Raw genomic sequence first — 57,671 nt, forward strand, 5'->3', positions numbered from 1 at the left:
CGAACGTCACCGGAACCGAGGACGCCCCGTCACCCACGCCGAGGACGGCGGAACGTCACCGCGGCCGGGGACGGAACATCACCCGGGCCGAGGACGGCCGAACGTCACCGGAACCGAGGACGCCCCGTCACCCACGCCGAGGACGGCGGAACGTCACCGCGGCCGGGGACGGAACATCACCCGGGCCGAGGACGCCCCGTCACCCACGCCGGGGACGGCCGAACGTCACCCGAGCCGAGGAAGGCGGAACGTCACCCGCCCCGAGGACGCCGAACGTCACCCACTCCGCAAGCCACCCGGCACCCGGCCGGCGGGTCAGAACAGCGTGCCCTCCTGCGGGGCTTCGAGCTCCTCCAGCAATTCGGGACCGTTGTTGCGGACGTTGCTGACGTCCGTGGAGACCGGGTAGGCGCGCATCATCCCCGGCGGAGGCGGCGCGAGCAGCGACCGCAGCTCGTCGGCGTCGGTCCGCGACGGGTCGAGCCAGGCGCCCCACCGGTCCCGGGGCAGCACCAGCGGCATCCGCGGATGGATGTCGGCCAGCGCCTTCGGCCCCTCGGCGCCGGACTCCTCGGCGCCGGACTCCTCCGCCCCGGCCAGCGGCGTCGTCTCCGCCTCGGTGGTGACCACGGTGCAGGTCACCCACCACGACCGGGGATGCGCCGCGGGCAGGGTCCCGTCACGCCAGAACTCGTAGAGGCCGGCCATCGCCATGACCGAACCGTCGGCCGGTGTCACGAAGTACGGCTGCTTGCGGGGCCTCTTGCGCTTGCCCTGCTCTTCCAGCGCGCGCTCGGACGTGGCGGTGACCCACTCGTAGTAGCCGTCGGCGGGCAGCAGGCAGCGCCGCGAGGAGAACGCCTTCTTGAACGAGGACTTCTCGTGGACCGACTCCGCCCTGGCGTTGATCATCTTCACCCCGACCTCGGGCGTCTTCGCCCAGGACGGCACCAGGCCCCAGCGCAGCATCCTGAGCTGGCGCACCGGGTCCGGGTTGTCCGACTCCTTGTCCCGGCGTTCCAGGACGGCGTAGACGTCCTTCGTCGGGGCGACGTTCCAGTCCGGGGCGAGGGCCTCCTTGGGCTCCCACTTCGCCACGTCGAACAGCCCGACGAGATCCTCGGGTCTCCGGCTCGCTGAGTATCGACCGCACATAAGTGCCACACTGCCACGACGCGCGTGCGACACGACACGCCCGATGCCGTATCCGCACACCCCGCATGCCGATGCCGCATGCCGACTCCGCACGCAGCACGCAGCACACAGCACACAGCACACAGCACACAGCACACCCGTACCGCCACGAGGGAGCCGCCCGTCCATGGACAGCACGAACATCGGCGATCTGTGGGACCGCGTCATAGGCACGCAGCCGGACCCCTCGGTCTGGCTGGTGGCCGTGACCGCGGCCGTCGCCCTCGCGGCCGTGGTGCCGCAGACCGCCTGGCGGCTGAGCCGTAACGCCGTGACGATCGCCCACGAGGGCGGGCACGGCCTCGTCGCCCTGCTCAGCGGACGCCGCCTGGACGGGATCCGGCTGCACTCCGACACCTCGGGCCTGACGGTCTCGCGCGGCAAGCCCACCGGCATCGGCATGGTCCTGACGGCCGCCGCCGGCTACATCGCGCCCTCGCTGCTGGGCCTGGGAGGCGCCTGGCTCCTGGTCGCCGGGCACATCACGCTGCTGCTGTGGGGCGCGATCGTGCTGCTGGTCGCGATGCTGGTGATGATCAGGAACGCATACGGCGTGCTGACACTCCTCGTCACCGGCGCCGCGTTCTTCCTCGTCTCCTGGCTCACCGAGGCCTCGGTCCAGGCCGCCTTCGCCTACGGCGTGGTGTGGTTCCTGCTCCTCGGTGGCGTACGGCCGGTCTTCGAACTGCAGACGAAGCGGCGCCGGGGCGGAGCCCCAGACTCCGACGCGGACCAGCTCGCCCGGCTCACGAACGTGCCGGCCGCCCTGTGGCTGTTCCTCTTCCACGCGGTCACGATCAGCTCGCTCATCGGCGGCGGCCGATGGCTGCTGGGCCTGTGACGTCCCTACCACCGTTGTATTTCGCGGGGGTTTCTCCGATTTTGATCAAGATCTGCGCTCCGTGCGAACCACTAAAGTGAAGGCCATGACCGGTAATCCCGTGCACACCGCCCACTGGCCCGCCCCGTTCGCGTCCGGCCCCGTCGACGCGACCGTCACCGTGCCCGGATCGAAGTCGGTCACCAATCGCGGCCTCGTCCTTGCCGCGCTCTCCTCGGAACCGGGCTGGCTGCGCCGCCCGTTGCGCTCCCGCGACACCCTGCTCATGGCGGAGGGCCTGCGCGCGCTGGGCGTCGGCATCGAGGAGACCGTCTCCAGCACCACATCGGGCCCGGGCAGCGCCCCCGGCAGCGGCGAGGCCTGGCGGGTCATCCCCTCCGGACTGCAGGGCCCGGCCACGGTCGACGTCGGCAACGCCGGTACGGTCATGCGGTTTCTGCCGCCGCTCGCAACCCTCGCCGACGGCCCCGTCCGCTTCGACGGCGACCCCCGCAGCTACGAACGGCCGCTGCACGGCGTGATCGACGCGCTGCGCGCACTGGGCGCCCGGATCGACGACGACAACCGCGGCGCCCTGCCGTTGACCGTGTTCGGCGGAGGCGCGCTGGACGGCGGGCCGGTCGAGATCGACGCTTCCTCGTCCTCGCAGTTCGTCAGCGCCCTGCTGCTGTCCGCGGCGCGCTTCAACCAGGGCGTGGAGGTGCGGCACATCGGCGACTCCCTGCCGTCCCTGCCCCACATCCGTATGACCGTGGACATGCTGCGGACCGTCGGGGCCCAGGTGGACACCCCGGAGGCCGGCGGCGAGCCGAACGTCTGGCGGGTCAAGCCCAGCGCGCTGCTCGGCCGGGACCTGGTGGTCGAGCCGGATCTGTCCAACGCCCAGCCGTTCCTGGCAGCGGCCCTGGTCACCGGCGGGCGGGTCACCATCCCGGACTGGCCCGAGCGCACCACTCAGCCCGGTGACGCACTGCGCCACATCTTCACCGAAATGGGCGGTTCCTGTGAACTCACCGACGCCGGGCTCACGTTCACCGGCAGCGGCCGCGTCCTCGGCATCGACGTGGACCTCGGCGAGGTCGGCGAGCTGACCCCCGGGATCGCGGCGGTCGCGGCCCTGGCCGAGTCCGAGTCGGTGCTGCGCGGCGTCGCGCACCTGCGGCTGCACGAGACCGACCGCCTCGCCGCGCTGACCAAGGAGATCAACGCGCTGGGCGGCAACGTCACCGAGACCTCCGACGGGCTGCGCATCCGCCCGCGCCCGCTGCACGGCGGGGTCTTCCACACCTACGACGACCACCGGCTGGCCACGGCCGCCGCGGTCATCGGCCTGGCGGTCGACGGCGTCGAGGTGGAGAACGTCGGCACCACCGCCAAGACCCTGCCCGGCTTCACCGACCTGTGGACCGCGATGCTCGGCGAACCGGCGGGGCGGGTCCCCGCACGGAGAGCCTGAGCGGTCCGGTCATGCGCCGCTACGGCAAGCACACCGACGAGGAAGACATCAGGGTCCGCCCGGGCCGCAAGGGCAGCAGGCCGCGTACGAGCATCCGGCCGAAGCACGAGGACGCGAGCGACGGCTTCGTCCTGACCGTGGACCGCGGTCGGCTGACGTGTCTCGTCGAGGACCGCATCATCACCGCGATGAAGGCCCGCGAACTGGGCCGCAAGGCCGTGGTGGTCGGCGACCACGTCGGCATCGTCGGCGACCTGTCCGGCGACAAGGACACCCTCGCCCGGATCGTCCGGGTCGAGAAGCGGGCCTCGGTGCTGCGGCGCACGGCGGACGACGACGACCCGTACGAGCGGGTGGTCGTCGCCAACGCCGACCAGCTCGCCATCGTCACCGCCCTGGCCGACCCGCCGCCGCGCCCCCGCCTCATCGACCGCTGCCTGGTCGCCGCCTACGACGCCGGCCTCGAACCGCTGCTCGTGCTCACCAAGTCCGACCTCGCCTCCGCCGAAACGCTGCTGGAGACGTACGAGCCGCTCGGCGTGCCGTTTGTGGTGACCAACCGCGAGGAGCTGAGGGACGGCGCCGCGGCGGACCGAGTGCGCGAGCGCCTGAACGGCCGGATCACCGCCTTCGTCGGCCACTCCGGGGTGGGCAAGACGACGCTGGTCAACGCCCTGGTGCCGGAGCGGCAGCGGGCGACCGGCGTGGTGAACGCGGTGACCGGACGCGGCCGGCACACCACCACCTCGGCCCTGGCGCTGCCCTTGCCCGGCAGCGAGGGCTCCGACGGGGGCTGGGTGATCGACACCCCGGGCGTACGGTCCTTCGGCCTGCACCATGTCGATCCCTCGCGGGTCATCAACGCCTTCCCCGACCTCGTGCCGGGCACCGCGGAGTGCCCGCGCGCGTGCAGCCACGACGAGAAGGACTGCGCCCTGGACGCTTGGGTGGCGGAGGGGCACGCGGATCCGGCCCGGCTGTTCTCGCTGCGTCGGCTGCTCGCGACGCGCGAGCGGCGCGAGGGAGACTGAGAGCCGGACGTTTGCTCTGCAATCAGGACGGCAAGGGCATAATCACGCCAGGACAGGCGAAGCGGTCACCAACGGGGAGGCTCGAACATGGCGTGGCTGCTGGTGATCGTCGCGGGCCTCCTGGAGGTCGGCTTCGCCGTCGGACTCAAGCTCTCCCACGGCTTCACCCGGCTCTGGCCGACGATCGCCTTCTGCGCCTTCGCTCTCGGCAGCTTCGGACTACTGACCCTCGCCCTGAAGCGGCTGGACGTCGGTCCGGCGTACGCGGTCTGGACCGGCATCGGCGCGGCCGGCACCGCCGTCTACGGCATGATCTTCCTCGGCGACGTCGTCTCCACCCTGAAGATCGTCTCGATCACGCTGGTGATCGTGGGCGTGGTGGGCCTGCAGTTGTCCGGCGGCGTCCGCTGACGCTCGGTCATCGGCCGGGCCCCGCCGCCGAGCTGACGCTTCATCGGGCGAAGCGGCGTCCCCGGGGACCGGCAGCAGACCGCGGGCGGCGGCGTCAGGCGGGCTGGCGCTCACCGCGGCCAGGCACCGGCGCGGATGGCCGGGCCGCCGCCCTCGGCGGCAGGAGACCCGGTACACAGCGGCGTACGAGCTGCGCAGGATCGTCCGCCCCGGCCGGCACCACCACGTACGACAGCGCCAGCCGCACGGCCACCTCGCAGGCGCAGGCCAGCCGTTGCGCCTCCTCCCCGGGCCGGTCGCGCTCCAGCACCGCCTGGGCACGATCACGGACCTGGCGCAGCAACTCACCGGCCGAGGGCGGGACGGCATCGGCCCGCCGCTGCGCCGGCACGTACGAGGACGTGGCCCCCGTCGCGCGGACCGGCGAGGGCAGTCGCTCGCTGTAGAAGCCGGTCAGAACGGCGCGCAGCAGGGGGCTTCTTCGCGCGCTGCGGACGGTCCACTCGGCGACGGCCGCCAGCCGCGCGACCGGGTCGGCGTCGCCTTCGGAATCCATCACCCTCGGCGCGGCCCGGCCCGTGCCGGTGCCGGTGCCGGTGCCGGTGCCGGTGCCGGCGACCAACATGCCCTCGATACCGGCGAGATAGACATCGGCCTCATGCCGTATCAGGGCCCGGGCCAGGCCGTCCTTGCTGCCGAACTCGTTGTAGAGCGTCTGTCTGGACACTCCTGCCGCCGCTGCGACGTCCACCATCCGCACAGCGGACCACGGCCGGCCCGCGAGTGCCGCGAACGCAGCGTTCAGCAGGGATTCACGCGCAGTAGGCACCGTTGCCTCCCCGGCCATGCGGCTCACATGGCCTGCCGTGCGCACGAGGATTGACGGGTCGCTAGGGAGTGTCAATAGCTCTGACGGAGCACGATCACACCCATACGGACACGCTCGTGTGGTAGGTCCCAACCTCCCTGGATACTGTTCGCCCATGCCCGACTATCACGATGATCTGCGCCTGGCCCACGTGCTCGCCGACGCCGCGGACGCCGCCACCATGGACCGGTTCAAGGCCCTCGACCTCAAGGTCGAGACCAAACCGGACCTGACGCCGGTCAGTGAGGCCGACAAGGCCGCCGAGGAGTTGATCCGCTCCTCACTCTCGCGCGCACGGCCGCGCGACGCCGTACTGGGCGAGGAGTACGGCAGCGAGGGCGCCGGCCCCCGCCGCTGGATCATCGACCCCATCGACGGCACCAAGAACTACGTCCGCGGGGTCCCCGTCTGGGCCACGCTGATCTCGCTGATGGTGCCCGGCGGCAGCGGCTTCCAGCCCGTCGTGGGCGTGGTGTCGGCGCCGGCGCTGGGGCGTCGCTGGTGGGCGGCGCAGGGCGGGGGCGCGTACACCGGGCGCAGCCTGACCTCCGCCACCCGACTGCGGGTCTCGAAGGTCAGCAAGATCGAGGACTCGTCGCTGGGGTACTCCTCGCTCAGCGGCTGGGAGGAGCAGGGCCGGCTCGACGGCTTCCTCGACCTGACGCGCGCCTGCTGGCGGACGCGCGGGTACGGCGACTTCTGGCCGTACATGATGGTGGCCGAGGGCTCGGTGGACATGTGCGCCGAGCCTGAGCTGTCGCTGTGGGACATGGCGGCGAACGCGATCATCATCCAGGAGGCGGGTGGCGAGTTCACCGATCTGGACGGCGTCCGCGGACCGGGGGGCGCGAATGCCGCGGCGTCCAACGGCCTGCTCCACAACGAGCTGCTCGGATACCTCAATCAGCGCTACTGATCCGTACGTGCTCCATCCGCCCCCTTGTTGCCTCAGCGTGAGCATGTGAACATGAGAGTCCCCAAGCTTGTGAACTTGTGAATCCTTTCACGTGGCAATGCGGGCACGGGGAAACTGTCGCGCCGGGAAGCGGCGTGCGGATTCACAGGTCCAGCGGACACGAAAGAGGTGGCTCCATCCATGCTCGTCCGTGACGCCATGAGCACGGTGGTCCTCACAATCGGGCCCACCCACACGCTCCGCCAGGCCGCCCGGCTGATGGCCGGCCGCCGGGTCGGGGCGGCCGTGGTCCTCGACACCGACACCAGCGGGCTCGGCATCATCACCGAGCGCGACATCCTCAATTCCGTAGGCGCAGGACAGGACCCCGACCAGGAGACGGCACACGCACACACCACGACGGACGTCGTCTTCGCAGCACCCGAGTGGACCCTGGAGGAGGCCGCGGCAGCCATGTGCCATGGCGGGTTCCGGCATCTGATCGTCCTCGACGACCATGAACCCGTCGGGGTCGTCTCCGTCCGCGACATCATCCGCTGCTGGGCCCCGGCCGGATCCCAGCCCTCCGTACTGGCGGGCTGAGCAGGCCCGGCACAAGCCCAGCGGGCCGGCCCGAGCAGAGCGCTCCGGCCGGTCCGAGGAACCAGCGACCGAGGCAGCCGCCCAACGAGATGAGGAGCCGGACTCCCCCACGGGGTCCGGCTCCTCGTACGACAGGCGACGGTCAGCCGCGCAGGGCCTGGATCGCGGCGTCCAGCCGCTTGCCGTAGTCCTCGTCCGCCTTGCGGAAGTTGGCGATCGCGCGGTCGGCGATGTCGTCGCGCGAGACCTGGGCGATGAAGCCGGCGAGGTTGTCCACCAGACGCTGCTTCTCGTCCTCGGACATCAGGCGGTAGAGATTGCCCGCCTGGACGAAGTCGTTGTCCTCGGCGTGCGACGGGGCGACATGGTCGCCGGTCCGTCCGTTGACCGCGGTGGACTGCCACAGCGGTCGGCCGGTCTCGGCCGGGCCCCCGAAGCTGTTCGGCTCGTAGTTCTTCGCACCGGCGTGACGGCCGTCGTACATCACACCGTCACGGCCGTGGGTGCGCGCCTCGGTCGCGTGCGGACGGTTGACGGGGAGGTGGTCGCCGTTGATGCCGACGCGGTAGCGGTGGGCGTCGCCGTAGGAGAAGAGACGACCCTGCAGCATCTTGTCCGGGGACGGTCCGATGCCGGGCACGAAGTGCGCCGGAGAGAAGATCGACTGCTCGACCTCGGCGAAGATGTTCTGCGGGTTGCGGTTCAGCTCCAGCTTGCCGATCTCGATCGGCGGGTAGTCCTCGTGCGGCCAGACCTTGGTCAGGTCGAACGGGTTGAAGCGGTAGTCGGCCGCCTCCGCCGCGGGCATGATCTGCACCTGCACGGTCCAGCTCGGGAACTCGCCGCGCTCGATGGACTCCCGCAGATCGCGCTGGTGGCTGTCCGGGTCGAGGCCGGAGGTCTCGGCCGCCTCCGATGTCGTCAGGTTCTTGATGCCCTGGTCGGTCTTGAAGTGGTACTTGACCCAGAAGACCTCGCCGGCCTCGTTGTTCCACTGGTAGGTGTGCGAGCCGTAGCCGTTCATATGGCGGTACGAGGCGGGGATGCCGCGGTCGCCGAACAGCCACGTCACCTGGTGGGTCGACTCGGGCGACAGACCCCAGAAGTCCCAGACGTTGTCCGCCTCCTGCGAGCCGGTGTACGGGTCGCGCTTCTGGGTGTGGATGAAGTCGGGGAACTTGATGGCGTCCTTGATGAAGAACACCGGGGTGTTGTTGCCGACGAGGTCGTAGTTGCCCTCCTCGGTGTAGAACTTCAGCGCGAAACCGCGGGGGTCGCGCACCGCGTCCGCCGAGCCGAGGTTGCCCGCGACCGTGGAGAAGCGGAGGAAGACCTCGGTCTGCTTGCCGATCTCGGAGAGGAACGTCGCGCGCGTGTACTTCGTCACATCCGCGGTCGGGGTGAAGGTGCCGTACGCCCCGGCGCCGCGTGCGTGGACGATGCGCTCCGGGATGCGCTCGCGGTTGAAGTGGGCGAGCTTCTCCAGCAGGTGCTGGTCCTGAACCAGGACCGGGCCGCCGATTCCCGCGGTCTCGCTGTTCTGGTTGTCCGCGACCGGAGCCCCGGACTCCGTGGTCAGCGGGCCATTCGCCTCAGCCTGCATCGTCACGTGCGCCTCCTGCGAAATCGTCCTGTCCCTTGGCGAAGTGCCGGAATCGATCCTACATTGGACTTAGTCCAAGTCAAGAAGATGCCGAAGACCGTACCCGTTCAGGGCATGGCTCCCGCACTGTTAGGCTGAATGTCATGAGTGACCTGCTGGAACGACTTCGTGCACGCGGCTGGCGGCTCACCGCTCAGCGGCGAGTCGTGGCCGAGGTTCTCGATGGGGACCACGTCCACCTGACCGCCGACGAGGTCCACGCACGCGCCGCCTCGCGCCTGCCCGAGATCTCGCGCGCGACGGTCTACAACACGCTGGGCGAGCTCGTCACGCTCGGCGAGGTGATCGAAGTCAGCACGGACCGCCGCGCCATGCGGTACGACCCCAACGCGCACCACCCGCACCAGCACCTGGTGTGCGCGAAGTGCGGCACGGTCCGCGACGTCCACCCCGGCGGCAATCCGCTCGCCGACCTGCCCGACAACGAGCGCTTCGGCTTCGCCGTCTCGGACGTCGAGGTCACCTACCGCGGCGTCTGCCCGAACTGCCGCGCCGCCTGAGCCCGGCGCCGTCGGCCAGGCCACCGCACCGCACTCCACCGCCTCCATCTGCGCGCCCGGCCCCGGTCACACCACCCGGATCGGCGCTCTGTACTCCGTGACCGCGCGCCTCACACAGGCCCCGCCTGAGGTCCTCTGTATGCCGAAGGCCCGGATCACATGCCGAAGGCCCGGATCCCCTGAGGGATCCGGGCCTTCGTTCTCGTAGCGGGGACAGGATTTGAACCTGCGACCTCTGGGTTATGAGCCCAGCGAGCTACCGAGCTGCTCCACCCCGCGGCGGTAGACATGACTCTAGCCGCACGCCATGGACCAGCGCAAATCCTCTCGGAGGCTGCCTCCGCCTGAGCCCCCGTCGCTCACACGTCCCGGCGCGGCACTCCGCCCACCCCCACGGTCGGCGGTGGGCGGAGGCGTTCCACGCGGGCCTCGGAAGCGGCGCTACGCGGTCAGTTCCTGCTGAAGGGCGTCCCGCAGGCGGGCCGCACGCTCGGCGACCTCCGGCGGACCCTTCTCGACCGCACGCGAGCACCAGTGCTGCGCCTCCGCCAGCTCACCACGGCGCGCGGCGAGCAACGCGAGCCGCAGCGCAGCCCGGCCGTGCCCGGCCGACGCCGCCCGGGTCCACCAGAGCGCCGCCTCCGGCTCGCTGCCCTCGCGCGCAAGGAGCAGGCCCAGGTTGAACGCGCCGTTGCGGCTGCCCGCCTCGGCGGCGATGCGGTACCACCGCGCGGCCTCGGCGTTGTCACCGCGGAACGCCGCGATCATCCCGCAGCGCACCTGCGCCCGCCGGTGTCCCTGCTCGGCCGCACGCTCGTACCACTCCTCGCACTCGGTCGTCCCGCCGTCCCCCTCCTCGGGGCGCTGCCGCCGCTCGAGCAGCGCGCCCAGCCGGAAGGCCGCCTCGGCACTGCCACCGCCGGCCGCACACCGCAGATGGCGCTCGGCGTCCTGCTCGTTGCCGTCCCTCAGCAGGGCGATGGCCACCTGGAGCGCGGCGTCGGTGTGACCTGCCGCCGCGGCACGCTCGTACCACTGCAGCGCGGTGCGGTCGTCGTCCCGACTGGCGTGCAGAATCCCGAGGTTGAACGCCGCGTCGACGCTGCCCGCCTCGGCGGCCTTGGAGAACCACGGCTCGGCGCCCGCCGCGTCGCTGCGCTGCAGCAGCAGAACGGCCAGCGCGTTGGCGGCCTCCCGATGTCCGGCGTAGGCGGCACGGCGGTACCACTGCTCGGCCTGCGGCGTGCGGGCCTGCTCGGCGCAGAGCAGCCCCAGGTTGTACGCACCGTTGACGTCGCCCGCGTCGAGCGCGGCGCGGTACCAGCGCTCCGCCGTCTGCGGCTCACCGCGGTCGGCGTGCAGCGCTCCCAGGGCGTTGGCCGCGTTGCCGTCGCCCTTCTGGGCGGCGCGGCGCCACCAGATGGCGGCACTGTCGGTGTCGCCCGCATCGCGCAGCAGGAAGCCGAGCGAGCAGGCCGCGCGCGCCTCGCCGTCCTTGGCGGCCGTGAGGTACCAGCGGCCCGCCTCCTTCGCCTCGCCGCGCTCCTCCAGCAGCGTCCCCAGGTAGAGCGCGGCGCGCCGATGTCCACGCGCCGCCGCCTGCCGGTACCACTGCTCCGCCTCGGCCGTGGCGTCCCGGTCCGCCTCACCATCGGGCAGCGCACCGCCCTCCGCTGCGGCGCCACGGCGGACGCCATCGGCGCGTACGCCGCCGGCGCCCGGGGCCTCCCGGTCGCCGAGCTCCGCGCCCATGAGGTCGCGGTCAGCGGCGTCGTGGGCCCGCCGGTCCAGGACGCGCGCGAGACGGTACGCGGCCTCGCGGTGGCCCTGGTCCGCCGCGGCGCGGAACCAGCGTTCGGATCCGACGTCGCTGCGGTGCTCCAGCAGATCGGCCAGCGCGTACGCACCGAGCGCATGACCGGATTCGGCCGACTGCCGCAGCCAGTACTCGGCTGACGGCTCGTCACCACACTCGCGGTAGTGGCGCCCGAGCGCATGGGCGGCGGCCGCGGAACCGGCGACAGCGGCGATCCGCCACCAGCCGGCCGCCTCGTCCGCGTAGCCCCGCTGGTGCAGCAGCACACCCAGGTTGTTGGCCCCGGCGCGGTCGCCCGCGCTGGTCGCGGCGCGCAGCAGCGGCTCGGCACCGTCGAGGTCCCCCCGGCGCAGCAGGAGCGCGCCCAGGACGCTCATCGACTCGGCACTGCCCGCCTCGGCCGCCCGACGGTGGCGTGCCTCGTCCTCGGATGCCTGGGCGGCCGGCATACCGGCGGTCGGGTCGATGGCGAGGTCGGCGTTGGTGTCCTCACAGGTCGCGGCGGAATCGGGCACGGCGGGGACCCGCTCGTCGACGGGCGGGTCCGCAAACCGACCTGATTCCAACAGAATTGCCTTGTCCCCCATAAGGGCCATCGTCGCACCACCTGCAACCTGCGTACACCTGGTATACCGCAGCCAGTGAAGTCACTTCGGCGTTTTGTCGACTTCCCGACACGGCCGCAAACCAAACTCCGTTACACAGGTTCCCCCACACAAGCGAAGGACCCGGAGTCTGTTGACTCCGGGTCCTTCTGTCGTAGCGGGGACAGGATTTGAACCTGCGACCTCTGGGTTATGAGCCCAGCGAGCTACCGAGCTGCTCCACCCCGCGCCGTTGTGTTTTTACTCTAGCACGGCGCGGGGTGGCGCCTTCTCCATCGTCCTACTGGGCGGGCTTCTTCTCCGCGGGCTTCCCGTCACTCTTCTGGTCGGCCTTGGCCTCCGCGTCGGCCGCCCGCTTCAGCGCATCCTGCAGGTCCTCCTGCGCCTTGCCGTACGCGGTCCAGTTCTGCTCCTGGAGCGCCTTCTGGCCGGCTTCGAACGCCTTCTGCGCGTCGTCGAGCGCCTCACGCACCGTCGGGTCCTGGGACGGTGGTTGCTCCGTCCCCGGTGGTTCCGTGGTGCCCGGCTCGCTCGGCCCCTGCTCCCCGAAGACTTCGTCGAGCGCTTCGCCGAGGGTGTTCCGGAAGGCCGTCTGGTCGTTGTAGGAGACCAGAACCTTTCTCAGGAGCGGGTAGTTGGTGCCGGCACCCCGGACGTAGACCGGCTCGACATAGAGCAGTCCTCCGTCCATCGGGACGGTCAGCAGGTTGCCGTACTCGACCTCCGAGTCGCCTCTCTTGAGGATGTTGATCTCGTTGGCGATGTCGGTGTCGGAGTTGAACTTGGACTGCACCTGCTGCGGTCCCGACACCGTGGTGTTGGACGGCAGTTTGAGGATTCTGATTCTGCCGTAGTCGCGACTGTTCGCGTCCGCGTCGACCGCCATGAAGGCGCCGAGGTTCTCGCGTCCCTTGGGCGTGAAGGTCGTGGACAGCGAGAACGTCTGCGCCCGCTGGTCCGGCATCTTCATGCTGAGGTAGTACGGCGGTACCGCGATCCCCGACTTGGTCGTCGGGTCGTTGGGGACCTGCCACACCTCACTGCCGCTGTAGAACTGCACGGAGTTGGTGACGTGGTAGCGCGTCAGCAGCTCGCGCTGCACCTTGAACAGGTCCTGCGGGTACCGCAGATGCTGCATCAGGTCGGGGTCGATCGAGCTCTTGGGCTGCACCGTGCCCGGGAACGCCTTCTTCCAGGTCTTGAGGACCGGGTCCTTGGTGTCCCACTCGTACAGCTTCACCTTGCCGTCGAAGGCGTCGACCGTCGCCTTCACCGAGTTGCGGATGTAGTTGACCTGGTTCTGCTGCGCGACGACGGCCCGCTGGCCGTCGGTCAGCGAGTCGGCCGTCGTGTCCCCCAGCGTCGTACGCGAGGAGTACGGGTAGCCGTTGGAGGTCGTGTAGGCGTCGACGATCCACTGGACGCGGCCGTCGACCACCGCCGGGTAGGCGTCGCCGTCGATGGTCAGCCATGGCGCGACCGACTCGACCCGCTCCTTGGGCGTGCGGTTGTAGAGGATCCGCGAACCCTCGCCGATCGCCCCGGAGTAGAGGATCTGCGGCTCGTTGAAGGCCACGGCGTACGCCGCGCGGTTCATCGGGTTCGAGAGGTTCACACCGCTCTTGCCGGTGTAGCTGTACAGCTTCTCGCCGCCCGCGTCGGAGTAGTCGAGCTCCTTCTGCGGGCCGCCGACGATCGAGTACTGCGAGGTCTTCTCGCCGTAGTAGATGCGCTGTTGGTACTTGCCCAGATCGCCCTTGGCGGGAAGGTCGGACTCGGTGAAGTCCGGGGCGCCGCCCGACTTGGTCTCCGTGCCCTTCGCCGTCACCGCGCCGAAGCCGTGGGTGTACTTGAAGTGGTCGTTGATCCAGTTGCGCTCGGGGATGCCGCTGATGTCCAGCTCGCGCATACCGATGACGGTGTCCTGCTCCTTGCCGTCCTTGGGATAGCGGTCCACGTCCAGCGTGCCGGGGAAGCCGTAGTAGCCACGCACCTGCTGGAGCTGCTGGAAGGTGGGCGAGACCACGTTCGGGTCCAGCAGCCGCATGCTCGCCGTGGTGTCGGCGTCGGTGCGCAGCTTCGCGGCGTCATTGGTGTTGCTGACCCCGGAGTAGTCCGAGACCTTCGCCCCGTTGATGCCGTACGCCTGGCGCGTGGCATCGATGTTCTTCTGGATGTACTCGGCTTCCTTGGCCTGCTCGTTGGGCTGGACCTGGAACTTCTGCACGATGGCCGGGTACAGGCCGCCGATCAGGATCGCGGACAGCACCATCAGGCCGAAGCCGATGACCGGAAGCTGCCAGGTACGCCGCCAGAGCGTGGCGAAGAAGAGCACCGCACAGATCACCGCGATGCAGAAGAGGATCGTCTTCGCCGGCAGATAGGCGTTGGCGTCGACGTACTTCAGACCCGTCCAGTTGTCGGTCGACTTCAGGTCGCTGGACTTCACGGCCAGGCCGTAGCGGTCGAGCCAGTAGGCCACGGCCTTGAGCGAGACGAAGACGCCGAGCAGCACCGAGAGATGGCCCGTGGCGGCGGCGGTGGCACGCGCGCCGGGGCTGGTGATCCGCAGGCCCCCGTACAGGTAGTGCACCAGGGCGGCGGCGATCAGGCCCAGCACCGTCGCCGCGAAGCCGAAGCCGAGCAGGAAGCGGTACCAGGGAAGGTCGAACGCGTAGAAGGACACGTCCTTGTGGAACTGCGGGTCCTTCGACCCGAACGAGACCCCGTTGACCCAGAGCAGCCAGGTGCGCCATTGGCCGGAGGCGGAGGCGCCCGCGATCAGCCCGACGAGGGCGGTGACCCCGAGCAGCACCCACTTCTTGTACGGCGCGATGCTCATCCGGTAACGGTCGAGGCTCTGCTGCTCCACGGACATCGCGCTCAGCGGCGGGCGCAGCTTGTGCGCCAGCCAGATGTTGAGCCCGACGGCCACGGCCATGAGCAGGCCGAACACAAAGAAGAGACCGATCTTGGTCCACAGGGTGGTGGAGAAGACCGAGGAGAATCCGACCGAGCGGTACCAGAGCCAGTCCGTCCAGAACCCGGCGAACATGACAAAGAGCATCGCCAGTACGGCGAGTACGCCCAAGGTCATGAGCAGGGTTCGTACGCGGCGGGACGGCCGGCCGACTCTGATCCGTGGACCCGTCGGGCCTCCCCCACGGTCCGGCATCTGGAAAGCCAAGGTGCGCACCTCGAAGTTTCGCTGTCGTATGAGCAGGCCCCGCGATAGTAGGGCCCACCCATGCAACTTACTCAAGCTTTACCCAGTTCCCGGTTCCGGTTACGAACAGGGCAAGATACCGACCATGTCCAATGCCTCCTCCGGAACACCGATGGCCGCAAGCCCGCTGACCCGCGCCGTCCTCGAGATCGACGAGTACGCCTCGGGGCTCGGCTGGGACCAGCCCGCCCGCCTCTTCGCCCTCGTCGACACCGATCAGCTGCGCGCCCAGGAGCCCGGCCTCGCCGACCAGCTCGGCATCGACAACGACGCGGAAGCCACGCTGACGCCGGTCGAACAGGACGAGTTGCCCTCCGGCACCCCGCTCGACGAGTTCCTCGCCACCATCGCCTGGCCCGATGCCGTGGTCGGCTGCGCCCTGACCGTGGAGCGGCTGCTCCTGCCGCCCTCGGCGGAGGAGTCCGTACCCGAGGACGTGGACGAACAGCGGCTGTCTGCCTGGGTGGCCGAGCACCCCGAGCGCCGGGAGGTCAGGATGACGGTGGCCGTGCTGCGGGACGGTGCGCGCGAAACGGCACTGCGTCTGCGGGAGAAGGACTCCTCGACCGAGGTGCTCACCGGCTCCGACCTGGTGCCGGGACTGGCCGCGGCACTGGCGGCGACCTTCGCCGAGTAGACACCGGCCCGGCTGTCCGGAGGCGGCGCCTCCGAGGCCCGCGCCTTGAGGCGCACGGGCGACGGGGGCCGTAGCCGGAGGCCAAGGTCGGGGCGTACCCGACGAGGTGGGTTGCGTGACTGCGGCCGAGGCCCGGGCCCCGGGGCCTGGCCGACCGGGTCAGCCCGTCGTGCAGCGCTCCAGGGCGCCCGTGTCACCGGCGCGGATCTGCTTGAGCGCCTTCACGGCATCGTCGATCGTCCCGACCTTGACGAGCGTCAGGCCCGAGGGCACGTCCCGCGCCGCCGCGGCGCAGTTGTCCTCGGGCGTCAGGAAGTACTCCGCCCCCTTGGCGCGGGCACCGACGGTCTTCATCTGGATCCCGCCGATCGGCCCGACCTTGCCGGCGTCGTCTATCGTGCCCGTCCCCGCCACGAAGTCGCCGCCCGTCAAGTCGCCGGGCGTCAACTTGTCGACGATGCCGAGCGCGAACATCAGGCCGGCGCTCGGCCCTCCGACATCGGCGAGCTTGATGTCGATCTGGAACGGGAACGTGTGGTCGGTCCCCGCCTGGATGCCGACGATGGCCCGGTCGTCGTCCGGCGCCTTCCGTGTGGTGATGGTGAGGGTCTCGCGGGTCGACGGCTCCGGCTTGCGGGCCTTCTCCGCCGCCGCGGCCGCCTTCGCCGGAATGATCGTGAAACGGACCTTCTGCCCCGGCTTGCGCTGCGTGACCAGCTTCGCCACATCGCCCGGCTTGGTCACCCGCTTCCCGTCCACAGCCTTGATCACATCGCCCGCGTGCAGTGTGCCCTCGGCCGGGCTGTCCTTCACCACCGTCGCCACGACGACGCGGGCAGCGACCGGAACGTCCAGCACATTCATGGCCGCGACCTTGGCGCTCTCCTGGGACTGGCTGAACTCCTCGGCGTTCTCCTGGGTGGCCTGCTCGGCGGTCTGGCCATCCGGGTAGAGCGTGCTGTGCGGGACGACCGCGTCGTCGTGCGAGAGCCAGCCGGCAACCGCCTCCACGAGGTTCATCCGGTAGTCCGCGCCGGTCACCCTGACCGTCGTCATGTTGAGGTGCCCGGTCGCCGGATATGTCTTGCGCCCCGAGATCTGCAGCACCGGCTCGCCACCGTGATCGCCCAGCGTGTTGACGGTCGGGCCGGGAGACATCTCCGAATACGGCACGGGGATGAGGACTCCCGCGCACAGCAGCGCGATGAGCATCAAGGTGGAGGCGAGCATCGTCGCGGTGCGGCGTGGCATGTGAACGACAGTACGGGACCGGTCCGACAGTGCACTCCGGGGGCCGGTACGTCCTGGGCGGCCCTGACCCACGGGGTGCGGGCGCCGACGCTCAGGCGGCAGCGTCGGAGTCGGACGCCGACGCGGAGGCCGCGGCGGCGGCGGGAGCGGGAACCTCGTCCAGACGGTCCGAACCGTCGGGACCGTCCGAATCGGAACCGGACCGGGAACGCTCCATCGCCTCACGGAACCGCTCATAACCGGCCAGTTCGGCGACATCGCCGACCTTGCGATTGCGCGATGCCCAGCGCGCCCACAGCGCGGCGACAACGGCCGCGACGACCGGAATCAGCAACCAAGCGAGCGCCGCCATACCGGCCTCCCGACCCCATGCACAAACGAGAACCGACAACCGCAACTGACTGATCAGCAGATTAACCATCCGCCCGATCAACGCTCACGGTGGGGGGTGAGTTACGCAACCGGAGACGAACCGTCAGTGCGCCATACGGGTCCGCTTGCCCTCGAACGACGTTGCCATGCCCGTGCGATGGGGCTGAGCTGCGACCCGCCGGGCACGGGGAGGCGGTACGGCGGCGTTACCAACCCGGGACGAGGACGCTACGCGCCGACCCATTCCTCCGTACCGTCGCTGAATTGCTGGTGCTTCCAGATCGGGACTTCGGACTTGAGGTCGTCGATCAGGCGCCGGCAGGCCGCGAACGCCTCCGCGCGGTGCGGGCACGCGACCGCGACGACGACCGCGAGGTCTCCGACGGAGAGGTCGCCCACTCTGTGCACTGCGGCCATGGCGCGGACGGGAAAGTCCGCCGCGACCTTCTCCGCCACGCGCCGCAGCTCCGCCTCCGCCGTGGGATGGGCGGAGTAGCCGAGCGCATCGACGCCTGAGCCTCCGTCGTGGTCGCGCACGGTGCCGACGAACAGGGCGATGCCGCCCGCGGAGTCCTCGCCCACGGTCGCGAACACCTCGTCGACGGACAGCGGGGTGTCCCGGATCCCGAGGAGACGGATCGGGTCGGAGGCGGGGGCCTCTCCGCGGTGGGCGTACGTGCGTGCCATGGCGTCCATCGTGCCGTACCCGTTGCGATTAAGGAATCCCGGTCATCCCGCATTGCGGAAGAGATATTCCGTCTGCCGGTTGGCTGTGGGCGCACGCGTCAGCGGCGACGGGCCTTGCGCGCACGCCTCACCAGGGCAGCCGTACCGACCAGGGCCACGGTGGCGCCGGCCGCACCGAGCGTCGTCGCGTCCTTGCGGCCCAGCCGACGGCCCGCGACCGTATGCCTGCCGGCGACCTCCTCCACCAGCTCCGCGAGAACCTCTTCGTTCGTCCACTGCGGCCGCCATCCGGCGTCGTGGAGCCGGCTGCCGCTGACGACCCAGGGGTGCATGGTGTACTCGAGGTCGCCCGCCGGGGACGGGGTGAGGCCGAGCCGGTGGAGCCGTGACGCGGCCCCGAGGGCGACGGCGGACGGCAGCTCCATGCGCCGGATCCCCGTCAGCTCCTCGACCTCCTCCTGTTCGAGCCAGCCGTCGCAGCCGACCGCCAGCTCGCCGTCGACCTTCTCCAGCGCCGCGTACTCCAGGGCGCTCGCCAGGTCCTCGACGTGGCAGAACTGCCAGGTGGGGCGGGACCCGGCGACGACCAGAAGGCGGGGCGACTCGAAGTAGCGGGTGAAGGCCGTGTCCGTGCCGCCCACGAGGACGGCGGGCCTGACCACCGTGACATTGAGGCCGGGGTGCGCCCGGGGCGCGCGGCGGCTCAGCCGTTCGATCTCCAGCAGGTCGCCGACGCCCGTGGCCTCGGCGGTCGCCCGCAGTTCGGCGTCCTCGGCGAGCGGCACGTCGTTCTCGGGCAGGGCGCCGTAGACCATGGCCGAGGTGCACAGGACGACGCGGTGGACGCCGGCGGCGGCGGCCGCGGTGAGCACGGTCTGCGTACCGCGCACGTTGTACGCCGTGCGGGCCGCCGGGTCGGTGCCCAGGTCGAGGTCGAGCGCGAGGTGCACGACCACGTCGCAGCCGCGCAGCTTGTCCGCGATCGCCGGATCCCGTACGTCGAGCAGGTGCCACTGCGCCTCGGTCACGTCGCCGCGGCGCTCGTCGATGGCGACGACCTGCTTGATGTCCTCGGACGCTGCCAGCCGCTGCGTGAGCACGGCACCGACGCCTGAGGCGGCACCTGTGACCGCGACGACGGGCCGGCGCGCGGATCCGGCGGCGCCGTTTCGCGCTGCGCGAACTTCTCGGTCTGGGGAACTCACCGGGCGACTCCAGCGGTTGTCTTCAGTACGTACGGGCAGTTACGCGTACGAACCAGGTGGGTCCATCCTGCCGCAGGCTTCCGGGTAGCCAAGCACCGAGCCCAGAGGTGGACAGGGTGTCTACGCTGGGTGTGTTGTCGGGCAGTCGCCGCCGGCCGGGCCGGCGGCCCTACGAGCCGAGGAAACCCGTGAGTGACACCCCATTCGGATTCGGCCTCCCGCCGGAGGAGCCGGAGGACGGCGACGACGGCAAGAAGAAGGGCGGCCAGGGCGGCGATCAGGGCCCCGCGAATCCGCTCGGGTTCGGGGGCGGCGGCGCGGAGAATCCATTCGCCGCGATGTTCGGTTCGCTGAATCCGAACGATCTCGGTGCGGCATTCCAGCGCCTCGGGCAGATGCTCTCCTACGAGGGCGGCCCGGTGAACTGGGACATGGCCAAGGACATCGCGCGGCAGACCGTCGCGCAGGGCACATCCGACGGCACCAAGGACGCGACGGTCTCGCCGGGCGAGCGAGCGGCCGTCGAAGAGGCGGTACGGCTGGCGGACCTGTGGCTGGACGGCGCGACCTCCCTGCCCTCGGGCTCCGGCGCGGCCGTGGCGTGGAGCCGCGCCGAGTGGGTCGAGGCGACCCTCCCGGTGTGGAAGGACCTCGTGGACCCGGTCGCCGAGCGCGTCGGCGCGGCCATGGGCGATGTGCTGCCCGAGGAGATGCAGGCCATGGCGGGCCCGCTGCTCGGGATGATGCGCTCCATGGGCGGCGCCATGTTCGGCACGCAGATCGGGCAGGCCGTGGGCGTACTGGCGGGCGAGGTGGTCGGCTCGACCGACATCGGCCTCCCCCTGGGCCCCGCGGGCAAGGCGGCGCTGCTGCCGGTGAACATCGAGGCGTTCGGCAAGGATCTCGGCATTCCGCCCGAGGAGGTCCGGCTCTACCTCGCTCTGCGCGAAGCGGCCCACCAGCGACTGTTCGCTCACGTTCCGTGGCTGCGTTCGCATCTCTTCGGAGCGGTCGAGGGCTACGCGCGTGGCATCAAGGTCGACACCGCCAAGCTGGAGGACGTGGTCGGCCAGCTCGACCCCAGCCACCCCGAGCAGCTTCAGGAAGCGCTGCAGCAGGGCATGTTCCAGCCGGAGGACACTCCGGAGCAGAAGACGGCGCTGGCTCGGCTGGAGACGGCTCTGGCGCTTGTGGAGGGCTGGGTCGACGCGGTGGTGCACGGCGCCGCGGCACCGCATCTGCCGTCGGCCGACCGGCTGCGCGAGACGCTGCGGAGACGGCGGGCGACCGGCGGTCCCGCGGAGCAGACCTTCGCCACGCTGATCGGGCTCGAGCTGCGTCCGCGCCGGCTGCGCGACGCATCGAGGCTGTGGGCCTCGCTGACCGACGCGCGCGGACTGGACGGCCGGGACGCTCTGTGGGAGCACCCGGACATGCTGCCGACCGCCGAGGACCTCGACGACCCCGACGGCTTCGTGCACCGCGAGCAGCTCGACTTCGCCGAGCTGGACAAGATGCTGGGCGAGGCCGCGAGCGGCAGGGACGAGAGCCGGCCGCGGCTGGAGAAGGACGACGACCGGGCCACCGGCGAGGATCAAGCCTCGGGCGGGGACAAGGGCTCCGGAGACGACAAGAACTCAGGGGACGACAAGGGCTCCGGCGATCAGGGCTCCGGAGAGGGCGACAGCAAGAAGTGAGCCTCCACGGGGACACGGCGCGGGTCCTGAAGGAATGGCCCGCGCCGGACGAGGACCAGGAACGGCTGCGGCTCGCCTACGGCGACCATCTGGCCGCACATCCGGACGGCACGTGGAAGTCCTGCGGCGACGGGCACATCACGGCGAGCGCTCTCGTCGTGGACCCGCCGGGCGGGCGGGTGCTGCTCACCCTGCACCGCAAGTTGCGGATGTGGCTGCAGATGGGCGGGCACTGCGAGCCCGAGGACACCACCCTGGCCGAAGCGGCATTGCGCGAGGCCACCGAGGAGTCCGGGATCGACGGTCTGACACTGCTGCCCGGCGGTCCGGTGCGTCTGGACCGCCATCACACGCCCTGCGCCTGGCACTTGGACGTGCAGTACGCGGCCCTCGCCCCCGGCGGCGCGGTGGCGGCGATCAGCGACGAGTCCCTGGACCTGCGCTGGTTCGCGTACGACGAGGTGGCCGCGGTGGCGGACGAGTCCGTCGTACGGCTGGTGGACCGCACCCGCGCGCTGCTCGATTCCCGAGGCTGAGGCGCTCGAGACCCGGGGCGCGCGGGGCGGCCGACCTGCCGGTCCGTCTTCCCGCGTTGTTCCGTCGATCTAGCGGTTGGACCAGATGTTGCCCTGGTTCTGGCCGTGGGCGCCGTGCTGGCCCATCCCGTACTGCGCGGCCATGCCCTGTCCGATCGCCGCGTTCTGCGGCGGAAGCAGTTCGCTGGGCTGGACGAGGGCGTAGCCCTGGCCGAGGAAGCTGAGCTCCCAGCCCTCGCCCGTGTTGCCGCGCCGCCGGAAGACGCTGGAGGACGATGTCTGCGCCTGCATCTGGACGCGCAGCGACGTCGACCAGGCGATGACGGCGTCGGCGTCGGCGTTGACGTACTTGTCGGGGGTGACCTGCAGCATCAACGGCTGGCCCGAGGTCATCAGCGCGACCTTGCCCTGGCCGGAGATCTGGAGGTTGTAGGCCCCGGACCCGGAGATGCCGAACTGGCTGTCCACCGCGATCGCCTCCCAGTGCAGACCGGAGTCGAGCGCGAGCACGTACGCACTGTCGACGGTCAGCCCGTCCCGGTCCACGTCCACGACATGGACGTGCTGGGCGAGGTTGGCGAGGAAGACCGTGCCCTGACCCGAGCAGCGCATCAGGTCGAGGCCCTCACCGGTGTGGGCGCGGGCGCGGCGCTGGCCCGGGGTCTGGTACTCGCCGTCGAACTCCATCATCCCCTGGTAGGCGACCATCGTGCCCTTGCGGGCGAGGATGTCGTCATGGCCGGCGAGGGTGACCCGCAGCATCTGCGGGTTCTGGAGTGTGTACCGGTCCTGGGACTGGTTCTCGGTGTAGCCGAAAAGCGGGCTCTGCATGGTGTGTTCGCTCCCCCTCAGCCCCGGGCCCGGAGCCGGTCAGTGCTGTCCTCGCTGGGCTGTACGACGACGAACCCCTGGCCGGAGAAGCCGATCTGGTACGCCTCGCCGCTGCCCCGCCCGATCATGGAGGAGGCCTTGAAGCTGCGCTTCCCCTTCATCTTCAGGCCGGTGGACCAGGCGACGAGCGCGTCCGGGTCCACATAGGTCTCGTCCTCGCCGCGCCCGCAGTCGACCACGATCGGGGTGCCCCGGGAGGTCAGAGCGACCCAACCCGTGCCGGAGATCCCGACGTTGAAGAGTCCCTGCCCGGCGAACTTGGCCATGCCCTTGACCCTCTGGACACCCCACTGGAGATGGGCGTCGAAGGCGAGCAGATTGGTGCCGTTGACCGAAAGGGAGTCACCGGCGAGGTTGATGCAGACGACGTCCGCGCCGTAGTCCGCGAGATAGAGCAGGCCGTCGCCGCTGCACTTCATCAGCGGGGCGCCCTCTCCCGTCATCCACTGGGACGCCATCTGGCGGACGGCGGGCGGATTCGGCTCGTACTGCACGAACCCCTCGTACGCGACCATGGAGCCGGTGCGTGCGAGGACGTCCTGGCCGCTCTGCATGGCGACCTTGAGCATGCTGCGCCCGTGGTTCTCCATCCGGGCGGCCGGCGGGGCGGGGGCGAAGCCCGCGATCAGTGTCTGGTCCATGACGGGCTCCTTCAGACCTCGTAGGGCTGGACGACGATGAAGTTGCCGGGTGCGCCGCGGAACTGGAGGTTCACGGTCTCGCCGCTGTGGCCCGGGTAGGCATTGCGGCGCAGCCGCACCTGACTGGCGATGATCACCTGCGAGGCGGCCGACCAGGCCACGATGGCGTTGCTGTCGGCGAACGTGGTCGGGGTGACCGGCAGGACGACCGGTACGCCATGGGTCTTCACGACGACGGTCCCGGTGCCCTGGAACTGCATCGTGAAGAGCGCTCCGCCGGGAATGCCGTGGCCCTCGATCCGCCGCACCTCGTGCTGCAGCGACTCGTCGAAGGCGAGCACGCTCTCCGCGGAGACGCAGATCGCGTCACCCTGGAGCTCGATGGGGTGGACGTGCGAGCCGTTCTCGGCGAGAAAGACCTGGCCGCGGCCGGTGCAGCGCATGAGCTGCATCTCCTGACCGGTGGCGTTGCCGACGATCCGCCCGGCGAACCCGGCGCCCTTGTAGCCGAACTCGACCTTGCCCTGGTAGAGCACCATGCTGCCCTGGCGGGCGAGCACGGGCTGGCCGTCGGCACCGAGGTCGATGCGGACGAGCTGCTGGTTCTGGAGCGTCCACCGCTGTCCTGTGGGTGCCTCGCGGAACTTCTCCAGCGCCGCACCGAGCCCCGGCGAGGCAGCCGCGGCTGCGGGCGCACCGTGAGGGGCGGCCTGCGCCGGGAACTGCCCGGACTGCGGCTGACCGTACGGGGGCGGCGCCGCCTGGCCGGACTGGCCGTAGGGCGGCTGCGGCGCGGGAGGCGGTCCGGGGGCGGGCGGGGCCTGGCCGGGCACCGGGGCTCCGTACGCGCCGGGGGCTCCCGGTGCTCCCGGCGCACCCGGTGCTCCTGGTGGCTGACCGTACGGCGCCTGCTGACCGGGGTACTGGCCGGGCACGCCCGGCTGCCCGGGCGGCGGCGGGACCTGACCTCCGTGCGGCGGGTTGTGCTGGCCGGGGAGACCGGGCGCCATGGGCGCGGCGATGGTGGGTGCGGCGTGCACCTGCGGGTCGGGGGCACCCGGAGCGGGCGCGGGCGGCGTAGCCCCCGGAGGCGGGGCGGCGGGCTGCGGCACGGGGGGAGCCGGTGGCGGCGTGGCGGGGGCGGTCGGCTGGCCCGCCGGAGGGGCGAACCCGGGTGCGGGTGCGGACGCCTGAGGCGCCGCGAACCCGGGTGCGGCCTGCGGCGCTTGCTGCTGCGGCGGCGCCTCCTCTTCGAGCACCTCACCGCCGAAGTTCTTCAGCAGGGCGTCGAGCCCACCGTCGAACCCCTGGCCCACGGCGGCGAACCGCCAGACGTCCTTGAGGTAGAAGTCGCCGAGCATCACCGCGCGTTCCGTCGTGAACTCCGCGCCGGTGAACGAGTAGCGGGCCACCTCCTCGCCACCCGCCACGATGCGGACGTAGCCGGGCGCGACCTGGGACATCTGACCGGCGCCGTCGATCGCCGCGGTGAAGGAGAGCCGGTGGATGTTCGCCGGGATGCTGTCGAGCGTGACGCGGAAGGACTCCGTGTCCCCCGCCTGCGCGCCCAGCAGTTGGATCGACTCCTCGGGCGACTTCGGCTGGTTGAAGAACACGAAGTAGCGCTCGTCCGACAGCCGTTCCTCGGCGTCGAGACCGAAACAACTGATGTCGAAGGACAGCCCGGGCCCTGAGATCTGCACGCCCACGTACAGATCCGTCCCCGCTGTCAGGTCACTGACCTTGGCCTTGTGGCCACGTTGAAATTCCCTGGACATGCGAAAGACCGTCCCCCCATCCCGAGCAATGTGTGCGTGGCGTCAGGCTAACCGCTGGGGGCGACAGCGAGCGACGCCGGATCTGGGTTGGTACACACGTGATACGGGCCGGAGGCGCATCGGCATTCCGGCCGGCGCGCGGACGGGCCCGTACAGGCGCGGCCCCGCGCGGACTACTCGGCCCGGGCAGCGGGCAGATGCGGCAGCCGGTCAGCCGCGACGACGCCTTCGAGATATCCGCGCGCGCGCTCCGTCCGCGGATACGTCTCCAGCAGTTCCCAGAAGCGGGGGCCGTGCCCGGGCACCAGCAGGTGGGCCAACTCGTGGAGGAGTACGTAGTCGATGACGTACTCGGGCATGCCCTGGAGGCGGTGCGAAAGCCGGATGCTGCCTTCGGCGGGGGTGCAGGAGCCCCAGCGGGTGTTCTGGTTGGTGACCCAGCGGACGGTCCCGGGCCGGGCCCGGCCGTGGAGGTACTGGTCGGAGAGCTGCTCGGCACGCTTGGCGAGTTCGGCGTCGCCCAGCATCCGCTTGCTCTCCTGCGCGGCGAGCTTGTCCAGCATGACCGTCACCCAGCGCTGCTCCTCGGCCTCGGACATCCGGGCGGGGATCAGGACGATGGTGCGGTCGCCCTCGCGGTACGCGGAGACCGTTCTGCGCCGCCGGGCACTTCTCCTCACCTCGACCGCGCTCGGCCCCGAGCCGCGGGAGGGCTGACTGGCTGTGCTGCGCTGCGTAGCACGCTGCAGTGGGTCGGCGGACACGCCCCGACGTTACCCGCTGGGGGTGGGGGAAGTCCCGCCCCTCGGGGGGTGTGCGCAATTTGAATGACTAATCCCCACCGCCTGTGGACAACTTTCGGCGGCCGATCGGCGGCGCAGGCATGCTGGTCGCCGACCGGATCGAGCGACGACGCGCTCGGATCCGGTCGACGGGAAAACGACAGGGAATCGGTGGGGACCGACGACGACCGAGTGGGGTTCGGCGGGCTCGACCGGGAACGACGAGTCATCACGGGGGACGAAAAGTGATGCATCCGATGCTCAAGCCCGCACTGCGGCGCAGCTGGCGTGACAGGCAGACCGTGCAGTTCGGGATCGCGGGGGCGCATGCCGTGGTCCTGGGTCCGGTGGACACCACCACCGGCCTCTTTCTCTCCCTCCTCGACGGCACACGCGGCATGCCGCTGCTGAGACGTGAGGGCGAGGCGATGGGCCTGGACCCCGCGCGGGTGGACGAGCTGATGGACCGGCTGGGCGCGGCCGGGCTGCTGGACGACGCGACGGCGTCGGGCAGCTCTCCGGGGGCCGCAGGGCCGGACCTGGCCGAGGTGACCGACCGGCTGCGAGCGGATCTGGCATCGCTGACCGTGGTGCACCCCGAGGCGGGCGCCGCTGTGCGGTGCGTGTCCGCTCGGTCGGCCGTGCGGGTTCAGGTGCGCGGCGCGGGACGGGTCGGTGCGGCGGTGGCCGCGACCTTGTCGGCCTCGGGCGTCGGCCAGGTGGACGTACAGGACGGCGGTTGTGTCGAGCCCTGGGATGTCACGCCGTCCGGGCTGCCACCTGAATCGGTGGGCGAGCGGCGGAGCGTGGCTGCGCGAAGAGTGGTGCGGGCCGCCGCGCCGGGTCGGCGTCCCTGGCGTTCGGTAGCGGACGGTTCGGGTGGAGCTGCCAGGTCCGGCCTGTCCACATCGGGGACGTACCGACCATCCGGGGCAGTGACGGAGCTGGTGGTGCTGGCACCCCGCGACGGCCTCGCGGCGTACGCGCCCGACCCGGTCGTGACCGAGGAGCTGATCGCATCGGGCACTCCTCATCTGTACGCCGGGGTGATCGAGGGCACGGGTGTCGTGGGGCCTCTGGTACTGCCGGGCAGTTCAGCGTGTGCCGGGTGTCTGGCACGGGAGCGGACCGACCGCGAGTCCGCCTGGCCCCGGATGCTGGCGCAGTGGCGCTCGGGGCGCAGTGCCTACGGGGCGGTCGCGTGCGACACCGCGCTGGCGACAGTGGTGGCAGGACTCGCCGCCTCACATGCGCTGAACTTTCTCGACGGTCGGCTTCCCCTCAGCACAGGGGCGCGACTGGAGTTGGCACTGCCCGACCTGGCATGGGAGTCGCGCACGGTCACGGCGCACCCGGGCTGCGCGTGCGGCGCCTCGCGGGCCGGTGACGTCACCGACGGGGAATCCTCCTCCATCGAGGAGGAGCCGCACGGGACAATGGCCGGGCAACCGCCGTCTGCGGCGTGGCTCGGGGGGTAGCCCTCCCCGGAGATGCAGTGGAGTTGGAGGGGCGAATGTCGGATCTTCCCCGCAAAGCGGTGACGCGTACAGCCAAGCTGGCCGCGCTGCCGCTGGGAATCGCCGGCCGGGCCACCTGGGGGCTCGGCAAGCGGATCGGCGGCCGGTCCGCCGAGATCGTGGGCCGGGAGCTTCAACAGCGCACCGCCGAGCAGCTGTTCAAGGTGCTCGGCGAGCTGAAGGGCGGTGCGATGAAGTTCGGCCAGGCGCTCTCGGTCTTCGAGTCCGCTCTGCCGGAGGAGGTGGCCGGTCCCTACCGTGCGGCGCTGACCAAGCTGCAGGAGGCGGCGCCCCCGATGCCGGTGCGAACGGTGCACGCGGTCCTGGAGGAGCAGCTCGGCGAGGACTGGCGGAAGTTGTTCGAGGAGTTCGAGGACAAGCCGTCGGCGGCCGCCTCGATCGGACAGGTGCACCGCGCCGTGTGGCACGACGGGCGGGAGGTCGCGGTCAAGGTCCAGTACCCGGGCGCGGGCGAGGCGCTGTTGTCCGACCTCACGCAGCTCGGCCGGTTCGCCCGGATGCTCGGGCCGCTGATTCCGGGGATGGACATCAAGCCGCTCATCGCCGAGCTGCGCGACCGCATCTCCGAGGAGCTGGACTACGGCCTCGAGGCACAGGCACAGCGGGCGCACGCGGAGGAATTCGCGGACGACCCGGATGTCGTCGTACCGGATGTGGTGCACGAGGGCGACCAGGTGCTGATCACGGAGTGGATCGACGGCGTACCGCTGTCGGAGGTCATCGCCGACGGCAGCCGCGAGGAGCGGGACCGGGCGGGGCAGTTGCTGGCCCGTTTCCTCTTCTCGGGCACGGCTCGTACGGGTCTCCTGCATGCGGATCCCCACCCGGGGAACTTCCGGCTGCTCGTCGGCCACGCGGAAGACGGACCGCCGGAGAAGTGGCGCCTGGGGGTACTGGACTTCGGGACGGTCGACCGGCTTCCCGACGGGCTGCCCCCGACGATCGGCACGGCCCTGCGCATGACGCTCAACGGGGACGCCGAGGAGGTGTACCGGATGCTGTGCGAAGAGGGCTTCGTCAAGCCGACGATCGAACTCGATCCGGATGCCGTCCTCGACTATCTGCTGCCGATCATCGAGCCTGCCGGGGCGGAGGAGTTCACCTTCACACGGAGCTGGATGCGCACGCAGGCGGCCCGGATCGCCGATCCCCGCTCCCCCGCCCACCAATTGGGCCGGCAGCTGAATCTGCCGCCGTCCTACCTTCTGATCCACCGGGTGACGCTGAGCACCATCGGCGTGCTGTGCCAGTTGGGAGCCACGGTCCGGCTGCGCGACGAACTGGCTGCCTGGCTCCCGGGGTTCGTGTCCGAGGACACGGAGGACGAGGCGCTGGAGGAGGACGGCACGGCGACGGGCGCCTGACCTGCCGCCGGGTGGCCCGCGTTCACCACCAGGAGGAGTCGAGCCGTCCCTCGATGGCGCGGATGTTGTCGCGGGCGCAGTCTTCGCAGAAGTAGACCCGGCTGCCGTTCTCCACGGAGCAGGTCCAGGTAACGGGCGGGGGCGTTTCTGGCGCGACGTCACCACAGCGGGCGCACACCACAGCCCCGTCCCCGGCACCCTGTTGCGCGGGGTGATGAGTCTGTTGTTCCACCTGACGACGATACCCCCGCGACCCTGTTCGACCGGGCACAACGCACCGCGGGACCGGTTCGGCGAACCGGTCCCGCGGTGTTCAGAAGACCTGCTGAGCGCGTTGTGCTCGGACGGTCACTGCATGACGGCCATGGCGATGGCGCGCCGGGCGCGGAGCGAGGCACGCTCGGCGCGACGCTGCATGCGCCGGGCGGTGGCCAGGCGCCAGGCCCTGCGTTCGGACTCGGCCTCGTGGAGTCGGTCCTCCATATGGGCACGGGCCAGGGCTTCTGGGATGAGTTGCATTTCTCGGGTCCTGTTCTGGCGGGAGGAGTTCGCACCGGAGTTGGGGCGATCCGGGGTTCCGGCGGTGGACGGCTCGTAGGCGGACGGCTTCATCGTGGGGACCTGCTTCATGGGGTCGTGCGTGCGAGGGCGGTTGATCGTTCCCGGGGTGGTCATGCCGCAACCGGGTTCTTGCGCGGGCGGCCACGCGGCCGCTTGCGCGGCACTACGACACCCTGGACGAACAGCTCGCCGCCCCAGACGCCCCACGGCTCGCGCCGGTCTTTGGCGCCCGCGAGGCAGGCCTCGCGCAGAGGGCAGGTCTGGCAGAGCGACTTGGCGTACTCGACGTCGGCCGGCGACTCGGCGAAGAAGACCTCCGGGTCGTACGAGCGACAGGGGACGAGCTCGCCCAGGCGCTCGATCTCGTCATCGAGCACGGTGAGCGGGGTGAGGGGGGTGGACTGAGTCAAGGTGACCTCCGTGGAGCCGGGCGGGGGGATCGCAGGGTCGTGCGGGACGGACGGGGCGTGCGCTGGACTGTGCACCTTCGGTTTTCCTCGTCTGTTCGGGCCCGGCCTGGTGGGCCGGGGTGTTCGGTCGGTACCGGGTGGCTTTCCGAATCCGCCGGCGGAAGGACGCTTACGTCTCCCGGCAACGAAAAGGGCCGCGGATCCCGGTTCGGGTTCCGCGGCCCTGGAAGGTGCCGACCTGATCTTGCGATCAGGCTGGATCTCTCCAGGGTTCGAGCCCGCGGAAGGCCCGCATCGTGAGGTGCTCGGCCGCAGAGTCGGCGCCGGCGGCGAAGCCACCGGTCCACGTCTGCTGAAGGTCGGCACCATTGGCCGCAGGGGCATAGGCCGAGACCTGTGCCGCCGCTACTGCCGCCGGTGCCTGGATCGGTCGCACGTCGACCGCGACGATGCCGCGCTCGACGAGACGTGCTTCGGCAGCGCCGGACAGACCGGTGCCACGCAGCACGGAGACGCCGGACAGGCAGAAGGCGGCCTTGTGACCGGCCAGTTTGGTGATGCTGATCATGTGGGCTCGCCTCCTCTCGGCGTCTCGGGGGACTGGTGTAAACCAGTCCGGTGGGCTTCCAGTACAACACGGATCAGCGGCTCGGAGAAGTCCGTTGACCCGTGCTCGGAAGGCTATGGGGATTCTTGCGGCATGCGCAAACTATTTTCTCGACGAGTTTGTATCAGTCGTCAGCGGGCAGATCCGGAGCCTGCTCCGCCGCTTCCTCGGGGCCGTCCTCGGCGGTCTCCCGGGCGAGTTCCTCGCCCGCGCACAGCGCCAGCACATCGGCTCCGAACCGGTCGAGCTTGCGCCGGCCGACGCCGGCGATGGACGCCAGTGCCGACTCGCTGTCCGGCACCGCCTCGGCGATGGCCATCAACGTCTTGTCGGTGAAGACGCAGTAGGCCGGCTGGCCGAGTGTCCGGGCCTCCTCCATGCGCCACTCGCGCAGCCGCTCGTAGAGCACCTCGTCGAGATCCGAGGGACAGCTCTCGCAGCGCATCAGCTTCATCTCGCCCGCGTCGGTCAGCGTGCGCCCGCACACCCGGCACCGGACGGGGCCGCGGCGCTTCCTCGCAGCGCTGCCGCGCTCGATGCCGCCGGCCCCGCCGGGCGTGCGGCCGGCCGCCGCCGGGGAGCCGGGCCGGAGCCCGCTCAGGAACCGGCTGGGCTTGCGCGACGCACGGCCGCCGGGCGCGCGGGAGAGCGCCCACGAGAGGGCGAGACGGACCCGCGCACGGGTCACGCCGACATAGAGCAGTCGGCGCTCCTCCTCGATCTGCTCGTCGGTCCTGGCATAGGTGATCGGCAGCGTGCCCTCGGTCAGGCCGACCAGGAACACCGCGTCCCACTCCAGGCCCTTCGCCGAGTGCAGCGAGGCGAGCGTGACGCCCTCGACGGTGGGCGCGTGCTGCGCGTTGGCCCGCTCGTCGAGCTCCGCGACGAGGTCGGCGAGGGTCGGGGCAGGTGCGCCCGCCTCGGTGCGTGCCGTGGCGAACTGCTCGGCGAGCCGGACGAGGGCGGCCAGGGACTCCCACCGGTCCCGAACGGCACCGGAGCCCGTGGGCGGCTCGGAGGTCCAGCCCCGCGCGGTGAGCACGGCCCGCACCTGGGATGCCAGACCGACGGCGTCGTCCAGCAGGGCGTCGTTCCCGCCGGCGCGGGCGGCGCCACGCAGAGCGACACCCGCCTCGCGCACTTCGGGGCGCTCGAAGAACCGCTCCGCGCCCCGCATCTGGTAGGGCACGCCGTGGTCGGCGAGAGCCTGTTCGTAGACCTCCGACTGGGCGTTGACGCGGTAGAGGACGGCGATCTCGCTGGCCGGGATCCCGGCGTCGAGCAGGCCGCGGATGCTGCGCGCCGTGCCCTCGGCCTCGGCCGGTTCGTCGGTGTACTCGGAGTACTCGGGCTCGGGTCCGGCGTCGCGCTGCGAGACCAGCTCCAGGCGGTGTTCGGCGGCGCGGCCGCGCGCCTGCCCCAGCAGGCCGTTGGCCAGATGCACGACCTGCGGGGTGGAGCGATAGTCGCGAATGAGCTTCACGACCGTCGCATGCGGGTGCCGGGTGCGGAAGTTCAGCAGATGGTCGGGGGTCGCTCCGGTGAAGGAGTAGATCGTCTGGCTGGCGTCGCCCACCACGCAGAGGCTGTCCCGGCCGCCCAGCCACAGCTCCAGCAGCCGCTGTTGCAGCGGGCTCACGTCCTGGTACTCGTCGACGACGAAGTGCTGGTACTGCCCGCGCACCTGGTCCGCGATGTCGGGCCGGTCCTGCAGCACCCCGACGGTCAGCAGCAGGACGTCCTCGAAGTCGATGGAGCCCCGCTCGCGCTTGAGCTGCTCGTACGCGCCGTAGATCCCGGCGATCTCGGCCGGGTCGCGGGGCACCTCGCGGCCGGCCTTCGCGGCCGCCGCCGGATAGTCCTCCGGAACGGTCTGGGTGACCTTCGCCCACTCGATCTCGCCCGTGACGTCCCGCAGCTCGTTCCGGTCCAGGCGGATACGGGTGCGGACAGCGGCCTCCGAGACCAACTGGATCTTGCGCTCGGCGAGCCGTGGCAGCTCGCCGCCGACCACGCGCGGCCAGAAGTACTGGAGCTGGCGCAGGGCGGCGGAGTGGAAGGTGCGCGCCTGGACGCCGGCCGCGCCGAGCTGGCGGAGCCGCCCGCGCATCTCCCCCGCTGCGCGGTTGGTGAATGTGACGGCCAGCACACTGGCGGGCTGGAGCATCCCGGCGCGCACGCCGTAGGCGATCCGGTGCGTGATCGCCCGGGTCTTGCCCGTGCCCGCACCGGCCAGTACGCACACCGGACCGTGCAGCGCCGTGGCGACTGCGCGCTGCTCCGGGTCGAGCCCGTCGAGCACTGCGTCCGCCGAATCCGGAACTGCCGGGAAGAGTGTGGTGTCCGTTACTGGTGTCACCCCGCCATGCTGCCAGGTCTCCCGTGACGCACGGGATGCTTGTCCACACCTGTGGGGTCGCGGTCGTACTTATGGAGAACGCTCGGGGGAATGCGCGCCGAAGGGTGCGCGTTCCCTCATCGGCACCGGACCACCACACCCCGGAATCATGCCGCCACACCCCGGATCGAAGGAGTACGAGGACGATGCAGGAGCCGTTGCAGGGCACGGTGACGATGTTCAGCACCACATGGTGCGGCTACTGCCGCCGGCTGAAGGGCCAGATGGACCGCGAGGGCATCGCGTACACCGAGATCAACATCGAGCAGGACCCGGACTCGGCCGCCTTCGTCGAGAAGGTCAACAACGGCAACCAGCTCGTGCCGACCGTCCTGTTCTCCGACGGCTCCGCGCTGCCCAACCCCTCCCTGGCGCAGGTCAAGGAGCGGATCGGCGTCTGACGCCGCGGCCGGCCCGACACCCCCCGCCGGCCGGCGAGCGCACCGCACCCCTGCCCGCGAGAGCGGCCCGCCTCAGCGCGGGACGCCCGCGGGCAGCGGCTTTCCGTACCAGAGCTCGATGAGCCGGGCGGCGATCGAGATGCCCGACGGCGGGAGGACCTCGCCCGACTCGAACGCGGCCCGCAACTCGTCCCGCGAGAACCAGCGGGCCTCGTGGATCTCCTCGCCGTCGACGTGGATCTCCGAGGCGGTGGCCCGCGCCATGAAGCCGAGCATCAGGCTGGAGGGGAAGGGCCAGGGCTGGCTGCCGACGTACTCGACCTCGCCGACCGGAACCCCCGCCTCCTCGTACACCTCGCGGACGACCGCCTGCTCGATCGACTCACCGGGCTCGACGAAGCCCGCGAGGGTCGAGAAGCGGCCTTCGGGCCAGTGCACCTGGCGGCCGAGCAGAGCCCGGTCCTCCCCGTCCGTCACCAGCATGATCACAGCGGGGTCGGTGCGCGGGTAATGCTCGGCGCCGCATGCGGGGCACCGGCGGATGTGGCCCGCGGCCGCGACGACTGTGCGCTCGCCGCAGCGCGAGCAGAACCGGTGGAGCCGCTGCCAGTTCTCCAGGGCCACGGCGTGCACCATCAGGGCGGCGTCGCGCTCGGACAGCAGAGAGCCCGCCTCGCGCAGCCCGGCCGGCCTGGCCGACTGGTCCATCCGCCCCGGCAGGGCGTCCTTCTGCAGCGCGAAGTAGCACACACCGTCCTCGTCCGTGCCGAGGAAATAGCGGTGGGTCTCGGTCGGCGGCGCCTCGAAGGCGGGCGTCATGACCAGCTCGGTGCGGCCGTCGGTGGTGTCGTCGATCAGCGCCTGGCCACCGGAGACCACGAAGACCCGGGTCGTGGGGTGGCTCCACGCGGCCGCGAGCCAGGCCTCGTCGAGGCGGTGGTGGGCGGCGCGGTCGATGCCGCTCGGCGCGGTCAGGGCGATCCGCGGGACGGCCCTGTGGTCGGTCCAGGTGGTCACGGCTGCTTCCAACTCCCACTGAGGGACGGGTGTTCCGGCGCGGCCTGCGTCGCGGTGCGCGCCGTCGGGGCGGCGAGGCTGCTGGGCTTCAGGTGATCGGGCCATGCTCCGCCAGATCGCCCCACAGGTAGGCGGCGGTTTCGACACCCTTCAGCAGGAGGTCGATCTCGACCTTCTCGTTCGGCGCGTGCCAGCCGTCGGACGGCACAGAGATGCCGAGGAAGAGAACCGGTGCGTCGAGGACGTCCGCCAGGTCCGCCGCGGGTCCGGAACCGCCCTCCCTGGTGAACCGGATCTTCTGGCCGAACGCCCGGCCCATGGCCCGTACGACGGACTGGAGCGCCGGGTGGTCGAGCGGGGTCAGGCACGGGCGGGTCGCGCCCCAGAACGTGATCTCGTGGCGGATGCCGGCCGGGAGCCGCTCCGCGACCCAGTCGCGCACGGCCTGCTGCACCTTCTCCGTCTCCATGCCCGCGACCAGCCGGAACGACAGCTTGAGCTGGGCGGTGGAGGGCACGATCGTCTTGCCGCCGGGGCCTTGGTAGCCACCGCCGATGCCGTTGACCTCGGCCGTCGGGCGGGCCCAGATCCGCTCCAGGGTGGTGTAGCCCTCCTCGCCGAGCGTCGCGTGCGCATGGGCGGTGCGCAGCCAGGTCTCCTCGTCGAAAGGCAGCTCGGCGAAGAGCTCCCGCTCGCGGTCGGTGAGGTCGACGACGCCGTCGTAGAAGCCGGGGATCGCGACGCGGCGGTCCTCGTCGTGCAGGGCGGCGGCGAGGCGGGCGGCCTCGGTCGCCGGGTTGGGCACGGCGCCGCCGAAGGAGCCGGAGTGGATGTCCTGATCGGGTCCGTAGAGGTCGATCTGGCAGTCGGCCAGACCGCGCATACCGGTGCAGACGGTCGGGGTGTCCTCGGACCACATGCCCGTGTCGGAGACGATCACGGCGTCACAGGTGAGGCGCTCGGCTCGCTCGGTGATGAGGGCGGCGAAGTGCGGTGAGCCGGACTCCTCCTCGCCTTCGATGAGCAGCTTGATGTTGACGGCGGGGGCTGTACGGCCGGTGGCGGCGAGGTGAGCCCGCACGCCGAGCGTGTGGAAGAAGACCTGTCCCTTGTCGTCGGCCGCACCGCGCGCGTGGAGCCGGCCGTCCCGGACGACGGCCTCGAACGGTTCCGTGGCCCAGCCGTCCTCGCGCTCCGCCGGCTGCACGTCGTGGTGCCCGTAGACGAGCACGGTGGGGGCGTCCGGGTCTCCGGACGGCCACTCGGCGAAAACGGCGGGCGCGGGGGGTGCGGCGGCCGGTGCGGCGGGGGCAGCTGCGGTGCCGCCGCCGGTCTCCCAGATCTCGGTGACCGGGAAGCCGGTCTCGGCGAGCTTGGCCGCCAGCCACTCGGCACTGCGCCGGACATCGCCCGAGTGGGCCGGGTCGGCCGACACGGAGGGGATGCGCAGCCATTCCGCGAGGTCGTCGAGGAAGGCGGCACGATGGTCGTCGATGTAGGCGCGGACGGCGCTGTCCGGGGTGGTGCTCATGCGGAGGAGCCTACCGGCCGGGCACGAGGCGGCTCCCGGCCTGTGGACAACGGCCGGGACCGTTGTCCACAGGCCCGCTCGCGCCAGGCGCGTACACATGCGGCAAGCGTGCGGCAGGCGTGCGGCCGCGGGCCGGGCGCCCGCCCACGCGTCGGCACCGACGCGTGGATGTGGTGGCCGCCGGGCGCCCGGCAACCCCTCGACGGGTTCACGAAGGGCCCCGGCCGTGCGGCAGCGAGCACGGCAGCCGGGTACCGCGCGACGGGGCTGCGATGACCGCGCCGCGGGGCGGGGCGGTGGCCGGCTGCCGGGATGCCGATCGGTCCGCTCAGGAGCAGCTCGGTCGGCCGGGAAGCCCATCGGTCCGCTCAAGGAGGGCGAAGCCCATCGGTCCGCTCAAGGAGGGCTCGGTCGGGCGGAATGCCGCTCGGTCCGGCCGGGAAGCAGATCCGCCCTGCGGGGAAGCGACTCCGTCCGGGCGGGATCCATGCAGGTACGTGGCGAACACCGGCGCGCGCTCGCCGGTTGCGGCCGGAGGAGTTCACCGGAGGATTCCGGTCCTCCCCGCCCCTTGGGGCCGGTGTGCAAGGAGCCGCCGCCGGCCCACACCACGGTCACGCCGCGCCGATGACGCACCGGCAGATCATGGAGGCACCCAGGCGGATGCTGCTCACCGCTCACCGCTGCGAGAAGGGGGCGGCGTCGCCCCGTCACGTCTGCCGGACGCCTCCCGCGGCTGCTCTGGCCGTACCCCGCATGCCTGACGGCCGGGTGGGGTCAGGCGCCGCCCAGGAGGATGCGTTCGAGGGCGTCGCGGTCCGGGAGGTCGGGCGGGTGCACGATCTCGCCGGTACGGACGTGGAGGAACGCCGCCGTCACGGCCGAGAGCGGCAGATCGTGCTGTTCGGCCCAGGCGAGGCGGTAGATCGCGAGCTGGAGCGGGTCGGCCGAACGGCCGCGTCCCGTCTTCCAGTCGAGGATCTCGTACGCCTCGCCGCCGTCCGGAACGCTCGGCGGCCGGTCCCGCACATCCTGCCCATTCCGCCCTTCCACGCGGTACACAGCATCGATGCGGCCGCGGATCACCCTTCCCGCGAGCGCGAGTTGGAAAGGCGCCTCCACGCGGTACGGGATCCGCTCGGCGTACGGAGTGCGCTCGAAGGCCTCCTTGAGGGCGGCCAGGTCGCGCTCGTCCGCGATGTCCGCCGCTCCCGCGAACTCCGTTCCTCCGTCCCCGAAGAGGTCGTCCGCGCCCCCTGGCAGCTCATCCGGGCCGAGCAAGGGCAGGGGCAGTTCCTCGAAGCGCGACTCGACCCACGCGTGGAAGCGCGTGCCACGGCGCGCGGCGGGCTGCGGGGGACGCGGCATGGGCCGGGCCAGCTCCTGCGCGAAACCGTCCGGGTCGACCGCGAGGCGGAGCATCTGCGACGCGGTCAGCGACTGCGGTAGGGGCACGTCCCGTACGGTCGCCCGGGTCCGGCGCAGTTCACCGGCGAGCGCTTCGAGATCCCGGTCCCATGAGGCCACGGCCCGAACCTCCTCCGGCGTCAACACGGAGGCGCCGCCTTCGGGTTCGGGCGGGGCTCCCGCCGGCCCCGGCACAAGGACCGTCGCGGACGGAGCAACCGCAGCAGTCGGAGCGGACGGAGCGATCGGAGCGGACGGAGCGGACGGACGCGTCCGGGACCAGGTGTCCCAGCCATCGGGACCGTCTCCGCTCTGGTCGGTCCCGTCGGTCCCCTCGCTCTCGCCCCCGCTCTCCTCCCCATGCCGTTCACCGGCCCGGGGGCCGTCCTCCGGATCCACGTCCCTCAGGTCCGGATCCACGTCCCTCAGGTCCGGATCCACGTCCCTCAGGTCCGGATCCGGGCCCCACAGGACCCGGTCCTCCGGTTCGTCCTCCGGATCCCCCTCGGCGTCCATCTCCGGCGGAGGGGGCCAGTCCGGGTCGTACGCCGGTGGGGTCCGCGCCGGTGGGGCGCTCCCCTCGCCGTCACCCCGCGTCCCCGCACCCCGGCCTCCCCCGCCCGAGGCAGCACCCGCAGCAGCGCCCCCCGATGCAGCACCCTCCTCAGCAGCAGCTCCCGGAACAGCCCCGTCCGCCGCCCCCAACAGCTCGTCCAGGTGCGCCAGAACCCTCTCCGCGGCGCGGCGGCGCAGGGCGAGGGCCGTGGGGTCCAGGGGCAGGGGCCAGGCCTGGTCGGCGGCGATCGACGCCTTCAGGGACGGGTTCTCCTCCCCCTCCCCCGGTTCGTCCGCCCAGACCTCGATCTCCCCGTGTCCCTGCTCGCAGTGTTCGCGCAGCGCATCGAGGAACGCCGACGGGCCGCGCGGCTTCTTCTGGGCGGGCCCCCACCAGTGTCCCGAGCCCAGAAGGAGCGAGCGCGGGCGGGTGAACGTCACATAGCCCAGGCGGAGTTCCTCGGTCGCCTGGTGTTCCTTCATGGCCGCCTTGTAGGCCGCCATGCCTTTGCCGTCCCACTCCCCCACGTCCGGGAGGGTGGCCGCGTCGCCGCGCAGCGCGTGCGGCAGCACCTTCGCGTTGGAGGTCCAGGACTCGCGCGCCTGCTCGCTCGGAAAGTGGCGGCCGACGAGCCCGGGGACGGCGACCACGTCCCACTCCAGCCCCTTCGACTTGTGCGCGGTCAGCACCTTCACCGTGTTCTCGCCCCCGGGCAGGGCGTTGTCCAGGCCCTTCTCGTACTGAACGGCCGTACGCAGGAAGCCGAGGAACGCGAGCACGGTCGCCTCGCCGTCCAGTGCGGCGAAACCCGCCGCCACGTCCAGGAAGTTGCCCAGTGTCTCGCGGCGGCGGGCGGCCAGGGCCTGCGGGGACGCGGACAGCTCGACCTCGAGACCGGTGGTGGCAAGGACACGGTGCAGTACGTCCATGAGCGGGTCCGCGAGCGAGCGCCGCAGATCGCGCAGCTCGGCCGCGAGGCGCGCGAACCGGACTCTGGCCTCCGCGGAGAACGGCAGCCCGTCGTCCGGCCCTTCGGCCACCAGGAAGGTGTCGAGCGCGTCCGTGAGCGAGACGACCTCGGCCGGGTCGGTGCCCTCGACGGCTTCCGCGAGCCGCCGGTCGGGGTCCCCCTCGTCGGCGCCGGACGCGGTGTGCCGTACGAGCGTGCGGGCGCGGCGGCCCAGGAGTGCCAGGTCCCGCGGGCCGATGCGCCAGCGCGGACCGATGAGCAGCCGGACCAGCGCCGCGTTGGCGGTCGGGTCCTGGAGCACCTCGCACACGGCGACCAGGTCCGCGACCTCCGGCAGGTGCAGCAGCCCGGAGAGGCCGACCACCTCGACCGGTACGTCCCGCTCCACCAACGCGCCCTGGATCTCGGCGAAGTCCCCCGCCGTACGGCACAGCACGGCGATCTCCCCGGGCGGCGTGCCCGTACGGACCAGATGGGCGATCGAGTCGCCGAGCCACGTCAGCTCCTCGGCGTGGGTGGGCAGGAGAGCGCAGCGGACCATGCCGTCGCGCTCGGCGCCCTCGGCGGGGCGGAGGGCCTCCACACCTTCGTGGAACGAACGCAGCGGTGCGGCCAGCCGGTTGGCCAGGCCGAGGAGGCGCCCGCCGCTCCTGCGGTTCTCGCTGAGAGCGAAGCGGCGCGCCGGAGCGCCGTCGGCGTGGGGGAAGTGGGCGGGGAAGTCGTCGAGGTTGGCGACGGAGGCGCCGCGCCAGCCGTAGATGGCCTGGCAGGGGTCGCCCACCGCAGTGACGGGGTGGCCGGCGCCGTCGCCGAAGAGGGCGGCGAGCAGCAGCCGCTGGGCGACGGAGGTGTCCTGGTACTCGTCGAGGAGGACGACCGCGAATTCCTCGCGCAGGATGCGGCCGACCTCGGGGTGGGTACGCGCGAGCGTCGCGGCCAGCGCGATCTGGTCACCGAAGTCGAGCAGGTCGCGGCGCTTCTTGTCGTCGCGGTAGGCGCCGACCAGCTCCAGCAGTTCGAGCCGGGCCCGAGCGGCCTCCGGGGCCTTGCGCAGCTCGGCGTTGGACAGCCGCACGTCCTCCAGGCGCTCCAGCAGCCCGGTGTCGTAGGCCCTCAAGCGGTCGGCGGGGACGAGGTGTTCGGCCAGTTCGCCATCGAGCGCCAGCAGGTCCTCGACGAGCGCCGGCAGGGACTTGGTGAGCGCCGGGTACGGGCCGGGGGCGCTCGCAAGGACACGCGCGGCGAGCTGGAAGCGGGTGGCGTCGGCGAGCAGCCGGGCGCTGGGTTCGAGCCCTATGCGCAGGCCGTGCTCCTTCAGCAGCTGTCCCGCGAAGGCGTGGTAGGTGGAGATCCGCGGCTCGCCGAGCGGGTCCTCGGGGCCGCCGTACGCGTCCGACGCCGCGTACCGGTCGGGCACCACGCGCGAGTCCGGTGCCGTAGTCGAGTCCGCTGCACCGTGAGAGTCCGGTGCACCGTGAGAGTCCGCTGCGCCGGGGCCCATGACCGAGGCAGGGAAGGCGCCTTCACCGTCCGCCGGGGTCACCCCGGCCTCGATCAGGGCCTTGCGGACACGCTCGGACAACTCGCCCGCGGCCTTGTTGGTGAAGGTGAGTCCGAGCACCCGGTTCGGCGCGACCTGCCCGGTGCCGACGAGCCATACGACCCGCGCCGCCATCACCGTCGTCTTCCCCGAGCCCGCTCCCGCGACGATCACCTGCGGTGCGGGCGGTGCGGTGATGCACGCCATCTGCTCGCGGGTGAAGGGGATGCCGAGGAGTTCCTTGAGCTGCTCGGGTTCGGTGATTCGGGATGCCACGCACGCGAGGCTAGTCGTCGCCACTGACAACGGTGGCGCCCGGCCCACGCACCACCCGCACCGGCTGGCCCTGATCGCCCTGAACGCCCACTCCAGAAGGGTCCGTCACGGCGTACCGGTACCGGACCCGCCGTCACTCCACGATGTGACGCCCTTCCGCCTTCGCCGTACAGGAGTTGCGGAACGCGCAGTGACGGCAGTGCTGGCCGGGGCTCGGCGCGAACCGCTCGTCCAGGACGCGTCCCGCCGCGGTGGCCAGCAGCTCCCCGACCCATTCGCCGTCCTCAGGCGGTGCGGTCGTCCCGGCCACGGGCTCCTGGGACTGGACCACGGGCACTTGGTCCCCGCCGTCCTTCCGCGACGCCCCCAGGCGCAGATGGACCAGCTCCGCGCCCCCCGGCTCGACGGTGTGCCCGCCGAATGCGCCGTCCACCGCCCCCGCCCGTACGGCGAGTTGGTACACCGCGAGCTGCGGGTGGCGTGCGACCTCCGGTCCGGTCGGCCTGGTCCTGCCGGTCTTGAAGTCGACGACATAGGCACGGCCCTGGCCGTCCTCCTCGACCCGGTCCATGCTGCCGCGAATGCGTACCTCGTACGCGCCGGCTTCCAGGGTGACGTCGAACTCGTGCTCCGTGGCGACCGGCGACCGGCCCGCGCGGTCCATGACGTGCCAGCGGATGAAGCGTTCGAGGGCGGCCCGCGCATTGCCCTTCTCCTGCTGCGACTTCCAGGGAGCGTCGAACGCGAGGCCGTCCCAGACGGAGTCCAGCCGCTCCATGAGGACGGCGAGGTCCGCGGGCGTACGTCCGGAGGCGACCTCGTCGGCCAGCACGTGCACGACGTTGCCGAATCCCTGAGCGGCGGTCGCCGGCACGTCCGCCTTCACCTCGCGCCCGAGGAACCACTGGAGCGAGCAGGTGTTGGCCAGTTGGTCCAAGGCGCTGCCGGAGAGCGTGACGGGACGGGCCGGGTCGCGCAGCGGGACGTCACTGTGCGTCGGCTCGTACAGGCCCCACCAACGGTGCGGGTGCGCGGCCGGTACGAGCGGCTGGTCGCTCTCGTCGCGCAGCGCCGCCAGCCGGGCCAGCCGGCGAGCCGCCGCGTCACGGAGAACGGGAGAGGCTGCGGAGTCGACGGTGGTGGCGCGCAGTTCGGCGACGAGCGCGGCGACGGAGAGCGGGCGGCGGGGGCGGTGCGCCACCCCGGCGGGTTCCGCACCGAGTTCGGTGAGGAAGCGGGAGGGCTGGTCGCCGTCCTCCGCGGCCGCCTTGACGGCGGTGACGACGAGCCGGTCCCGCGCGCGCGTGGCGGCGACGTAGAACAGCCGCCGCTCCTCGGCGAGCAGCGCACCGGGCGTAAGGGGCTCGGCGATGCCGTCCCGGCCGATGCGGTCCGCTTCGAGCAGCGATCCGCGGCGCCGCAGATCGGGCCACAGGCCTTCCTGGACGCCCGCGACGACGACGAGCCGCCACTCCAGGCCCTTGCAGCGGTGCGCGGTCATCAGGCGTACGGCGTCGGGGCGTACGGCCCGGCGCGTGAGGGTGTCGGCGGCGATGTCGTGGGCCTCCAGCTCCTCCAGGAAGTTGAGGGCTCCGCGGCCGCCGGTGCGCTCCTCGGCGCGGGCCGCGGTCTCGAAGAGGGCGCAGACGGCGTCGAGATCGCGGTCGGCGTTGCGGCCCGCGGCGCCGCCGCGCCGGGCGGCGCGTTCGAGCCGCTGCGGCCAGGACGTGCCGTCCCAGAGGCCCCACAGCGCCTCCTCGGCGGTGGCGCCCCGGGCGAGCGCTTCCCGCGTCTCGCGCAGCAGGCGCCCGAGGCGCTGCGCTGCGCGCGCGTACGCCGGGTCGTGCGCCGTCAGCCGCTCGGGTTCGGCGAGCGCCTCGGCGATGAGCACGTCGGACGGCCGGGGCACGACCCGTCCGGCGGCCCGCTCCTCGTCCCTCAACGCCCGCCCCAGGCGCCGTAGATCGGTGCTGTCCATCGCGCCGAGAGGCGAGGTGAGCAGCTCGACGGCGGTCTCGGTGCCGAGAGCCGACCCGGACGCGCCGTCCGTGGCGACGGCGCCGTTCGCGTCTCTCGTGCTGTCCGCGCCGTTCGCGTCACGCGTCGCGTCATCGCCGTCCGCACCGTTCCCGCCGTTCGCGTCGGCACCGGACTCCGCACCCTCCGTCCTGTCGGTCCTGTCCGCCCCGTCCGTCCTGTCCGCCCGGTCCGACCCGTCCGGCGCCTCGCCGTCGTCGGCAAGCTCAGGGCTTCGGACACCGTCCGGGTCCCCCGCACCGTCCGCGGCATGCCCCACCGGGCCCAGGCCCGTCGGGCCCGCTGCCGCCGTGGCCGCCACCCGCAGGGCCGTCAACAGCGGTACGGCCGCCGGTTCGTGGCGCAGCGGCAGGTCGTCCCCGTCGATGTCCAGGGGGACGCCGGCGGCGGTCAGGGAGCGCCGCACGCCCGGGATCGTACGGCCCCCCGCGCGGACGAGGACGGCCATCTCCCCCCAGGGCACACCGTCCTCCAGGTGCGCGCGGCGCAGGATGTCGGCGATGTTGTCCAGTTCGGCGCCCGCCGTCGGATACGTGTAGACCTCGACGCGTCCCCCGTCCCGTACGGCCGTCAAGTCCCGGTGGGCGCGCACGGCTTCGGCCGGGAGGCGGGTGAGCGGCATCCGGCGCGTGACGAGGCGGGTGGCTTCGACGAGCGCGGCGCCGGAGCGGCGGGAGGTGCGGAGCACTTCGACGTCCGCGGGGGTGCCGTCGGCCTTCGGGAAGGCGTGGGGGAAGTCGAGGATGCCGTTCACGTCGGCGCCGCGGAACGCGTAGATGGACTGGTCCGGGTCTCCGAAGGCGACGAGCGTACGGCCGCGGCCGGCCAGCGCGTGCAGCAGGCGGACCTGTGCGACGTCGGTGTCCTGGTACTCGTCGACGAACACCGCGTCGTAACGGGCGGTCAGTTCGGCGGCGACCTCCGTGCGGCCGGCCAGCAGCACCGCACGGTGCACCAACTCCGCGTAGTCCAGGACCCCTCGGCCGTCCAGCACGTCCAGGTACTCGGCGAGGAAGGAGGCCGCCGCTTCCCAGTCCGGCCGCCCGGTCCTGCGCGCGAACGCGCCGAGCGCGCCCGGTCCGAGCCCCAGTTCGCGGCTGCGCGCCAGCACGGCGCGGACCTCGTCGGCGAAGCCGCGCGTGGTCAGGCAGGCGCGCAGCTCGTCCGGCCAACGGACCGCGCCGCGCCCGCGACCGGCCAGTTCGGCCTGCCCGGCGAGCAGTTCACGGACCACCAGGTCCTGCTCCGGGCCCGAGAGGAGCCGGAACGGGTCGACGAACAGCTCGACGTCCTGGTGGGCGCGGACCAGCGCGTAGCAGTACGAGTGGAAGGTGGTGGCCTGCGGGCTGTGGGTGCCGCCCAGCCGGGCCGCCATGCGATCGCGCAGTTCGACCGCGGCCTTGCGGCTGAAGGTGAGGACGAGGATCCGCTCCGGGTCGGTGCCCTTGGCCACACGTTCCGCCACGGCCTCGACGAGTGTGGTCGTCTTGCCCGTACCGGGACCGGCGAGGACGAGCAGCGGGCCGCCGGGATGGTCAACCACGGCGCGCTGTCGTGCGTCCAGAGCAGGAGGGCCGGCTGTCTCCGGGGGCGTGCGCACCAGTCGGTACGCGCCGGTGGCCGGTTCTCGGGCCTGCCGGTGCGTCGAAGAGGGCGGTGTGGAGGAGCTCACGTGGTTCGCCGGTCCTGGTGGGTGTGCTGTGCTGCGTGCTGTGCGTGTTTCTGGTGGTGGTTCGGTGGTTTCCGGGGCGTCCGTTGACGATGTGCTGTACGTGGATTACGTGGTTCTCGTGATCTTTGAGAGGTGCGAGGCTTCCGTGGTGCGGGTTGATGACGCTACGCCCTCGGGGCCGCGGGCCGCAGGGCGTCCCCGTGGTCGTCGCCGCCACCGCCCCGGCCCCGTCCCGCACCCCTCCGGGAGTCACCGGCGGGTCCGTACCGGCAACGGCCACCGCCGCGCCGGCGCCAGGACGAATACCGGAAAGGAGCTGTGGATCACGTCTTCTGCCGTCGCATGGCGGAAGCTGTCAGATATGAGCTCCTTCGTCCGGGTCCCCCGAGGCACCGTCGCGCGGGGCGCCATCGCCCGAGGCGCCGTCCCAGCGCGCCCGGGCCATGTCGATCTTCGGCATATGGCCCGCGGCGGCGCGCGAGGCCGTGCGCAGCGGCGTGCCCTCGGCGCGGTAGTGGGCGAGGGCCTCCTGTTCGTGGCCGGGCAGGAGCGCGCCGCCGGATCGGACGACACGCCACCACGGCACCGCACCGCCGTACAGGGACATCACCCGGCCCACCTGACGGGGGCCGCCGTCGCCCAGCCATTCGGCGACGTCCCCGTACGTCATCACCCGGCCTGGCGGGATGCGCTCGGCGACGTCCAGCACCCGCTCCGCGTACTCGGGCAGGGGCTCGGCAGGCGTACTCTCGGGGCTCATCCCGCCCATGGTGCCGTACGGGACCGACAGGGCGGTTTCCGGCCGCAGCGGGCCACCGAAGGGCGCACAGGACACCAAATGGGAGTGCCGCTTCCGCTTCGCCCGCTCTCGAAATGCACCCTGATGCCCCCCTCGGGGGCTCGGCCATGCCACCATCTTCCGGGCGGTGACTGGTGATACGCGATCAACGAGAGTCGGCAGACCAGCAGAGTGCGGGAAGCCCCGAAGGGGCCGGCACCTCTGGCGAGCCGTCACGCCCGGACACCGGCGAGGGGCCTGATTCGGCCACGACAGGGCCGCGGGCGGACGGAACCGCGGGCGCCCCGAGCGGCGACCGGAGCGACGACCGCGCCGACAGCGGCACAGGCGGTCCGACCGGAGACGAGCCGGGTGACCAGCCGTGTGACAAGCCGCGCGCCAAGCCGGCCACCGGCAGGACCGGGGGCCTGTCGGGCGTCAAGGCGTCCTGGCGCTCCGCCGCCGGAGACGCGGACGACGAGGGCGAGATCCACGTCGACCAGGTCTCCGGGGACGAGCCGTTGCTGCCCGCCCGCGTCCACCGCCCCGCCGACCTCGTACGGGTGCTCCTCGGCATTCTCGGGATCGTCGTCGTCCTCGCCATCGCGGCCTTCGCGCACGGCACGACCGAGGGCCTCAAACAGGACATCGGCAAGGGCACGGGCCAAGCGCCCGACCTGCTGACGAGCTTCGCCGGCTTCGCCTCCAGCGTGGCCGTCCTCATCGTCCCCGTCGCCTTCGCCATCGAGCGGCTGATCAAGCGCGACGGTCTGCGCATCGCGGACGGCGTCCTGGCCGCCGTCCTGGCGCACGGCGTCTCGCTCGCCACCGACCTGTGGGTGGCCCGGTCGGCCCCGGAGTCGATCCAGGACGCACTGACCAAACAGGCCCCGAGCGGCGACATCACCGACCCCGTGCACGGCTATCTGGCGCCCGTCATCGCCTATATGACGGCGGTCGGGATGGCACGGCGACCACGATGGCGCGTGGTGCTGTGGGTCGTGCTGGCGCTCCAGGTGTTCGCCGTCCTCGTCGGCGGATTCGCGACGCCGTTCTCGATCCTCGTCACCGTCCTCATCGGCTGGACCGTCGCCTACGGCACGCTCTACACCGTCGGCTCCCCCAACGTCCGGCCCACCGGCCAGAACCTCCTCGCCGGGCTGCGCCGCGTCGGATTCCGCCCCGTCAGCGCCCTGCGCGCCGAGGAGACACCGGACGCCGACAACCAGGAGCGCGGGCGCCGCTACCTCGTCACCCTGGAGGAGGGAGCCCCGCTCGACGTCACGGTCGTCGACCGCGAGCAGCAGGCGCAGGGCTTCTTCTACCGCGTGTGGCGCCGCTTCGCGATCCGCGGCATCACGCAGCGCCGCAGCCTCCAGTCGCTGCGCCAGGCCCTGGAGCAGGAGGCCCTGCTCGCCTACGCCGCCATCGCCGCCGGAGCGAACGCCCCCAAACTGATCGCCACGTCCGAACTGGGCCCCGACGCCGTCATGCTCGTCTACGAGCACACCGGCGGCCGCAGCCTCGACTCGCTCCCGGACGAGGAGATCACCGACGAACTGCTGCGCAGCACCTGGCTGCAGGTCCAGGCACTGCAGTCGCGTCGTATCGCCCACCGCAGACTGGTCGGGGACGCCATCCTGGTCGACCGCAACGGCTCGGTCGCCCTCACCGATCTGCGCGGCGGCGAGATCGCGGCCGGCGATCTGGTGCTGCGGATGGACATCGCCCAGCTGCTCACCACCCTGGGCCTACGGGTCGGCGCCGAGCGTTCGGTGGCCGCGGCCGTCGCGGTCCTCGGCCCCGACGCGATCGCCGACAGCCTGCCGCTGCTCCAGCCCATCGCACTGAGCCGCTCCACGCGCGCCACGCTGCGGCAGCTCGCCAAGGAGCGGGCGCAGCGCGAACGCGAGGCGGTCCTCGAGGCGTCCCGCGTCTCGCGCGAGGCGCGCGGAGAGGCGGCGGAGGAGAGCGGCACGGGCGGCCCCAAGGCGGGGCGCAAGGCCACACGGGCGGAACGCAAGTCCGTACGGGCGGAGCGGCTCGCCGAGAAACGGGCCATCGACGAGGCACTGGAGGAGGCACGCGAGGAGGACCTGCTGGCCCAGATCCGGGGCCAGATCCTGCTCATCCGGCCGCAGGCGCCGGTGGAGCCCGCCCGCCTCGAAAGGATCCGGCCGCGGACGCTCGTCAGCTTCATCGCCGGAGCCTTCGCCGCGTACTTCCTGCTCTCGACGCTCACGCACGTCAGCTTCAAGGACGTGATCGCCGAGGCGAACTGGTACTGGGTCGCGGCCGCGTTCGCCTTCTCCTCCGTGACGTACTTCGCCGCCGCCCTGAACCTTCTCGGCTTCGTCCCCGAGAAGGTGTCCTTCGTCCGTACGGTCCTGGCACAGGTCGCCGGGTCGTTCGTGAAGCTCGTCGCCCCGGCGGCGGTCGGCGGTGTCGCGCTCAACACCCGCTTCCTCCAGCGTGCGGGCGTACGGCCGGGACTCGCGGTCGCGAGCGTCGGCGCGTCCCAGCTCGTGGGCCTCGGCATCCACATCGTCCTGCTGCTGACCTTCGGCTACATCACGGGGACGGAGCGCACGCCCTCGCTCACCCCGTCCCGTACGGTCATCGCGGGACTGCTGACGGCCGCCGTGGCGGTACTGATCGTGACGGCGGTGCCGGCGCTGCGGAAGTTCCTGGCGACGCGCGTACGGTCACTGTTCGCGGGCGTGGTGCCGCGGATGCTGGACATCATGCAGCGTCCGCAGAAGGTGTTCACGGGCGTCGGCGGAACGCTGCTGCTGACGGGCGCGTTCGTGATGTGCCTGGACGCCTCGATCCGCGCGTTCGGCGGCGAGCTGAGCTACGCGAGCATCGCGGTCGTCTTCCTCGCGGGCAATGCGCTCGGGTCCGCCGCTCCGACGCCCGGCGGTGTGGGCGCGGTGGAAGCGACTCTGACGTTCGGCCTCATCGCGGCGGGCCTGCCGAAGGAGATCGCGACACCGGCGGTGCTGCTGTTCCGGCTGATGACGTTCTGGCTGCCGGTCCTGCCGGGGTGGCTGTCGTTCACGCACCTGACACGCAAGGAAGCGATCTAGCCTGCGGCTCGCGTGCGGGTCGGGTGGCCGGTCCCGCCCCCATCGGGCAGCCCGCCCGTCGCGGAGCGCGTGGTACGGGTGCGTCTGCACGTGCGGAAGCCCTGTGTGCCCGGCTGGGGGCTGCCGTGCCCAGGGCAGTGGTTCATGGGCCGTAGGCGCCCCGATGCCCGGGGCCAGGGGGGCGCGGTCCTGCGGACACCGCCCGCCCACGCCGTCGAGCGACTTCACCGCGGCGACGGTACGTACTTCACGCCGCGGTTCGGGCGAAGGCAGCGCTGTCCGAGCACCGCCGGGCCGAGCCGCCGTCGGCCGTCCGACTCGTGGCCCCGCCGGGCCGGGCCGGCTCGTGGCCCCGCCGGACTGCCGAGGGCTCCGGCGGGGCGGTTCCCGAAACCGCTACCGCCCTCGCCGCTCCTGCATGAGGATCTGCGGCGTACCCACGATGCGAGGAGAACCCCGTATGTCCCACGCCGATCACCTGGAGCACCTCCTCGCGCCCGCCGGTGTCGCGCCGGGTCGTGGATACAGCCATGTCGTCCAGGGCACCGGACACTTCGTCGCCGTCTCCGGGCAAGTGGCGCTCGACGAGCACGGAGCGGTCGTCGGGCCGGGCGATCCGGACGCGCAGGCGCGTCAGGTCTTCGAGAATCTCCGCCGATGCCTGGCCGCCGCGGGAGCCGGCTTCTCCGACGTGGTCAAACTGACCTTCTTCATCACTGATGTCGGGTTCCTCCCGGCCATCCGTGCCGCCCGTGACGAGGTGATCGACACCGCTCGCCCGCCTGCCAGTTCGGCCGTTCAGGTGGCAGCCCTCATCAGGCCGGAGTTTCTGCTGGAAATCGAGGCCTTCGCCGTACTCCCCGAGGAGCATCGGCCGAGCTGAGGAACCGACTCGCTGTTCTACTGTTTCTGAAGGAGCCATCCACCGGACGGGGAGCAGGGTGCCCAGACGCAAGCGATCCATAGCGCGGGCCGGAGCCGTGGCCGCCGTGGGCCTGCTCGTCGCGACGGCGGCCACCGCCTGCGGCGACGGGGACGGCGACACGTCCGGCGGCCCGCTGACGGAGCAGAAGCTGAGCTGGAAGAGCTGCCCCGCACCCTCCACCCTCCAGGGCGCCGGTACGGGCAAGCCCGCGCCGATGCCCGACGGCACCGCGTGGGAGTGCAGCACCATGCAGGTGCCGCTCGACTGGAGCAAGCCGGACGGCGAGCGTATGGATCTCGCCCTCATCCGCGCCAAGGCCAAGGACCAGGACAAGCGCCTCGGCTCGCTCGTCTACAACTTCGGCGGCCCCGGCGGCTCCGGCGTCTCGACCCTGCCCCTCGCCGCGCAGGAGGACTACGAGAAGCTGCACAGCCGCTACGACCTGGTCAGCTTCGACCCCCGCGGCGTCGGCGAGAGCGAGGGCGTGCGCTGCCTCGACGACAGGGCCATGGACGCCGCCTACGCCGTCGACGGCACCCCCGACGACGCCGCGGAGGAGAAGCAGTCCCTGGAGGTCACCAGCAAGTCCGCGGAGGGCTGCGAGAAGACCGCCGGCAAGGTGATCCCGCACGTGGACACCGAGAGCGCCGCCCGCGACATGGACCTGATGCGCCAGGTCCTCGGCGACCGCAAGCTCAACTACTTCGGCATCTCGTACGGCACCGAGCTCGGCGCCGTCTACGCCCACCTCTTCCCGCGCAACGTGGGCCGTGCCGTCTTCGACGCCGTCGTCGATCCGACCCACGACCCCGAGCAGAGCTCCCTCGGCCAGGCCAAGGGCTTCCAGCTCGCTCTGGACAACTTCCTCAAGGACTGCGCCGCGGACGGCGCCTCCTGCCCGGCCGGCCCCGACCCGAAGCAGGGCAGCCAGAAGATCGGCGACCTGCTGAAGCAGCTCGACACCAAGCCGCTGCCGACCAAGGACGGTCGCGACCTCACCCAGACCCACGCCCTCAACGGCATTGCGCAGGCGCTCTACTCCCAGGACTTCTGGGGCTACCTGAAGCAGGGCCTCTCCGAGGCGCAGCAACTCGGCACCGGGAACCTGCTGATGGCTCTGTCCGATTCGATGACGGGCCGGGACCAGCAGGGCCAGTACAGCAACATCCAGTCCGCCAACACCGCGATCGCCTGCGCCGATTCCCAGCAGCGCTACACGACCGCCGACATCAAGGCGAAGCTGCCCGAGTTCCGCAAGGCTTCGCCCGTCTTCGGCGACTTCCTGGCGTGGGGCCTGCAACAGTGCACCGACTGGCCGGTGGACGGCGGTACGGAGAGCCTGGACGTCTCCGCGAAGGGCTCGGCCCCGATCGTGGTGGTCGGCAACACGGGCGACCCGGCCACGCCGTACGAGGGGGCACGGCGGATGGCCCAGGGGCTCGGCAAGGGCGTCGGCATCGAGGTCACCAACAAGGGCGAGGGCCACGGCGCGTACGGCAACGGCACCTGCGTGACCGATGCCGTAGACCGCTATCTGCTCGACGGCACGGTGCCGAAGTCCGGCACGGTCTGCACGCGGTAGCGCCCGCGCGCCGCCGGCCGACGGTCCGTCCGTCTCCGGCCAACAGGGGCCGCGGCGGGGAGTGTTAGGGTCCTGAGCCCAGAGACGACCCGGTCTGCCGTTGGAGCGGAAGAGAGGTGAGGTTGATGACCGTCGTGGAGACCACTGCCGTGCGCAGTGCCCGGACCATCCTCACGTCCCGGGCCCCGGTCTGACCCCGAGCCGCCTGCCGTACGAGCGCCCTTGCGCGCTCACCGAACCACCACCATGACCGCGCTCGCCGAGCCATGACGCTCGCGGAGCCACCATGACTCACCGAGCCATGGACCATGACGGTTCGCCGACGGCCGCTCCCCCGTCCTGTCCCGGGCCCCTTCTCCAAGGGTTACCACGATGTCCGAACCTTCGAACGATCCGCTGACCGACGCCTTCTTCGCCCTGCACCGCGGGCTGCCGAGGCAGGGACCGGGATCCGATGCCACCACCCGCCGGCTGCTGGAGCTGGCCGCTCCTCTGCCTGCGCGCCCGCGGGCGCTGGACGCGGGCTGCGGCCCCGGCCGCGCCGCCCTGATCCTGGCCGCCGATGCCCGGGCCCGGGTCACCGCGGTCGATCTGCACCAGCCGTTCCTCGACGAACTGGACGCGACCGCCGCCCGGAAGGGGCTGGCCGCGCACATCACCACCCTCAACCGTTCCATGGACGATCTGCCGCACCCCGACCACAGCTTCGATGTGATCTGGGCGGAGGGCTCGGTCTACACCATCGGGTTCGACACCGCGCTGCGGACGTGGCGCCGCCTGCTCGCCCCCGGTGGCGTCCTCGTCCTGACCGAAGTCGAGTGGGCCACGGCCACACCGTCGCCCCGGGCCCGGGCGTTCTGGGATCCGGCCTATCCGCTGCGGCTCCCGGAGGAGAACACCGCGGCGGCGGAGGCGGCCGGCTACCGGGTGGGTGCCATGTCGCCGCTTCCCGACCGTGACTGGTGGGAGGAGTACTACGGGCCGCTCGGCGAGCGGGCCGACGCGGCCGATCCGACGGCACCCGGCGTGGAACGGGCCGTTGCGGCCGTCCGCGAGGAGATCGCGCTGCGGCGCGAGCACGGGGGCGAGTACCGCTACACCGGGTACGTCCTCCACCCCGTGAACGGCTGATCCACCGAGAACGGCTGAACGACCGAGGGGCCTGCCCAGCGGGCAGGCCCCTCGCACATCCCGTTGCACGTCCCCTCGCGTGGGGCGTGAGGACGCGGACGTCAGCACGCAGTACGCGGATGTGTCGGTCGGACGTCGGTACGCGGTTGTCAGTACGCGGGCGTCAGTACACCGGCTTCGACGGCTCGATCTGGTGCACCCAGCCGATCACGCCACCGCCCACATGGACGGCGTCGGCGAAGCCCGCGTTCTTCAGCACCGCGAGGACTTCCGCGGAGCGGACACCCGTCTTGCAATGCAGGACGATCTTCCGGTCCTGGGGCAGGCCCTGCAGTGCGGTGCCCATGAGGAACTCGTTCTTCGGGATCAGCCGAGCGCCCGGGATGGAGACGATCTCGTACTCGTTGGGCTCGCGGACATCGATGATGTCGATGCTCTCGCCGGCGTCGATCCACTCCTTGAGCTGGGTCGGCGTGATGGTCGAGCCCGCGGCCGCCTCCTGCGCCTCGTCCGACACGACGCCGCAGAAGGCCTCGTAGTCGATCAGCTCGGTGACGGTCGGGTTCTTGCCGCAGACGGCGCACTCGGGGTCCTTGCGGACCTTGACCTGCCGGTACGTCATCTCCAGGGCGTCGTAGATCATCAGGCGGCCGAGCAGCGGGTCACCGATGCCGGCGAGCAGCTTGATCGCCTCGTTGACCTGGATCGAGCCGATCGACGCGCACAGCACGCCGAGCACGCCGCCCTCGGCGCAGGACGGGACCATGCCGGGCGGCGGGGGCTCGGGGTAGAGGCAGCGGTAGCAGGGTCCGTGCTCGGACCAGAAGACGGAGGCCTGGCCGTCGAAGCGGTAGATGGACCCCCACACGTACGGCTTGTTCAGCAGCACGCACGCGTCGTTGACCAGGTAGCGGGTGGCGAAGTTGTCGGTGCCGTCGACGATCAGGTCGTAGTCGGCGAAGATCTCCATCACGTTGGAGGAGTCGAGCCGCTCCTGGTGGAGGATCACGTCGACGTACGGGTTGATGCCCTTGACGGTGTCACGCGCGGACTCGGCCTTGGAGCGGCCGATGTCCGCCTGGCTGTGGATGATCTGACGCTGCAGGTTCGACTCGTCGACCTCGTCGAACTCCACGACTCCCAACGTGCCGACGCCGGCCGCGGCCAGGTACATCAGGGCGGGCGAGCCGAGGCCGCCGGCTCCGACGCACAGCACCTTGGCGTTCTTGAGCCGCTTCTGCCCCTCCATCCCGACATCGGGGATGATCAGGTGGCGTGAGTACCTGCGGACCTCGTCGACGGTGAGCTCGGCAGCCGGCTCGACCAGGGGTGGCAGCGACACGGGGACTCCGTTGGTCGGTTATGAGTACGGTTCGTCTCCTCGTAACAGTGCCATGGGCCTTCTCATTCCGAGACACCCGGTCCGATCCGCGAGACGATTTCGTCCCAGTAGCCGGGAAGCGCCTCCCAGGGGTCCGCGCCGCGTCCCCGGTCCGTACGGTCCGTGAAGTAGATGGTCCCCGCGCCCTGCCAGCGGGCGATGCGCATCGCCTCCTCCAGGTGCGTGCGCGGTACGCCGTGGACCAGATGGCAGAAGCGCTGCGGCGCGTAGTCGGCCGTCCACTCCGCCACCTGTGACCAGCGATAATCCGTCCACGGCCCGGAGAACGTCACCAGCTGGTCGCCCCACTCCGCATAACCCGGGTACGGGTGCGTGCTGTGCCCGTAGACGACGAACGCCTCCTCGAGCAGCGCACGGAGCGTGGTCGTCGTCCGCCGGACGTCCGCCAGCTCGGAACGCTCGGACGGGCAGCGGCCGAGGAAGAAGCCGTCGACCTTGTACCAGTCGAGGAAGCGGTGGGCGTCGGAGACCAGTTCGCCGAAGGGGCGCGTGCCCAGGCGCATGTCGAGATGGCCGAGCACCCGCGCGCCCGCGTTGGTCAGGCGCCCCGCGGCCTCCAGGCAGTGCGGGTCCGGGCGGACACCGGGGCCCCGCGCCACATTGAGCACGGCCCAGTGCAGCGGTGTCTCGGGGCGGGTCAGCTCCGCCCACTCGGCGGGAGCGATCAGCGGGTGGGCGTAGCCGGGCACTCCGAAGCCGAGACGGCTCACATCCGCGGGCGCTTTGCGCCGCGGCCCGGCCGAGATCAGATGCGACATGCTGCCTCCATCCAGATGTCGGCGAGGGACTCCTCGAGTTGGATGCGGGGGCGCCAGCCGAGCCGGTCACGTGCGGTGCGCACGTCCGCCTGCTGCCAGACGCCGCACCCGTCCGGGTAGGGGTAGGCGGCCGGGGCGCCGAGGTGCTCGGCCGCTCCCCCGAGGCCGCCCCGGGCGGCGCTCGCGTCCAGCTCGTGGATGGTGCCGCCGAAGCCCGCGGCCTTCGCCAGGACGACCGCGACGTCCCGCATCCGTACGGCGCGGCCGGTGCCGATGTTGACCACGCCCTGTGCGGCGGACAGGGAGGCCGCGTGCACCGCGCGCGCCACGTCCCGTACGTCCACGAAGTCCCGCTGCACGCCGAGCCCGCTCAGCTTCAGCTCGCTGTCGCCGGACTGCATCGTCCGCCGCAGCGCCTCGGCGAGACGGCCCAGCGGGGAGCCCGCCGGAGTGCCCGGGCCGGCCGGGGAGAAGACGCGCAGCACGACGGCGTCGAGGTCGGAGCCGAGGACCATCTCGGTGGCGGCGAGCTTGCTCACGCCGTACGGGCCGCCGGGGCGCGGCACCGCGTCCTCCGTCGTCGAGGAACCGGGCTGGGACGGCCCGTACTCGGAGGCGCAGCCGAGCTGGACCAGGCGCGCGCCGCAACTGCTGCGCCGCAGCGACTCGCAGACGGTCGCCATGGCCACGGTGTTGTGCCGGGTGAGGTCGCGGGCACCGCCGCGGGTCGCGCCCGCGCAGTTGATGACGACGCCGGGATGCACGGCGTCCAGGAAGCGGGTCAGCGCGCCGGGGCTCCCGGCGGCGAGATCGAACCGCACGTCGGCGTCGTCACCGCGGCCGAGCGCGGTGAGCTGGACGGCGGGGTCGGCGAGCAGCCGCTCGGCCACGTGCCGTCCGAGAAACCCGTTGGCCCCCAGCAGCAGGACCCTCATCGCGCGCCCTCCCGACTCTCGTACGGGCCCAGGGGCGCGTGGTTCTCGAACGGGTACGGGGCGGCGCCGGCGCGGGCGTGGAGCGGGCCCGCGGTGCGGGGGCGGGCGGGAGGCCGGGCCGGCGATGCCGGATTCAGTGGTGTCATCTCGGGTTCTCCTAGAAGGACGTGCCGGATCCGCGGTGGAACCGGGGTGAGGGTCCATCGGGGTCGGGCGGGGTCGTTCGGGCGGTCAGGCGGTCATCGCGGGTCCGCGGGGAGCCGGGTGTGTGCCTCGGCGCGGGAGAGGGTGACGGTGGCGTGCACCAGGAGGAGGAGCGCGGCGGCGGCGCAGGCCGCGAGCGGTACGGTCCCGGGTCCGTACCGGGCGACCACCGCCTCGACCGGGCGGCCGAGCACACCGCACCCGGGCAGCCGCGCCGCCGCGGCCGCGCCGAGTGCCAGAGCCTCGACCGCACAGGCCGCGGCTAGTCCGCGGGCCGCGGCCGACGGCCGGCCGTGAACGGCGAGCAGACGGGCCACGAAGATCAGGGCGCCGAGGGCCGCGGGCGCGGCGGCGGCCGACAAGGCCTCCCGGATCAGGACGGCGTACGAGGCGTCGTGGTGCACCGCGCCGTACCAGCCGCCCGCGGCCAGGGCCGCCGCGCGGGCCGCCATCAGCAGCGTCACGAGCGCGGCCAGGAAGAGGCCGGTGGCCACCGGGAGTGACGGGCGGATGCCCGCCGAGAAGTCCTCCAGACCGCGACTGGCCGCGAGCCTGCTGCGGGCGCGTACGGCGAACCACCGGGCGCACCAAGCCGCGGGGGCGACCGCGAAAGCGAGGGCGACGACGGCCGGGGCCGCGAAGGCGGCGGCGTCGGGTGCGGCGGCGAGCGGCCACAACGGGCCGTGCGCACCGGCCCATTGGGCGAGCAGCGCGTCGCCGACCAGGAGGTGACCGAGCAGCCAGCACGTCCACAGCGGTGCGGTACCGGCGGCCGCGCCGCGCAGGCTCAGCGGCCCGCGCCGTACACACAGCCGCAGCGCCACCGCGACAGCGACGGCACCCGCGGCGGCGATCCCCAGCCGTACGGGCTGACCGGCCGTCACAAAGGCTTCGGCGCCGAGCGTGGCCGCGGCGCACGCGGCTCCCGCTCCCGGCAGCAGATACAGCAGGCGCCGCGACCGGGGCGCGGGCGGGGCCTCGGGGGCGGTGGCCCGCGGCCGGTGCGCGGGGTACTCCGCCCGGGGAACACGCGCGTAGAGCTCCTCCGCGAGGGAGAACACATCGCGGTGCCGGAAGCGGGCGGCGGTCCGGTCCGTGACGCCGTGCGCCTCCAGTCCTGCGGCGATCTCGAGCGGGTCGATGGCCCGCTCGCACAGCGCGCGATGCCGGTGCATCAGCGCCTTCACCGGGTCGGCCGGGCCGCGCCGGGACGCCGGCCGTGCGGACCTCCGCGTCTGTGCGGACACCTGCGGAACCGCGGGTCCGGACTCAACGGGACGCCGGTGGGCGGGGGTCGGGGTGTGCTCGGGCTCAACCGGGCACCGGGGTACGGCGAAGGGGTCGCTCGCGCCGTGCCGGGCAGACGCGGCGGGCGTGACGGGCATGACGGGCATAACGGGCGAAGCCGGACGCGCCGCGCCGGGCAGAGCCGCTGCGCCGGTGATCCGGTCCGCGTCGCGCTCGGCGCCGAGCCCCGGGTCCTGCGGGGGAATCACGCCCAGGCGGTGGGGAGTGACGACCGGGTCGAACCAGGTGCGGTCCGCCTCGGAGGCCGGTCCGGGCACGCCGCCCTCGGAGCGCCGCTCGGCGATCCGCTGCCGCGCGGCGGCGAGGGAGCTCGCGCCCGATGCCCCGGCGTCCTCGTGTTCCATGTCCGGGCCTGCGGGGCGGGCGCCGTCCGTTGCGTCGTCGTACGCGCTTCCGTCCCCGTAGGCGGCGCCGTCCCCGTACGCGCTTCCGTCCTGGTACGCGGCCCCGTCTCCGTACGCGCTGGTGCCGGTGCCTCCTTCGGCCGCCGGGGGCGTCGGATCCTCCTCCTGCGCGGACGGAAGAGCGCCGCTCCGGTCCGGCCACCACGAGCCGTCCGTCGTATGGGGACTGGTCATGCCCGGGCCTCCCTGAGCGGGGCGTGACGGGTGAACGGCATGCCGACACCCACGGGTTCGGCACCGGCCCCGGCAACGGCACCCACCGGATCGGAACCGGTTACGGCCGGCCCGGCGCCCGCTCGGCCCGTCTCGGCGCCCTGCGCCGGACCCGCACCGGCGGGTGCACCGCCGGCATCCGCGCTCGCCGGTTCGGCGCCGTGTCGGGCCGCCGTCCTGCCGTCGTCGCGCAACGGCCCGTCCGCCGCCCACGCCGGGGTGTGGGACAGGACCATCTGGCCCGGACCGGCGTCCCGCCCAGGACCCGGCCGGGCGCCGCCGGAGCGGGCCCAGCGGCCGGGGACATGGGCCTCGGCGGGGCGGGCGAAGGGCTGCGGTTCGCCTCCCGTGTCGGCCGGCTCCCGCTGGACCGGGCAGCGCGACATCAGCTCCAGGTAGATGCCACGAAATGCCGCGATGTTCTGCTCGACGGTGAAGATCTCGAGCGCCCGGGCCCGCGCGGCAGCCCCCAGCCGGGCCCGGCGGTCCGGGTCGCGGAGCAGCGTCACGCAGGCGTCCGCCAGCGCCCGGGGGTTGCGCGGGGGCACCACCAGGCCCGTACCGCCGATGACCTCGCAGACGGCGCCGGCGTCGGTCGAGACCGTGGCCCGGCCGCAGAGCATGGCCTCGACCAGACCGACCGGGAAGCCCTCCACCACGCTGGACTGCACGACCACCGTGGCGGCGGCGTACGCGTCGGCGAGTTCGGGGACTTCCGGGTCGCCGATTCCCTCGAACGAGACCGGGTTGTCGCCGACGCTCACCGCGCTCTCGGCCTCGTCGGGGAACAACTGGGCGGCCAGGACGCGGCAGTGGGCGTCGTACCCGGCCGCCTCGGGCCCGTGCCCGGGCGCCCCGACGATCCGCAGCCGGGCCGCCGGCTCCGACTCCCGTACCAGCCGGAAGGCATGGAGCAGGGCCACCAGGTCCTTCGCCGGTTCGATCCGGCCGACCCAGACCAGCGTGCGGTCGTCCGCCATCCGGTCCGGCGCGGCACCCGCTTCGCCGGTCCGGTCGGCATCGCCCACGGCGGCGAAGGGCCGTGCGTCCATTCCGGGATAAACCGTCCGC

General features: G+C 71.9%; 44 protein-coding genes, 2 tRNA genes and 1 pseudogene (1 of these 47 only partly in view). 17 read left to right on the forward strand and 30 right to left on the reverse strand.

Annotated elements, in window-relative coordinates; all coding sequences use genetic code 11:
• Positions 1-315 precede the first annotated feature (315 nt).
• A complete protein-coding gene (locus ACGFNH_RS10605; protein WP_393652663.1) occupies positions 316-1,155 on the reverse strand; it encodes an SOS response-associated peptidase in 840 nt (279 codons plus the stop codon).
• Between the two features lie 166 nt (positions 1,156-1,321).
• Between ACGFNH_RS10605 and ACGFNH_RS10610 the strand changes: the two genes are divergently transcribed.
• From ACGFNH_RS10610 to ACGFNH_RS10625, 4 genes are all read left to right on the forward strand, one after another.
• Complete coding sequence (locus tag ACGFNH_RS10610) at positions 1,322-2,035, forward strand: M50 family metallopeptidase (protein ID WP_393652664.1); 714 nt, start codon at positions 1,322-1,324, stop codon at positions 2,033-2,035.
• Positions 2,036-2,120: 85 nt separating this feature from the next.
• Positions 2,121-3,491 (forward strand): 3-phosphoshikimate 1-carboxyvinyltransferase, encoded by a 1,371-nt coding sequence (gene aroA / locus ACGFNH_RS10615; RefSeq protein ID WP_393652665.1) that lies wholly within the window; start codon positions 2,121-2,123, stop codon positions 3,489-3,491.
• Between the two features lie 11 nt (positions 3,492-3,502).
• Positions 3,503-4,522 (forward strand): ribosome small subunit-dependent GTPase A, encoded by a 1,020-nt coding sequence (gene rsgA / locus ACGFNH_RS10620; protein ID WP_393652666.1) that lies wholly within the window; start codon positions 3,503-3,505, stop codon positions 4,520-4,522.
• A gap of 87 nt (positions 4,523-4,609) precedes the next feature.
• Complete coding sequence (locus ACGFNH_RS10625; RefSeq protein ID WP_393652667.1) at positions 4,610-4,933, forward strand: DMT family transporter; 324 nt, start codon at positions 4,610-4,612, stop codon at positions 4,931-4,933.
• Between the two features lie 94 nt (positions 4,934-5,027).
• On the opposite strand, the gene ACGFNH_RS10630 is transcribed toward ACGFNH_RS10625, so the two are convergent.
• Positions 5,028-5,762 carry a TetR/AcrR family transcriptional regulator gene (locus ACGFNH_RS10630; protein ID WP_393652668.1) on the reverse strand — a complete coding sequence of 245 codons (735 nt, stop codon included), beginning with the start codon at positions 5,760-5,762 and terminating at the stop codon, positions 5,028-5,030.
• Between the two features lie 154 nt (positions 5,763-5,916).
• Here ACGFNH_RS10630 and hisN point away from each other — a divergent pair, with 154 nt between their 5' ends.
• Positions 5,917-6,717, forward strand: coding sequence for a histidinol-phosphatase (gene hisN, locus ACGFNH_RS10635; RefSeq protein WP_393652669.1), 801 nt, complete (start codon positions 5,917-5,919; stop codon positions 6,715-6,717).
• Between the two features lie 180 nt (positions 6,718-6,897).
• Positions 6,898-7,299 (forward strand): cyclic nucleotide-binding/CBS domain-containing protein, encoded by a 402-nt coding sequence (locus ACGFNH_RS10640; protein WP_393652670.1) that lies wholly within the window; start codon positions 6,898-6,900, stop codon positions 7,297-7,299.
• Positions 7,300-7,441: 142 nt separating this feature from the next.
• Here ACGFNH_RS10640 and ACGFNH_RS10645 read toward each other — a convergent pair whose 3' ends face one another.
• Positions 7,442-8,902, reverse strand: a complete 1,461-nt coding sequence (locus tag ACGFNH_RS10645) for a catalase (RefSeq protein ID WP_393652929.1) — start codon at positions 8,900-8,902, stop codon at positions 7,442-7,444.
• Between the two features lie 143 nt (positions 8,903-9,045).
• Between ACGFNH_RS10645 and ACGFNH_RS10650 the strand changes: the two genes are divergently transcribed.
• Positions 9,046-9,462 carry a Fur family transcriptional regulator gene (locus ACGFNH_RS10650; RefSeq protein WP_393652671.1) on the forward strand — a complete coding sequence of 139 codons (417 nt, stop codon included), beginning with the start codon at positions 9,046-9,048 and terminating at the stop codon, positions 9,460-9,462.
• 205 nt (positions 9,463-9,667) lie between these two features.
• Here the strand turns inward: ACGFNH_RS10650 and ACGFNH_RS10655 are convergent.
• The 4 genes from ACGFNH_RS10655 to ACGFNH_RS10670 all read right to left on the reverse strand — a co-directional run bounded on the left by ACGFNH_RS10655 (position 9,668) and on the right by ACGFNH_RS10670 (position 15,058).
• Positions 9,668-9,741 (reverse strand) — tRNA-Met (locus tag ACGFNH_RS10655).
• Positions 9,742-9,903: 162 nt separating this feature from the next.
• Positions 9,904-11,874: a tetratricopeptide repeat protein gene (locus tag ACGFNH_RS10660; protein WP_393652672.1), complete on the reverse strand. Its 1,971-nt coding sequence runs from the start codon at positions 11,872-11,874 to the stop codon at positions 9,904-9,906.
• A gap of 164 nt (positions 11,875-12,038) precedes the next feature.
• A tRNA-Met gene (locus tag ACGFNH_RS10665) sits at positions 12,039-12,112 on the reverse strand.
• A 51-nt stretch (positions 12,113-12,163) separates the two neighbouring features.
• On the reverse strand, positions 12,164-15,058 hold the full coding sequence (locus tag ACGFNH_RS10670; RefSeq protein WP_393652930.1) for a UPF0182 family protein: 2,895 nt from the start codon (positions 15,056-15,058) through the stop codon (positions 12,164-12,166).
• A gap of 136 nt (positions 15,059-15,194) precedes the next feature.
• Between ACGFNH_RS10670 and ACGFNH_RS10675 the strand changes: the two genes are divergently transcribed.
• Positions 15,195-15,746 (forward strand): PPA1309 family protein, encoded by a 552-nt coding sequence (locus ACGFNH_RS10675; protein WP_393652673.1) that lies wholly within the window; start codon positions 15,195-15,197, stop codon positions 15,744-15,746.
• 159 nt (positions 15,747-15,905) lie between these two features.
• On the opposite strand, the gene ACGFNH_RS10680 is transcribed toward ACGFNH_RS10675, so the two are convergent.
• The 4 genes from ACGFNH_RS10680 to ACGFNH_RS10695 all read right to left on the reverse strand — a co-directional run bounded on the left by ACGFNH_RS10680 (position 15,906) and on the right by ACGFNH_RS10695 (position 19,261).
• Positions 15,906-16,997, reverse strand: coding sequence for a PDZ domain-containing protein (locus ACGFNH_RS10680; RefSeq protein WP_393652674.1), 1,092 nt, complete (start codon positions 16,995-16,997; stop codon positions 15,906-15,908).
• A gap of 91 nt (positions 16,998-17,088) precedes the next feature.
• Entirely contained in the window at positions 17,089-17,349 is a 261-nt protein-coding gene (locus tag ACGFNH_RS10685; RefSeq protein ID WP_393652675.1) for a hypothetical protein, read from the reverse strand.
• 248 nt (positions 17,350-17,597) lie between these two features.
• A complete protein-coding gene (locus tag ACGFNH_RS10690; RefSeq protein WP_393652676.1) occupies positions 17,598-18,065 on the reverse strand; it encodes a molybdenum cofactor biosynthesis protein MoaE in 468 nt (155 codons plus the stop codon).
• A gap of 89 nt (positions 18,066-18,154) precedes the next feature.
• On the reverse strand, positions 18,155-19,261 hold the full coding sequence (locus ACGFNH_RS10695) for an SDR family oxidoreductase (RefSeq protein WP_393652677.1): 1,107 nt from the start codon (positions 19,259-19,261) through the stop codon (positions 18,155-18,157).
• Positions 19,262-19,449: 188 nt separating this feature from the next.
• On the opposite strand from ACGFNH_RS10695, the gene ACGFNH_RS10700 reads away from it, so the two are divergent.
• On the forward strand, positions 19,450-20,958 hold the full coding sequence (locus tag ACGFNH_RS10700) for a zinc-dependent metalloprotease (protein WP_393652678.1): 1,509 nt from the start codon (positions 19,450-19,452) through the stop codon (positions 20,956-20,958).
• On the forward strand, positions 20,955-21,494 hold the full coding sequence (locus ACGFNH_RS10705; RefSeq protein WP_393652679.1) for an NUDIX hydrolase: 540 nt from the start codon (positions 20,955-20,957) through the stop codon (positions 21,492-21,494). Before ACGFNH_RS10700 ends, ACGFNH_RS10705 begins: the two co-directional genes overlap by 4 nt.
• Positions 21,495-21,563: 69 nt before the next feature.
• On the opposite strand, the gene ACGFNH_RS10710 is transcribed toward ACGFNH_RS10705, so the two are convergent.
• The 4 genes from ACGFNH_RS10710 to ACGFNH_RS10725 form a co-directional block, all read right to left on the reverse strand.
• Complete coding sequence (locus tag ACGFNH_RS10710) at positions 21,564-22,325, reverse strand: AIM24 family protein (RefSeq protein ID WP_393652680.1); 762 nt, start codon at positions 22,323-22,325, stop codon at positions 21,564-21,566.
• A gap of 17 nt (positions 22,326-22,342) precedes the next feature.
• Positions 22,343-23,026 (reverse strand): AIM24 family protein, encoded by a 684-nt coding sequence (locus ACGFNH_RS10715; RefSeq protein WP_393652681.1) that lies wholly within the window; start codon positions 23,024-23,026, stop codon positions 22,343-22,345.
• An 11-nt stretch (positions 23,027-23,037) separates the two neighbouring features.
• Positions 23,038-24,804 (reverse strand): TerD family protein, encoded by a 1,767-nt coding sequence (locus ACGFNH_RS10720; RefSeq protein ID WP_393652682.1) that lies wholly within the window; start codon positions 24,802-24,804, stop codon positions 23,038-23,040.
• A 173-nt stretch (positions 24,805-24,977) separates the two neighbouring features.
• A complete protein-coding gene (locus ACGFNH_RS10725; protein WP_393652683.1) occupies positions 24,978-25,568 on the reverse strand; it encodes a M48 family metallopeptidase in 591 nt (196 codons plus the stop codon).
• A 266-nt stretch (positions 25,569-25,834) separates the two neighbouring features.
• On the opposite strand from ACGFNH_RS10725, the gene ACGFNH_RS10730 reads away from it, so the two are divergent.
• On the forward strand, positions 25,835-27,064 hold the full coding sequence (locus ACGFNH_RS10730; protein ID WP_393652684.1) for a ThiF family adenylyltransferase: 1,230 nt from the start codon (positions 25,835-25,837) through the stop codon (positions 27,062-27,064).
• A 35-nt stretch (positions 27,065-27,099) separates the two neighbouring features.
• The gene (locus ACGFNH_RS10735) at positions 27,100-28,488 is read left to right on the forward strand and encodes an ABC1 kinase family protein (protein WP_393652685.1); all 1,389 of its coding nucleotides are present in this window, start codon (positions 27,100-27,102) and stop codon (positions 28,486-28,488) included.
• A 22-nt stretch (positions 28,489-28,510) separates the two neighbouring features.
• Here the strand turns inward: ACGFNH_RS10735 and ACGFNH_RS10740 are convergent, their stop codons facing one another.
• The 5 genes from ACGFNH_RS10740 to ACGFNH_RS10760 form a co-directional block, all read right to left on the reverse strand.
• Positions 28,511-28,720 carry a hypothetical protein gene (locus tag ACGFNH_RS10740; RefSeq protein ID WP_393652686.1) on the reverse strand — a complete coding sequence of 70 codons (210 nt, stop codon included), beginning with the start codon at positions 28,718-28,720 and terminating at the stop codon, positions 28,511-28,513.
• 116 nt (positions 28,721-28,836) lie between these two features.
• A complete protein-coding gene (locus tag ACGFNH_RS10745) occupies positions 28,837-29,163 on the reverse strand; it encodes a hypothetical protein (RefSeq protein ID WP_393652687.1) in 327 nt (108 codons plus the stop codon).
• Positions 29,160-29,534, reverse strand: coding sequence for a WhiB family transcriptional regulator (locus tag ACGFNH_RS10750; RefSeq protein WP_393652688.1), 375 nt, complete (start codon positions 29,532-29,534; stop codon positions 29,160-29,162). Before ACGFNH_RS10750 ends, ACGFNH_RS10745 begins: the two co-directional genes overlap by 4 nt.
• Before the next feature lie 175 nt (positions 29,535-29,709).
• Positions 29,710-30,027, reverse strand: coding sequence for a hypothetical protein (locus ACGFNH_RS10755; RefSeq protein WP_393652689.1), 318 nt, complete (start codon positions 30,025-30,027; stop codon positions 29,710-29,712).
• A 163-nt stretch (positions 30,028-30,190) separates the two neighbouring features.
• Entirely contained in the window at positions 30,191-32,425 is a 2,235-nt protein-coding gene (locus ACGFNH_RS10760) for an ATP-dependent DNA helicase UvrD2 (RefSeq protein ID WP_393652690.1), read from the reverse strand.
• Between the two features lie 197 nt (positions 32,426-32,622).
• Here ACGFNH_RS10760 and ACGFNH_RS10765 point away from each other — a divergent pair, with 197 nt between their 5' ends.
• Positions 32,623-32,865 (forward strand): mycoredoxin, encoded by a 243-nt coding sequence (locus ACGFNH_RS10765; RefSeq protein ID WP_393652931.1) that lies wholly within the window; start codon positions 32,623-32,625, stop codon positions 32,863-32,865.
• Between the two features lie 72 nt (positions 32,866-32,937).
• Here the strand turns inward: ACGFNH_RS10765 and nudC are convergent, their stop codons facing one another.
• The 5 genes from nudC to ACGFNH_RS10790 all read right to left on the reverse strand — a co-directional run bounded on the left by nudC (position 32,938) and on the right by ACGFNH_RS10790 (position 44,631).
• The gene (gene nudC, locus ACGFNH_RS10770) at positions 32,938-33,882 is read right to left on the reverse strand and encodes an NAD(+) diphosphatase (RefSeq protein ID WP_393652691.1); all 945 of its coding nucleotides are present in this window, start codon (positions 33,880-33,882) and stop codon (positions 32,938-32,940) included.
• A gap of 88 nt (positions 33,883-33,970) precedes the next feature.
• Positions 33,971-35,413 carry a dipeptidase gene (locus ACGFNH_RS10775; RefSeq protein ID WP_393652692.1) on the reverse strand — a complete coding sequence of 481 codons (1,443 nt, stop codon included), beginning with the start codon at positions 35,411-35,413 and terminating at the stop codon, positions 33,971-33,973.
• Between the two features lie 777 nt (positions 35,414-36,190).
• Positions 36,191-40,162 carry a UvrD-helicase domain-containing protein gene (locus ACGFNH_RS10780; protein WP_393652693.1) on the reverse strand — a complete coding sequence of 1,324 codons (3,972 nt, stop codon included), beginning with the start codon at positions 40,160-40,162 and terminating at the stop codon, positions 36,191-36,193.
• A 133-nt stretch (positions 40,163-40,295) separates the two neighbouring features.
• A complete protein-coding gene (locus tag ACGFNH_RS10785) occupies positions 40,296-43,871 on the reverse strand; it encodes a UvrD-helicase domain-containing protein (protein ID WP_393652694.1) in 3,576 nt (1,191 codons plus the stop codon).
• Positions 43,872-44,226: 355 nt separating this feature from the next.
• Positions 44,227-44,631: an MGMT family protein gene (locus ACGFNH_RS10790; RefSeq protein ID WP_393652695.1), complete on the reverse strand. Its 405-nt coding sequence runs from the start codon at positions 44,629-44,631 to the stop codon at positions 44,227-44,229.
• Between the two features lie 173 nt (positions 44,632-44,804).
• On the opposite strand from ACGFNH_RS10790, the gene ACGFNH_RS10795 reads away from it, so the two are divergent.
• From ACGFNH_RS10795 to ACGFNH_RS10810, 4 genes and pseudogenes are all read left to right on the forward strand, one after another.
• The gene (locus tag ACGFNH_RS10795) at positions 44,805-47,738 is read left to right on the forward strand and encodes a flippase-like domain-containing protein (RefSeq protein ID WP_393652696.1); all 2,934 of its coding nucleotides are present in this window, start codon (positions 44,805-44,807) and stop codon (positions 47,736-47,738) included.
• 460 nt (positions 47,739-48,198) lie between these two features.
• A complete protein-coding gene (locus ACGFNH_RS10800) occupies positions 48,199-48,621 on the forward strand; it encodes a RidA family protein (protein WP_393652697.1) in 423 nt (140 codons plus the stop codon).
• A 58-nt stretch (positions 48,622-48,679) separates the two neighbouring features.
• The gene (locus tag ACGFNH_RS10805) at positions 48,680-50,245 is read left to right on the forward strand and encodes an alpha/beta hydrolase (protein ID WP_393652698.1); all 1,566 of its coding nucleotides are present in this window, start codon (positions 48,680-48,682) and stop codon (positions 50,243-50,245) included.
• A gap of 372 nt (positions 50,246-50,617) precedes the next feature.
• Positions 50,618-51,370: pseudogene (locus ACGFNH_RS10810) on the forward strand (SAM-dependent methyltransferase); the annotation flags it as partial.
• Positions 51,371-51,539: 169 nt separating this feature from the next.
• Here the strand turns inward: ACGFNH_RS10810 and moeZ are convergent.
• From moeZ to ACGFNH_RS10835, 5 genes are all read right to left on the reverse strand, one after another.
• Entirely contained in the window at positions 51,540-52,718 is a 1,179-nt protein-coding gene (moeZ, locus tag ACGFNH_RS10815; RefSeq protein WP_393652699.1) for an adenylyltransferase/sulfurtransferase MoeZ, read from the reverse strand.
• 62 nt (positions 52,719-52,780) lie between these two features.
• Positions 52,781-53,536: a spherulation-specific family 4 protein gene (locus ACGFNH_RS10820; protein WP_393652700.1), complete on the reverse strand. Its 756-nt coding sequence runs from the start codon at positions 53,534-53,536 to the stop codon at positions 52,781-52,783.
• Entirely contained in the window at positions 53,524-54,471 is a 948-nt protein-coding gene (locus ACGFNH_RS10825) for an NAD-dependent epimerase/dehydratase family protein (RefSeq protein ID WP_393652701.1), read from the reverse strand. Before ACGFNH_RS10825 ends, ACGFNH_RS10820 begins: the two co-directional genes overlap by 13 nt.
• A 239-nt stretch (positions 54,472-54,710) precedes the next feature.
• A complete protein-coding gene (locus ACGFNH_RS10830; RefSeq protein ID WP_393652702.1) occupies positions 54,711-56,561 on the reverse strand; it encodes a hypothetical protein in 1,851 nt (616 codons plus the stop codon).
• Positions 56,558-57,671, reverse strand: the 3' portion of a protein-coding gene (locus ACGFNH_RS10835) for a DUF3492 domain-containing protein (RefSeq protein ID WP_393652703.1). It continues 914 nt past the right edge of the window; the window shows 1,114 of its 2,028 coding nt (coding positions 915-2,028); its start codon lies off the right edge, out of view; the stop codon is at positions 56,558-56,560. Before ACGFNH_RS10835 ends, ACGFNH_RS10830 begins: the two co-directional genes overlap by 4 nt.

This window comes from Streptomyces sp. NPDC048639, assembly GCF_043199075.1.
Lineage (GTDB): Bacteria > Actinomycetota > Actinomycetes > Streptomycetales > Streptomycetaceae > Streptomyces.

Coding starts and splice junctions, on each gene's coding strand:
- aroA (WP_393652665.1), top strand. CDS start 2,121: ATGACCGGTAATCCCGTGCACACCGCCCACTGGCCCGCCCCGTTCGCG.
- ACGFNH_RS10710 (WP_393652680.1), bottom strand. CDS start 22,325: ATGCAGAGCCCGCTTTTCGGCTACACCGAGAACCAGTCCCAGGACCGG.
- ACGFNH_RS10820 (WP_393652700.1), bottom strand. CDS start 53,536: ATGTCGCATCTGATCTCGGCCGGGCCGCGGCGCAAAGCGCCCGCGGAT.
- ACGFNH_RS10685 (WP_393652675.1), bottom strand. CDS start 17,349: ATGGCGGCGCTCGCTTGGTTGCTGATTCCGGTCGTCGCGGCCGTTGTC.
- rsgA (WP_393652666.1), top strand. CDS start 3,503: ATGCGCCGCTACGGCAAGCACACCGACGAGGAAGACATCAGGGTCCGC.
- ACGFNH_RS10660 (WP_393652672.1), bottom strand. CDS start 11,874: ATGGCCCTTATGGGGGACAAGGCAATTCTGTTGGAATCAGGTCGGTTT.
- ACGFNH_RS10715 (WP_393652681.1), bottom strand. CDS start 23,026: ATGGACCAGACACTGATCGCGGGCTTCGCCCCCGCCCCGCCGGCCGCC.
- ACGFNH_RS10670 (WP_393652930.1), bottom strand. CDS start 15,058: ATGCCGGACCGTGGGGGAGGCCCGACGGGTCCACGGATCAGAGTCGGC.
- hisN (WP_393652669.1), top strand. CDS start 5,917: ATGCCCGACTATCACGATGATCTGCGCCTGGCCCACGTGCTCGCCGAC.
- ACGFNH_RS10680 (WP_393652674.1), bottom strand. CDS start 16,997: ATGCCACGCCGCACCGCGACGATGCTCGCCTCCACCTTGATGCTCATC.
- ACGFNH_RS10735 (WP_393652685.1), top strand. CDS start 27,100: ATGTCGGATCTTCCCCGCAAAGCGGTGACGCGTACAGCCAAGCTGGCC.
- ACGFNH_RS10730 (WP_393652684.1), top strand. CDS start 25,835: ATGCATCCGATGCTCAAGCCCGCACTGCGGCGCAGCTGGCGTGACAGG.
- ACGFNH_RS10650 (WP_393652671.1), top strand. CDS start 9,046: ATGAGTGACCTGCTGGAACGACTTCGTGCACGCGGCTGGCGGCTCACC.
- ACGFNH_RS10825 (WP_393652701.1), bottom strand. CDS start 54,471: ATGAGGGTCCTGCTGCTGGGGGCCAACGGGTTTCTCGGACGGCACGTG.
- ACGFNH_RS10800 (WP_393652697.1), top strand. CDS start 48,199: ATGTCCCACGCCGATCACCTGGAGCACCTCCTCGCGCCCGCCGGTGTC.
- ACGFNH_RS10720 (WP_393652682.1), bottom strand. CDS start 24,804: ATGTCCAGGGAATTTCAACGTGGCCACAAGGCCAAGGTCAGTGACCTG.
- ACGFNH_RS10755 (WP_393652689.1), bottom strand. CDS start 30,027: ATGATCAGCATCACCAAACTGGCCGGTCACAAGGCCGCCTTCTGCCTG.
- ACGFNH_RS10610 (WP_393652664.1), top strand. CDS start 1,322: ATGGACAGCACGAACATCGGCGATCTGTGGGACCGCGTCATAGGCACG.
- ACGFNH_RS10675 (WP_393652673.1), top strand. CDS start 15,195: ATGTCCAATGCCTCCTCCGGAACACCGATGGCCGCAAGCCCGCTGACC.
- ACGFNH_RS10775 (WP_393652692.1), bottom strand. CDS start 35,413: ATGAGCACCACCCCGGACAGCGCCGTCCGCGCCTACATCGACGACCAT.
- ACGFNH_RS10790 (WP_393652695.1), bottom strand. CDS start 44,631: ATGAGCCCCGAGAGTACGCCTGCCGAGCCCCTGCCCGAGTACGCGGAG.
- ACGFNH_RS10690 (WP_393652676.1), bottom strand. CDS start 18,065: ATGGACGCCATGGCACGCACGTACGCCCACCGCGGAGAGGCCCCCGCC.
- ACGFNH_RS10640 (WP_393652670.1), top strand. CDS start 6,898: ATGCTCGTCCGTGACGCCATGAGCACGGTGGTCCTCACAATCGGGCCC.
- ACGFNH_RS10625 (WP_393652667.1), top strand. CDS start 4,610: ATGGCGTGGCTGCTGGTGATCGTCGCGGGCCTCCTGGAGGTCGGCTTC.
- ACGFNH_RS10830 (WP_393652702.1), bottom strand. CDS start 56,561: ATGACCAGTCCCCATACGACGGACGGCTCGTGGTGGCCGGACCGGAGC.
- ACGFNH_RS10605 (WP_393652663.1), bottom strand. CDS start 1,155: ATGTGCGGTCGATACTCAGCGAGCCGGAGACCCGAGGATCTCGTCGGG.
- ACGFNH_RS10645 (WP_393652929.1), bottom strand. CDS start 8,902: ATGCAGGCTGAGGCGAATGGCCCGCTGACCACGGAGTCCGGGGCTCCG.
- ACGFNH_RS10745 (WP_393652687.1), bottom strand. CDS start 29,163: ATGACCACCCCGGGAACGATCAACCGCCCTCGCACGCACGACCCCATG.